A 57,671-nucleotide genomic window follows, 5' to 3' on the forward strand; every position below is an offset into this window, starting at 1 on the left:
TCATCCCACAAATGGATAAAAAATGGCTGAAACCTATTCTGAAAGAAATGAAGAGTCATAAGGGCTTGGTATTAGTAGATGTAGTAGCGAATGATGGAACTGAAGTGAAGGTGAGACTGTAACTTTAAGGGAAGTGGTTATATTAATTCCAGTTCCTTTTTTTTATGTGTTAGCAGGGTAAATAAAATTTATGAAAATTGGTAACTAAAAAAAGAAGTAATTAATAAAAAAGGTTATACCCATAACTTCCTCCTAAATAAATCTAATCGCCATACTAATCATATAGATGATATGTAAAACCGCTCTTAATCTAAAAGAGGAGAAGAAGTAAAAACAAAGGACGGTGTATTGGTGTGGAATGGAGTAAAGAGACGGAAATGTTTATTATCTTTATGTATTACGTCCTACCCGCAGTAGTGATTGGCTTGATTATTATTGGGTTTGTGATACTATTCCGTAATTTAATGAAGTATAAAAGCAATAAAAAATAGAGAAGATGTTTGAAGAAAAACCTGCATCTTAGTTCGACGCAGGCAAAGATTTAGAACGCTTTATTAAAAGATAAGTGGATACTGTTCCCCAAATAAACAATATGAAATAAAAGAGCCTTTGAAGTAATCCTGAAGGGAGAGGAAAGAGTGGAACAAGGGAAATCAGAATAGTAATGAATATTAAGCTTGCTGTGCAAGAATATGTCCATTTTCTAATGGCTGTCAGTTTCTTAGCGAAAATGAGTAGGCCTGGAAATACGGTTATCATAGCGATCCATACGAGAATAGAGTGCCCTAATAAATTGACATCAGCAGGGATTAAGCCTGAGATAAAGGTAGAAATGCCTATTAAAAGGATAAACGATGTTGCCATTCGATTAATCAATGATTTGCGTAAGTATTGCGAGAGATATAGTACTCCGATACAAAAGGTTAATCCATTAAATAAAAAGAGTCCATTCATTCCCACATGATGGGGGGAGCATATTTCATAAGGTGCGAATGCATAAGTGAATTCACCGCAGGTAGTTACACCAAGGTCACTCATAGCATGATGTAAATAGCTATAAGACGCTGTTGAGGTAAAAATGAAGAAAGGTTCAATAAGAAAGTATAGGCAAGTCATCCCCCAACTTAAGAAGCCTATTCTATTTGATATATACATGAGATTCCTCCTGAGAGAAAGTTTATGTATATTTTATATCCATTATTTACTAAAGAGTATGGGCTATTTGTGTATATTGGTTTAAGGCTTGAGGCTGAAAAGCGTTAAGTGGCCTCGCTATTCCTCGCTTTTCATACGTTTATGTTTTTCATGAATGATTTTTTTATTTAGTATTTTCACTGTTCCCACCATTAACAATCTCATATCTTCTACAATGTAGTTCGCTAGATCTTCATCTGAGATCGTATCTTCGTCAATATCCAAGCGAAAATCTTGTCCTTGTAAGCCTCCCCCATTGGTAAATTCTATTTCGAAGTCGAATTGTACGCGTTTATCCATTATATTGCCCCCTCCCTTATTATTGTTTTATTCATATTCGTTTAGGGGGCATAAAGTGACCTTCTTATACAAACCATCTTATTCCCCGATATGATAAACTATAAATGTCAAAATTAACTGTTGTTTGAAAAGCAGTGTGTAAACATGCTATAAGTGAAGAAGGTATATTTGATAAATAGATATCTCACCGTGAGAGGATTGAATACATGATGAAAGAAAATTTTTGGCGTGAGTTGCCACGCCCATTCTTTGTGCTTGCACCGATGGAGGATGTGACGGATGTTGTTTTTCGTCATGTCGTTAGTGAGGCAGCACGGCCAGATGTGTTTTTTACTGAATTCACAAATTCGGAAAGTTATTGTCATCCTGATGGACAAAAAAGTGTTCGTGGTCGCTTGACTTTTACAGAGGATGAGCAGCCGATGGTGGCGCATATATGGGGAGATAGACCTGAGAATTTTCGTGAAATGAGTATTGGTATGGCGGAACTAGGATTTAAAGGCATTGACCTTAATATGGGCTGTCCTGTGCCGAATGTTGCTGGAAACGGTAAAGGTAGCGGATTGATTTGTCGTCCGAATGTTGCTGCTGAGCTGATTGCTGCGGCAAAAGCAGGGGGACTGCCTGTTAGTGTTAAAACAAGGCTCGGTTATAGTGAAATCGACGAATGGCGTGATTGGCTCACGCATATTTTAAAACAAGATATTGCCAACCTCTCGATTCATCTTCGGACGAGAGAAGAAATGAGTAAGGTAGACGCACACTGGGAATTGATTCCAGAAATTAAAAAGCTCCGTGATGAGGTAGCTCCTGATACGCTGTTAACAATTAATGGTGATATTCCTGACCGCCAAGTGGGATTAGAGCTGGCAGAAAAATACGGAATTGACGGTGTAATGATTGGCCGAGGTATTTTTAAAAACCCATTTGCTTTTGAAAAGGAAGCCAAAGAGCATAGTAGTAAAGAATTATTGGACCTATTAAGATTGCATCTCGATCTTCATGATCAATATGCAGGGTTGGAGCTGCGCCCGTATACCGGCCTTCATCGTTTTTTCAAAATTTATGTTCGAAGCTTTAAAGGAGCGGGAGAATTAAGAAATCAGTTAATGAATACAAAGTCAACGGATGAAGCACGTGCGTTGCTTGATGATTTTGACAGAATAAATCATTCATAAGAGAAAAGATGAATGTTTACTTCTTTTTATCGATATGATATGATACTGGTAATTAGATTCCATATGAATTTGGAGAGGTGCATTTATGAGTGCAGTAGGTTCTAAATAGGCAATTAAAATTTGAAATGAATGTAATAACAAAAGGGGAAAAAATTCTTAATGATTCCCTGCTATTTGTTATGGATTGATTTCAACCTATGAAGATACCTACTATACTTTATAAAGCATGTGATGAACAGGGATAGCTATGCGATGGTTAATGACGTCCTCTTGCCTTATAAATGTAAAAGCTGCGGGGTATCCCTGCAGCTTTTTCTGTCTAAAAATCTATCGGAATCTAATAAGTAGGTGTCTTCACAATTAAAAAATGAGTGAGGAGCATCGAAATTGAATAATATGACATTTGAAAAACTACAATATAACGAACTAAAACAAATTGTGCAATCTTATTGTGTGAGCGGTTTAGGTAAAAGGTTAATCGACAAACAAGAACCGAGTACAAATATAAAAGTGGTGAACAACCGCTTACAGGAAACTACTGAGGCCAGAGCAATCATAGATGCCGAGGGCCATATTCCTTTTGTAGGTATTACAAACATTGAAAGCATCATTAATTCACTTGATAAGGACATTATTTTGCAACCGAGTGATTTAGTTAGCTTATCCGACTTTTTACGAGGCTGTCGCAAAATCAAACAATTCATGGAAAGCAAAGAGTTTTTCGCACCAACGCTTGCTTCTTATGCTCAGTCGATGTCTGAAATGAAGACAATAGAGGAAGAGATCAATTTTACGATTAAAGGCAGTCGAATTGATTCTTCGGCAAGTAGAGAGTTAAAAAAGATCCGCTTTAAAAAAGAAGCGACAGAAGAAAAAATTAACGAGCGTTTAAATAAATTTTTAAACAATGGGACGAATAAGAAGTATATCCAAGAGTTCTTTATTAGTAAAAAAGATGACAGATATACAATTCCAATTAAAGCCTCTTATAAAGGTCAAGTACCAGGTGCCATTATTGAAGTGTCTTCGAAAGGTTCTACTGTATTTATCGAACCACAGACCGTTTCGAAGTTGAGTGCAGAATTAGCAAGCCTTAAAGTAGAAGAAGAGATGGAAGAATACCGAATATTAGCGACACTATCTGGGATGATAGTAGAAGAGTTACAAAAGATAAAAGTAAATATGGAGTTAATTAGCCAGTATGACATGGTATTTGCGAAGGCGAAATATAGTAAGCATATTACTGGCATACAGCCAAAGGTCAATGATCATGGCTATATTAAAATAGTGAATGGTAAGCATCCCTTGTTGCCGAAAGATGCCGTACCCCTTCAGTTTGAGATTGGTAAAGATTATAGAAGCTTAATCATTACCGGACCTAATGCCGGTGGAAAAACAATTGTATTAAAAACAATTGGGTTATTAACTTTAGCGACGATGTTAGGAATTCATATTGCGGCAAAAGAGGGAACGGAGATCGCCATTTTTGAACATATTTTCGTTGATATTGGCGACAATCAAAGTATAGAAAATGCATTAAGTACGTTTTCATCTCATATGAAAAACTTGTCGGAAATCATGAACGCCTCCAATCATCGTACTCTTTTATTATTTGATGAAATTGGCAGTGGTACTGAACCGAATGAAGGAGCAGCACTTGCAATTGCGATACTAGAGGAATTCTATCATATGGGCTGTCTAACCATTGCAACAACCCATTATGGGGAAATCAAACGTTATTCAGAATTGCATAGTGATTTTATGAACGCAGCGATGCAATTCGATCAGGAAACTTTATCACCGTTGTATCAGTTAGTTATCGGGAAATCAGGAGATAGCAACGCATTATGGATTTCTCGCAAAATGAATATGAAAGAATCCGTATTAAAGCGAGCAGAAGCTTATATGGAGAATAAAGATTATCAACTAAAGCAAGTGAATCCAGATAAAGTACGTCAGCCTAAACACAAGGGCGAAGCAATTACAGCAAAATATGATTATAAAAAAGGTGACAGAGTAAAACTATTGGATCATAATGACTTTGCGATTATCTACAAAGAAATGGATCAATTCTATAATGTTGTGGTCTACTATAAAGGAGAAATGGTTGAAGTAAATGTAAAACGAATTACCTTAAATCTCCCAGCACAGGAACTATATCCAGAAGGTTACGATTTAGAAACCTTATTCACTGATTTCGCTACAAGGAAATTGGAACACGATATTAACCGCGGTTCGAAGAAAGCCTTACGGAAAATTCAGAAGGAAATGCGGAAAAAATAAAACAATATTGATGTACCCGAGTCCATATATAAGGATTCGGGTTTTTCATATTTAGTAACAACTTAAAATGGTGAGGAGTTTAAGAAAGTGAGCTGAGCCAAAGGAATTAGCGCGTTCATCCAGAGAGAAATCGCACGTGTTCAAAAAATGGTACATAGGCGAAATCTGATGCTATTTGATCTTCATTACCGCACCCTCACTCCATTCATTCCTAAGAAGCACCCAATAACTGAAAAGGTATCGTTTGATGAATTACGACCAAAGACCTAGCGGAACTTTAGACTCTAGCTAGTTAATCAGTCACGATTCCATTTGTATGATTATCTTAAGCAATCGGAAAAAATGGTGGCTATCGGGATTTGTTTATATTTCCTTCGTTGGCTAGAGGAGAGACGGTTATGAGTTTAAGTAACAAAAAGGTTTATATTTTACTAACAGATACAGGTACGTACTTTACGAAATTGATAAAAATCTATACAAAGAGAAGTTATAATCATGCATCTATCGCCTTTGATTATGAATTAGCAAAAGTATATAGTTTTGGCAGGAAAAAGCCACGGAATCCTTTTATCGGTGGGTTTGTAGTAGAGAATATAAACAAAGGGTTGTTGAAACATGCGGATTGCATCATTTATTCTTTCACAGTAAATAATGAAGAACTGAGGAAAATGGAACAATATATTACTACAATCGAATCCGAAAAGGAGGATTATCGTTATAATCTCTTTGGTCTATTTGGTGTGCTGTTTAATAAACCTTTGAAAAGGAGAAAAGCTTTCTTCTGTTCTCAGTTTGTAGCTTCAGTCATCCACGCTACTGACAGCATCGAATTTGAAAAACCGCTATCATTAATCACTCCGTATGATCTCCGCAATATCCCCTTTATACAGGTTGAATATGAAGGGAAGCTGAAAGAGTATTTGTATAAGGAAATAGAACAACCTGAAGGAGAAGATTCTTTTTTTGTCTCAATATAGTGAATGGGTTTTAAATTTTCCTTGTCATATTTTCTAACAGATTCATTGCGTCTCTCTATGTGATAGGTATCATAGAAGCTATAACTGTGATCACATATCACATAAAGGAGGTGACGATCCCATAAATGCGTAAAAGCGAAGTAATTACTGTCCCCACATTATCTCAAGAAGTGTATAAGCGTCTCCGAAAAGACATCATGAATGGTATATTCCCGCCAGGTAAAAGAATTTCTATTAGAAAATTAGCCTACCAATTGAATGTCAGTACAATGCCGGTTAGAGAAGCATTAAATAAATTACAATCAGAGGGATTTGTCCATTTTGAACGGAGGAGTATTTTTGTTAGGCAGCTTTCATCGCAAGAATTAATTGAATTATTTGAAATTAGATTAACATTAGAGAAAATGGCCTTGGAATGGTCGTATAAACATATTGATAGTGTAGCGTTAGCTAGGTTAAGCGAAATAGTATTGGAGATGGAAAGGAAACTGACATCACCGGCGGAATGGAATGAGTTAAATAGACAGTTTCACACGTTGATATATACGTATGCCCAGTCGAAACCGATGCTTGAGATGTTGAGTATTGTCTGGGGAAGGGTGGAGCCATATATGAATATATACTCTACCAAACTAGATTATTTAATTATCTCTCAAAAAGAACATGAGCAATTGCTAGAAGCACTCATTAAAAAGGATATTGCAACATTACACCATGTATTAACGCTTCATATTCGCCAAACAAAAGAAGCAATCTTAGAAAAACTAGAAAAATAGCAAATTACATAGAGTAGGTGAAAAAGAATGAAAGAAAATGCAAGTGCCTTTGTGAAAGATAATCTTATACTGGAACCAACAGGTAGTGGTCCGCTTAATGGGTTGACGTTTGCTATAAAGGATGTTTTTGAAATCGAGAATTACAAAAATACTGCAGGAAATCCTCATTGGTATCATACCCACGAACCCGGACAACAACATGCAACAGTTATAGAATCCTTATTAAAAAATGGCGCACGCCTGCAAGGTACAACACATACGGATGAACTAATGTACAGTTTAAACGGGGAAAATTATCATTACGGTACACCGGTTAATCCTCGTTCGCCTAACCGTATTCCTGGAGGTTCATCGAGCGGTTCAGCTGTTGCAGCTGCATCAGGACATGTAGATTTTGCAATAGGTACTGATACAGGTGGATCTGTCCGTATTCCTTCTTCTTACTGTGGAATTTTTGGATTCCGTCCGACGCATGGGGAAGTAAATATGAATGGTGTAATTCCGCTTGCTAAAAGCTTTGACACAATCGGCTGGATGTCGCAAAACTTAGATACCTTATTAAAGGTAGGAGAAGTGCTGATAAGTAATGAGGAAGTAAAAGATAACCCTTTTTCGCATGTCTATTTTGCAGAAGAGGCTTGGCAGCTAATTGATGAAGAAAACAAAGAAATATTGCTAGACAGTTTAAAAGGTGTCTCTAAACAAGTTGTAAACATTGCCGCTGATGGATTAGCAAAATGGTCAGAGTTGTTTAGACTCATTCAAGGAACGGAAATCTGGCAAGCGCATGGTGAATGGATTAACGAGGAGCGCCCAACTTTCGGACCTGGTATCGCCGAAAGGTTTCAATGGACATCCACTTTAAATCCAAGTGAACTTCCAGCACTACTGGGAAAACAAAATGTAATTAGAGGTCAGCTTTCATCGCTACTTAAAGAGGATGGTATCTTAGTCATTCCTACGGCACCAGGCGTTGCCCCGTTGAAAAATTTACCAAGTGAAGAGTTAGAACAATATCGAAACCAGTTAATGCAACTCACTTGTATCGCGGGAATAACGGGCCTTCCGCAGGTCACTATTCCGTTTGAAAATAAAGACGGCCTGCCAATAGGCCTCTCTTTTATCGCCAATCACCACCAAGATATTGCTCTCATTAAATGGGTTAGGGAAATGATGTTTGCTAAAAGGAAGGTGAAAAGATGAGTAGTTCCAAACAATCGTACCGTCCAACAACGATGGCGACAAATGGAATGATCACAACGCCACATTATTTAGCTTCTCAAGCGGGATTGAAGGTATTGCAAGCTGGCGGTAACGCGGTGGAAGCGGCAATTGCTGCATTATCCACCATTGGTGTTGTTTACCCTCATATGAATGGGATTGGTGGCGATAATTTCTGGCTTGTGTATGATGCGAAGCAAAAAAAATTAAAGGCATTAAATAGTAGCGGTCGTTCGGGCGAAGGGGCAACAATCCCGTTTTATCAACAACAAGGTTATAGCAAGATTCCTTCAAGAGGGGCTTTGGCTGCCAATACCGTTCCTGGTGCAGTCGCTGGTTGGGAAAAAGCCTATCAATATTCACAGAATCATATGAATGGCACGGTTGAATGGTCTGAGTTATTGCAGACATCTATTCATTATGCCAAAGATGGATTTCCTGTCACTCCTAGTCAAGTGTATTGGACTAATCTCAATTTAGATGACAAGGATAATGAGTTCCGTCATCTCCAACGTTTTACTGAATTTCAAAAGGTTTTTTTACAAGCAAATGGTCTTTCTTATCGGGCCGGTGACATTATGAAACAGCCTGATTTAGCAAGAACATTAGAAGGGCTAGCTGCGGAAGGTGGTTCGTTTTTATATGAAGGTGAATTAGCGAAGTTGATGACAACTGACCTGCAACTTCACGGGGGAGTGTTAACCATTGACGATTTGAGGCATCATCAGTCCAATTGGGTAGAACCAATCTCTGTACGTTATCGCAATCATCAAGTATTCAATGTCCCACCTAATTCTCAGGGCTTTGCATCATTATCCATCTTAAATATTTTGAATCAATTTCCACTATCAGAAGTAGAAGAAGGCTCTGCTGACTATTATCATTTATTAGCGGAGGCAACAAAGCGGGCTTTCGTTGATCGTGATCAATACTTGACTGACCCGGATTTTGCTACGATCCCTTTAGATGAAATATTGTCTCTGAGAAGAGGAATCCAACTTGCCGAATCAATTGATTTTACTAGCGTAAGGGCATTTGAAAAACAACTTGATCCTAAGGGGGATACGATTTGGCTAGGTGTTGTTGATAAAGAAGGCAACGCAGTTTCGGTTATTCAAAGTATTTATCATGAGTTCGGATCAGGCTTTATTCCGAAAAATACAGGTATCGTACTGCAAAATCGAGGCAGTTATTTTTCTTTGGACGAAAGTCATATCAATTGCCTGCAAGCAAGAAAGCGAACATATCATACATTAAATCCCGCGATGTTATTTAAAAATGAACAACCTTATTTAATTTATGGAACGATGGGAGGGGAAGGGCAACCACAAACACAAGCGGCTCTTGTTACGAGAATAATAGATTACAATTTTCCGATTCAATCAGCCATTGAGGCACCGAGATGGTTATATGGCCGAACATGGGGCGCAACATCTAACAGCTTGAAAGTAGAAGGAAGAATAAGTGCATCCATTTGCTTAGAGCTCGAGAAAAGAGGACATGAAGTAGAAGTATTAGAAGACTTCACAGATGTAATGGGGCATGCAGGTGCTATTCAAATTAATCAACAGACTGGTGTAAAATATGGCGGAGCCGATCCTCGCGGTGATGGAGTTGCCAGTGGATATTAGTAGATAAGAGCAAGAACTGGCGAATAAAGAGGTCGCTGAAAAAAGGTCTTTATCATCTTTATTGATGGTAAAGACCTTTTTAGTTGCAGTGAAAATGAGAATTTGCTCAAAATTTGCTGTGTGAATGATATTTGCGCATAAGTCTCAAGTTACAATAGATTATTGCGTACAAATTGAATTTACGCGCAACAGGGATGGGAAAAGAAGAAGAATTGCGAGTAAGTCGAAAATACGTGCAAAGGCCAGGAGGAAGAGGAGAAGAACTGCGCGTAAATTGAAAATACACGCAAAGGCCAGGAGGAAAAGCAGAAGAACTGCGCGTAAATTGAAAATACACGCAAAGGCCAGGAGGAAAAGTAGAAGAACTGCGCACAATTCGAAAATACGCGCAAAGGCCAAGAGGAAGAGCAGAAGAACTGCGCGCAAGCCGAAAATACGCGCAAAAGCCAGGAGGAAGAGCAGAGGAATTGCGCGCAAGCCGAAAATACGCGCAAAAGCCAGGAGGGAGAGCAGAAGAAGTGCGCGCAAATCGAAAATACGTGCAAAAGCCAGGAGGGAGAGCAGAAGAAGTGCGCGCAAATCGAAAATACGCGCAAAGGCCAAGAGGGAAAGCAGAAGAACTGCGCGCAAATCGAAAATACGCGCAAAGGCCAAGAGGAAAAGCAGAAGAACTGCGCGTAAATCGAAAATACGCGCAAAAGCCAAGAGGAAGTGCAGAAGAACTGCGCGCAAATCGAATATACGCGTAAAAGCCAGGAGGAAAAGCAGAAGAACTGCGCGCAAATCGAAAATACGCGCAAAGGCCAAGAGAAAGAGCAGAAGAATTGCGCGCAAACCGACTATACACGCAAAGGCCAGGAGTAAAAGCAGAAGAACTGCGCGCAAATCGAAAATACGCGCAAAAGCCAAGAGGAAGAGGAGAAGAACTGCGCGCAAATCGAAAATACGCGCAAAGGCCAAGAGGAAGAGCAGAAGAATTGCGCGCAAACCGACTATACACGCAAAGGCCAGGGGTAAGAGCAGAAGAACTGCGTGCAAATCGAAAATACGCGCAAAGGCCAAGAGGAAGAGCAGAAGAACTGCGCGCAAATCGAAAATACGCGCAAAGGCCAGGAGGAAAAGGAGAAGAACTGCGCACAAATCGAAAATACGCGCAAAGGCCAAGAGGGAAAGCAGAAGAACTGCATACAGCACCAATATACCTACATATTCCAATATGTACTTCGTAAGTTAGACATTAAAAGCGAGATTTTAAAGCCTTTTTACTTCTTTTTATCAGATTTTATATTGGCGCGAGTTCAGGCTAAGTTAAAGCTCAAGATATTGCCACATTCGCCTGTAACAGACTTCAATAGCCAAAAGGATGAGTAATAAACGATGAACCTTTTGGGCCGCCTATAACATTAGTTTCTTTTTTTTGTTAGATAATCTTACAATAAAAAACTTAATTTAGTCATGATAGACAAAAATAATATTTAAGTTTGTACTGTCTGTCTAATGTGTATAAGAAAGGAACGATATATAATGAGAGTATAAATTCACGTTAGTTTTTATGACATCACATGTGATTTGTTTCCTATTGAAAAGGAGAGGTGTGACATGGAAGTAGTTAAAGGCGAAGTTGTCTCTTTCCAACATGTTGATAAAGTGTATCACTCAGGAACAGTGGCTTTGAGTCAGTTTGATTTATCAATAGCAGATGGAGAGTTTATTAGTTTTCTAGGTCCTTCTGGTTGTGGAAAATCGACTGCCTTACGAATGGTTGCTGGTTTAGGGGAGGCGACAAATGGTCGAGTGAAAGTTTTTAACCAAAGTCCTAAGGATGTAATCAAGCATTCGAATGACATTGCTTATGTCTTTCAAGAAGCTAACTTACTTCCATGGCGTACTGTGCTTGATAATGTTCTTCTTCCCCTTGAGATACGGGGGATTAATAAAGAGAAAAGAAAAGAGTGCGCAGTCGAGGTGTTAGAGATGGTTGGCTTAAAGGATTATTTGCACGCTTATCCTCGCCAACTTTCTGGGGGCATGAAAATGAGGGTTTCCATTGCTCGAGCCCTTGCTGCTAAGCCTAAATTATTGTTAATGGATGAACCGTTTGCTGCGTTAGATGAAATGACTAGACAAACATTGCAAATGGATCTTTTGCAAATATGGTAAAAAGAGAAAGCAACCATCTTATTTGTTACACACAATGTCTATGAAGCTGTATATCTTTCATCAAAAATTGCCGTTATGTCCGCACGTCCGGGAAGGTTAGCTACCATGATTGATGTGAATTTACCGTATCCACGAAACCGAGTAAACAACCAATTTAATGCATATGTAGACAAAGCAGCTAAAAGTTTAGAGCATAGCATGGGTAGAAAGGAGGCTTGATGAATGGCGATTCAAACTGCTTCATCAAAAACAATCACAAGTCCTCTAGAGCAAACAAATAAAAAGAGAAATAACTATCTAAAAGGCTCAATTGTTGGACCAGTAATCGCGTTTCTTGTCTTTATGGGGTTATGGCAACTCATACCTACGATTCTGCAAATTCAACCTTTTCTATTACCGAAACCAACCGATGTCCTCACTGCTGCCATTACAGATTGGCATCTCTTATGGCCAGCGATTAGAATAACTATTTTTGAGTCAGTAATTGGTTTTCTCTTAAGTGCTGTCATTGGTATTGCTGTTTCCGTGCTATTGGCCAGTTCAAGAATACTAGAAATTAGCCTCTATCCATATGCAGTTATATTACAAACGATTCCAGTTGTGGCGATTGCTCCAATTGTTGTCATTTGGTTTGGATCAGGTTTTAACTCCATCGTAATGATTGCTTTTTTAATTGGCTTTTTTCCTGTCGTATCCAACACTTTGATGGGACTGCATTCGGTTGATAAAAATATGAGTGATTTATTCACATTATATAATGCTTCTAAATGGCAAACGATGTGGAAGCTTCGTATTCCAGCTGCTCTCCCATACATTGTTTCTGGTTTGAAAGTTTCTTGTACATTAGCAATTGTTGGAGCGATTACAGGAGAGTATATTGCTGGAATCGGTGGAGGAAAAGGGGGATTAGGTTATGCGATAACTGTTGCTGCTGTTCAGTTAAAAACACCTTATCTATTTGCTTGTGCCATATCAGGTGCTATTTTTGGTATCGGATTTTATCTATTAGTAAGCTGGGTATCCCGTTTATTGCTACGGTCTTGGCATGAATCAGCGATAAAATCGGAAAGGTAAATGCATGTTAAAATAACTGAATATTTTGATAAAAAGGGGGAGAGATATGAAATCAAATCGACTTGTTCAATGGGTAATTTTAAGTGTTTTAGTATTGATTGTACTCGCTGCTTGTGGAGGAGAAGAAACGAATAGTGCTGTAGAAGAAGGAGAGCGAGAGGTAAAGGATGTTATGTTGGTCTTAAACTGGTTTGCCAAAGCACAGCATGGGGGTGTTTATGCCGCAGAGGAAAATGGTCTTTTTGAAGAAAATGGCTTAAATGTAATGATTGAACCTGGGGGACCACAAGTATCCTCAATTAATATGGTCGCATCTGGAAAGGCTGATTTTGGTTTAGCACATGGTGATCAAATTGTGATGGCTAGAAACGAAGGCATTGAATTAGTCGCTGTAGCTACCGTCATGCAAGGGAGTCCGCAAGCATTTATGTTTCATAAAGGCAAGGGTATTGCTGACTTTGCTGAGTTAAATGGAAGAAAAGTTTATGTGCAGCCGGGCATTGTATACTGGGAGTATTTAAAAACACAATATGATCTCAGTGGTGTCGAAGAATTGGCATATTCTGGACAACATGTAAACTTTGTTGATGAGAAGGATTCTGTTACACAAGCATTCCTAACATCAGAACCTTACTTTATGCAATTAGAGGGGATTGATGTAGAAACGAAATTAGTTTCGGACGCAGGTTATGATCCTTATAATGTTGTCTTATACGTGACAAAAGATTACTTGGAAAACAATAAAGAAACGGTTGAAGCTTTTACGACTGCTTTTATAGAGGGATGGAATTTATACGAAGGTTCATATGAAGAAATCAATGAGTTGATTCAAAAAGATAATCCAGACATAGAACTTGCCTCTCTAAAATTTGAAGCAGAATCACAAGCAGAGTTTGTTTATGGAATGGATGCAGCTGCAAATGGAATCGGCACGATGTCAGAAGAGCGTTGGGGGACGCTGATTGACCAGCTATATGATTTAGGATTGGTGGATGAGAAGTTCGCTGCAGAAGAAATCTTTACAACAGCGTTTTTACCCGACAAGTAAATGGCGGCCGAAAGAAGAGTGAGTGATATCGAATCACTTACTCTTCTTTGCTGTTTCTCCTCAAACGGTTTGTATGGAAAAAGCCCACAATAGCCCTTCTTTTATTTAGCTCTCTTTTGGAAACGGTAGTACTTCGGTTGTCTCTGAATAGATGGAATTTTTTTATTTATCCTCTCGTGTGACAAGTTTATTCGGCATGTAGTATAATTCACGGGTCACTCTCTATAGGTTTCCTTAGAAGAAAAATGGGGAAATTAAATGAAATACAAAGGGGATGAATAAATGGACTTAACGATTGCAGCTTTTTCAGTTCTTATCCTGGCGATTATTTTAGTGCTTGGTAAATGGGTAAGAATTAAAGTGAAATTACTTCAAAGGTTGTTTTTACCAACATCATTAATTGCGGGTTTTATTGCACTTATATTAGGACCAGAAATACTAGGAAGGCTATTTGGACTTGAAGGTGGAATTTTTACATCTGAGATGGTCGAAGTTTGGGCTAGTCTGCCGGGTCTTTTAATTAATATTGTTTTTGCGTGTCTTTTTATAGGGTTTAAATTACCTAATCCCAAAAAAATGTGGCGGATTGGTGGGCCGCATATTGCTTTAGGTTATACACTCTCTTTTGCCCAATATGTAGTGGGTATTTTACTTGCTATCACCATCATTACACCTCTTTTTGGACTTAGTCCTGCTGCAGGCGCCTTAATTGAGATTGCCTTTGTTGGTGGGCATGGAACAGCCGCGGGTTTACAAGGGACATTTACTTCTTTAGGTTTTGAAGAAGGTTATGATTTGGCAATTGGTTTGTCGACAGTCGGTATTCTTGCAGGTATCATCGTAGGGATGATTTTAATCAATTGGGGAGCACGTAATGGCAAATCTAAAACATTGAGTCACCCTGATGAGATTTCTGTAGAGGAGCAGTCAGGTATTATTAAAGTCGATAATCGTTCATCAGCGGGTTTGCAAACAACTTCGCCGATGTCTATTGAGCCGTTAACGCTTCATATTGGATTTGTTGGGTTATCAATTTTTATTGGGTTTTTATTATTGGAAGCGTTTCAATGGCTTGAGGCTGTTACTTATGGGCAAGCTATAGGTGTTTATTTATTTGAATATGTTCCATTATTTCCGTTCGCCATGATAGGAGGAATATTGTTACAATTATTCTTATCCAAATTTGATCGTTATCAATTGGTTGATCGCGAATTAATTAATCGTATTCAAGGTGTAGCTCTTGATTTCCTAATCATTAGTGCGATGGCTTCACTTAGTCTACAGGTCATTGGTGAGAATTTCATTCCGTTCATTATTTTAGCGATTGCTGGAATTGTCTTGAATGTAGGGTTATTCTTATATTTAGGTCCTCGTATGATACCTGAGTATTGGTTTGAACGAGGATTGGGAGATTTCGGACAGTCTACAGGTGTGGCGGCAACAGGAATTATGCTAATGAAAACAGTCGATCCAGAGAACAAATCGCCAGCACTCAATGCCTTTGGCTATAAACAAATTGTATTTGAACCGATGGTAGGTGGCGGGCTTATTACAGCTGCAGCCGTTCCATTTATTATTCAGTTTGGAGCAATTCCTGTATTAATTGTCAGTACAATTTTAATGATTATTTTTTGGATAATGGGCGTAAAAGTGTTTGGTAAGAAGAAAAAGTGAGTGATTGACAATCCATGTACAAAATGATAAATTATTTTTGTTTATAAATGAATAATGGCGACATGGCTATGGGCGTCATGTTAGCGAATTCGCATAGAATATGTTTGAATGCAGCGCCTCCCGCTTTTATAGGGAGCGCTGCCTTTTTGCGTGGAGGGAAGGTCAGATGGATAAAAGAGTGTATTTACTAACCATAATTACTTTTATTGTCGGTTTGGTTGAGTTAATTATTGCGGGCATCTTGCCACTTATTGCAACTGATTTAGGTGTGTCGCTTGGTGAAGTGGGAATGTTAATCTCCTTGTTTTCTTTAAGCTTTGCCATATCTGGTCCTGTACTATTATCTTTAACAGCGAAGATAGAGAGAAAGCGGTTATTTCTATTCGTTCTCTTTGTTTTCTTCTTATCTAATTTAATGATCGTCGTTATGGATGGTTATGTATCTTTGTTGGTTGGAAGAGTATTATCGGCTATGTGTGCGGCTCTTCTTATTTCATTATGTCTCACGATTGCTTCACAAATTAGTGGTGAGAAATATCGAGCGAGAGCGATTGGTATTGTACTGATGGGGGTCAGTGCGTCCCTTGTTTTTGGGATTCCATTCGGTTTGTGGTTAGGGAATGAATTTAGCTGGAGAGCGCCGTTCTTGTTTATTTCGATTCTGACATTAATCATCATGATTGTTGTTTATTTTGCATTAGGTCCAATAGAGGCGAAAAGAGGTTTACCTTTAAAGGAACAGTTGAAAGCATTAAAAAATAAAAAGATTGTACTCGTTCAACTGACATCGATTCTCTTTTTTGCCGGTCATATGAGTCTATATGCGTATTTAACACCCTTTCTTAGTGAGACGATGAGTATTACTGGTAATTCGCTTAGTTTGATTTACCTTATTATTGGTATCGTTGCTGTGTGTGGGAGTTTTTTAGGTGGGCAGATTACGGATCGCTTAGGTGCGAAACGATCTATTATCATCGTACTTTCTGCTTTTATTGTTACGATTATCCTTATCCCGTATTTGCAGTTTTCTCTTGCTTTGTTTATTTGTGCACTATTGTTATGGAATTTATTAAGTTGGTCTTTGCAGCCCGCTATCCAGAGCTATCTTGTATCTGCTGCGCCAGAAACATCTGATATTCAACAAAGTTTAAATAATTCAGGGGTTCATGTTGGTATGGCTATTGGTTCAACTGTTGGTGGAATCATCATCGATCAATATCATGTGGAGATCAACCCTCTTATTGCTGGAGGTTTTACATGCATCGCCTTGCTCATTATCTTGGCCGCATTTAAGCAAAAGCGTAAATGAAAATAAAAAAGCAGCCTTCAAATTGAGACTCTTAGAGTCACAATTGAAGACTGCTTTTCTTTTCCTTAATTAATTCCAAATTTCTTCAACCCATTCAGGGTGATCGATAAATGGATTACGATTATGTTGATAGTCATTATAGATAATATCATTTCTTTGTCGTTCTAAGTCATCTACAGGGTCTAAGTTATGCCACTCAATTAAGGTTGAGAGTTTGCCGTGATATGGAGCTGAACCGTTGCTTACGCGGTCATTCACCTCTAAATCCAGTTCCCCACTGTCGCCTTCATAACGGACATCCATATAGAAAATCATTCTCGCGACATCCCCTTTTACTTCATCACGTGGTTCCCAAGAATCATTATCCGTAAAGGTATCAGGTGCTTCACCTTGTGGAGAGCCGCCATTATCAAAATCTTTGTTACCGCGAGAGCCATTCACTGATACATCTGTTGGGCGTAGATGATGTAGGTCTGTTCCAGGGCCCATAGATGTTCCGAAATCACCATGCGATTTAGCCCACACATGTTCTCTGTTCCATTCATCTGGATTTCCACCGTTCGTTGATTTACTTTGTGATCTGCCAGTGTATAAAAGGATGACGTTATTCGTATTATTTGGATCTTCATCCGTTGCCTTTAATGCTTCCCAAACGGCACTATACGAAATTTCGGTATGGTCATCAATGATATTGTGTAACGCGGTTTTTAATGCTTCGCCTGTTTTTCCAGTAGCAGAATCATAATAAGAACCAGGGGCATTATTTTCCTCATCAGGTCCTTCAGGTTCCTCTTCTTCAGATTGTTTGATCATTTCAGTTGTGTTTTTCAATCCAGGATGTGAATAGTACGCTGTGAGATTGCCGGTTACTGTTATCTTCTCACCAAGTAATTCGGGGTTGCTCTTAAGGCCGAACTGTGTGCGGAATTGTGAGGGAATCTGAATATAAAGCATATTAGCAGTATTTGTTTCTGTGCGAGAATCAGCAATAGCTAAGGAGTAATCATCTGGATAGTTGCCAGTAATTACTGTATTGGCTGAGGTAGGCTTACCTACTATATAGCCTTCCACCGATTGTATAGTGTTATTTTGCCTGTCGATGGCTTGTGATACTGGTAAGGTAGCAGCAGATGTTTGCGAAGAATCGAATGATAGAGTAGAAAAGGAAACGAGAAAAGCGACAATTGATAACTTAAAGAATCTACGCATATTATCCTCCTTTAATTTTTTTATTGTATTCTGCTTCATCTTACCATTTTTCTGTTAAAATATTTTTAATAATAAGTAAATTTAGGAGGCATTGATAAAAATAAGAAAATCTACTCGGCTTGTTTGCAGGAGAATAGAACTTGTTTAGAGGGAATTTATGGTGAAAGTAGGTTGTAAGGAGGTAGAGGGTGAAAATCTTACGAGAGTATCTCATCTGTACTTTAGCTCTTTTCCTCATTATTAGTATTGGAGGATTTCTTTTCTTTACTTATACGCCGACCTACAAGGGTGTCATTATAGAAAGTGGCCAATCTATTTGGGTTGTGGCGGATGCTGAAAATATTAAATACAAATCAAAACAAGATTTAAGAGAAACATACATGTATCAAGGGGTTGAATTTACATTACCAACTTATATGCCAGAAAAAAAGGTAGGTCAATTGTCAGTCGGTGATGAGGTAATCATCTACTTTAGCGGGGAGATAAGAGCTTCTGCACCTGGGGGCGGAGACGCCTATTGGGTCTCTTTAATAAAAAAGTGAGAGCGAGGAATCAACTTGATTAATTATAACGGAAAGAAATTTGTATCAATAGAGAATACAAATAATGGCGAAGTCTCTGATCAAACTTATTTTGATTATAGCCAAGAAGGAAATATCATTTCTGCTAGTTATTATGGCGGACAAATTAGAAAAGGAACGTTAATCGGTATTGTAAAGGAGGATGGTTCTTTATTGTTTAACTATAATCATGTAAATATCAAAGATGAAGTAAGAGGTGGTACTTGTTCTTCAACGCCTGAATACCTACCAGATGGACGAATGAGATTACATGAACAATGGCGATGGAATGATGCAGATCAAACCGAAGGGCAATCGGTTATTGAGGAAATGAAAAAAGAATCGAAAGTATATTGATAGGAAGGCTAGTGGATTTCACTTTTAGTGCAAAAAGAGTCCACTAGCTATTCAAATTCTGATTATACAGAATGAGGTTGATACCTTTTAGGTTTTGTCACTTTAAACCATTGATAACAGAAAATAATAATAATCACTAGGTCAACAATATCGCCTCCATAATACATAATCATGCTTCCTTTTTCAGCTTCCGTTCTTCCTACACTTGAAGGAGGGTAACCATAGAAAGATTTGGCTAAAATCTGATGCCCAGCGAGAGCTAAAATAAGTATAATGGCTCGAAATTGAAAACTATAACCTTGTTGAAATTTATCAATATAGATGATTGATGCTGTAAAAAAATAACCAGCTAGGAAGATATGTGCATGAATGACGTTGTACAACAGCATTGAATGGTGCATCATTGTGAATAATTCCGTTCGATATAATACCCATAGTCCACCAATATTTAAAACCGTAGTAAATAGGGGATTTAATAAAAGGTGAAATGGTCTCGTTTTTAAGGTAGTAGTCACTTTTCTAGCCGTTTTTACAGGTAATGAACGCAGTAGGAGCGTTACTGGTTTTGCTAGCACCATAAAAAGTGGGCCAATCATGCCTAAAAGTAAATGGGCAACCATATGGACACTGAAAAATTGGTGTGAAGCCTCTGCTAAAGGGCCAGCAACTGCTACTATACAAAGTACATTTCCACCAATCCAACATGCTGTGTTATACCATGACCACTGACGGTAAGATTGATTAGATTTGATGACAGCGATTCCATAGAGAATGATTAAAAGAAAAAAAGGAGTCGCTAAAATATATGAGAGAATGGTTATGTCAAAGTGTTGTTGATCAGGCATAGTGTCCCCCTTTTTAGCTTTACTTACTTTGTGACTGATTAGTTTTACGGATGATAATGATTCCGATAATCGTAATCACTGCAGCAGTGAAATTCCATACCAAATCATAAGGTAGCACATCAACTCCGTAGCGAATTTGATGTAATTTGAACACTTTATGTTGGATTAAACCATCGTATAAATTAAATAAACCAATACCTAATAAAGCCCCGCCAATCCATCTTTTTTTCCACCAAGATTCTCTTCTGCGTAAGTCAGCTACCATAAATAGACTTGCTACTGTAGCGAACCAGCTAAACGCATGGAATAACCCATCAGAAAGTAATCCGATCTTTGTTGTGGATTGATCGTAAAAATGATGCCAACTTAATAGTTGGTGAAATACCATCTCATCAATAAATGCAACCAAACCAAGTCCGAAGAGAATACCAGAGATGAGATTGTATGTTGAGTGCTTAGTTATGTTCTGTTGGAAATTCCTATGTTCGCCATTGATTGGATTATCGATAGTATCAACTCATTTCTGTAAGGTATTTCCTCTATTTTTCCCGAGTGTTTAAACTCTAAACATATATAGAAGTGTAAGTTTATAATGAATTAGAAATTGATTCGATATTCATAGGAAGTATCTATTGTAATTGGTTGTTATTGTGAAATAAAAAGAACCTAACTACGCTAAGATAGTTAGGTATTGTGGAGTAGCTATGAAACTTTCATTACTAGCTTCCACGATATACTTGGTATCCCCAAGGTGAAATGAGAAGGGGGACGTGATAATCCTTATCTATATTTGACACTCCGAAACGAACAGGGACTGCCTCTAAGAATGGTGGGTCGGGGAGGGCGATCTCTTTTTCACGGAAATACACCCCGACATGGAAGATCAGTTCATAGCTTCCTATTTTCATTTCTTCTCTAGTAAGTAGTGGAGCATCTAAGCGACCGTCTGAATTGGTCTTTACTACTTTTATCTTTTTCCAACTATTGCGATTTGCTTCTTGGAAGAAAAGCTCCACAATTACATTGGAAGCCGGTGTACCGTGGGTTAAATCCAATATATGTGTTGTTAGTCCTGTCATTTTAAACTCCTTAATTATAGTAGAATGTTGCTCTCGAGAAATATCCTTTTAATTTTCAATAGCTGATATTGTGTTACTTTGTCTGGTTTGAGGGTTGATTGGCCACGTTCCTGTAAATTCAGTCACTTGATAATCAAAGTAATCCTGCAAAATTTGCTCTTTATGATCTTGGAAAAGTTCATCAGCAATCGCCTTAGCTAGTCGCGGTAAGCCGAATTTCATACCAGAAAGAGCAGCGGCAGTAATACCACAGCTGATTAAAGCAGAATAATTAAATGTATAAAGTCCATGAAGATATTTTTCTCCTTCCTTATCGCGACTCGTAAAGGAGTAACCTGTGCTTAAATAAGGATGTGCATCTAGAACTGGGCTTGCACTATTCTTTGGAGGGTGGTATTTATCCTCCCAACGAGCAATATATTTTTCGACTAATTTTAGCTCTGGTCTTAAGGCAGGATCAGTGAACAGTCCTGTACTAATAATGAGATAATCAAATGAAAAGGACCCATGAGGGGTTGTGACTACCACCTGATTATTTGCTTGACTTACTTCTTGCCAAGGTGAATCCAAATGAAGGTTAAAACCTGGCCAAGCAGAAGCGCGATTATATGTATCATTCGTCGGTGGTTGATTATTTTGAAAGAAATGAGTCATGACCGTATATTTATCCACATCTGATAACGAGTGATATCTTTCTATCATACCTGAGGCTTCCATTTGCCGTATCGGATTGATTCTAGGCATTTCTTTACGACGAACAAAAACATGCGCTTCTGCTACTCCTGAACTAAGGGCGTAATTGGCATTATCGAATGCGGAGGCGCCACCACCTAGAATAGCGATTTTTTTATTTTTTAATGAGTTAAAATCGATATTTTCGGAAGTGTGGGCATAGAAATTTTTCGGTAGATTTTCAGAGACAAGTGATGGTATATGCCATTCTCCTCCACCTTGAATACCTGTCGCTAAAATAACTTTGCGCGCAAGAAGGGGAGTGGCAGGTTCTTCTGTTTGGTTGATATGGAGTCGGTGTAAACCACCTTCAAGAGGTTCTACGAGTTGCAATTTGACATCGTTTATGACGGGTAAACGCAGGACTTTTCTATACCACCTGAGGTAATTCATCCAATCCTGACGTGGTATTTTATCCACTTGATCCCAGTCATTCTTGCCTGTTTGGGCTTCCCACCAAGCACGAAAGGTGAGGGAAGGAAGGCCTAAATCAATTGAGGTGATATGTTTCGGTGTTCTTAAAGTAACCATTCTTGCATAAGTCTCCCATGGCCCTTCATAGCCTTCGTGATTCTCATCGATAATGAGAAAGTTTGTGATTTTTTCTCGTAAAAGAGCAAATCCAGCACCTAAACCGCTTTGCCCGCCTCCGACAATGACGACATCATATACATGATTCTTAATATGTTTAGTTTGCGGTACCCATGTATCCGTATAGTTTATGTTCAAATAAGAAAGGTCCATTTGTACTCTCTCGTGTAAGCTTTCTAAGCTCATTGTTTTTCATCCTTTCTAGTTTGTTGTGAATGAATCTTTAATAATGACCTCTTCAAGTCGTAATAAGGCGATTTTATAGATTTCCGCCAGTGCTTGATGAAACTCTTCTTCTTTTTCGTTTTTGACTCTCTTTACCATTGATTGATAAATTTCATCCTTGTTTTTCCCGCGAACAGCTAATATAAATGGGAATCCAAATTTGTCCATATAAGATTGATTCATATAAATAAATTGTTTATACTCCTTCTCTGTGAGTTGATTTAAACCAGCGTTTTCTTGTTCGTTAACGGAATTTTCACTCATTTGAACGCGATCGCCTAAGTTGGGATGTTCTTTAATAAGTGCAAGCTTTTTTTGATTTGATGTTTCCTCCACTGTGTGAACCATCGTTTGATAGAGGTGATCAAATGATAAAAATGGTTTCGCCATGAGCGTTTTTTCTGCGACCCATGGGGAATGCTCGAAAACACCTCCAAATATTTGGATAAATGATGCATCACTGATTCTATTGATTTCTTGAATTGTATACATGATTGAAAACTCCTTTCTATGAACTTTTTAATTGGGGTTCCATACTCGTCTCTTTTAACGGCTGTGTTTCCTTTGTTTTTCTTTTGGTTAAAAGAAGGTTTAAGATAATGGCTGCTAGGCTGCCGGTAATAATTCCATCGCCGACGATAATTCGAAGGGTTTCAGGTAAATGGGCGAATAATTCCGGAACAACGGATGCCCCTAGTCCTAGTGAAATCGAGCAAGCAATAATGAGTTGATTGTTATTGTTCGTAAAATCGACTCTTTGAAGCATGCGTATACCAGAGGTGACGACCATTCCAAACATGACTACAGTGGCACCGCCGAAAACCGAAGGAGGAATGAGTGTAGCCAAAGTAGAGATTTTAGGAACTAAGCCTAGTACAATTAAAATAAAACCAGCAGCAATTGTGACTTTATTTGACCTTACTCCAGATAATTGGACAAGTCCGACATTTTGAGCAAATGTACTATAAGGGAAAGCGTTGAAAATCCCACCTAAAGTAAAGGCCATTCCTTCAGCTCGATATCCACGAGCGAGATCCTTTTCTTTTAACTCTTTATGATCCATTTTCCCTAGTGCAAGAAAAGCACCAGTGGATTCGACAAGAATGACTGTGCCTACTAAGATCATTGTTAAAATAGGAACAATTTCAAATGTAGGGTATCCGAAATGAAAAGGGGCCGGAAGGTGTAACCAAGAAGCTTCTTGAACGGATTGAAAATCTACCCTCCCCATTAGTGCCGCCGTGAATGTCCCAATGAATATCCCAATTAAAACAGAGATAGCACGTAAGAACCCTTTAAAGAAGCGGTTCATTAGTAAAATAAGTGCGAGAACACCAAAGGAGAGCAATAAGTTTTCAGCTGAACCAAAATCAGGATTATTCGTGCCTCCTCCCATATTTTTAATTCCTGTAGGGATGAGTGAGAGGCCAATAATGATGACGACGGTACCAGTTACGATTGGAGGGAATAATTTTACAAGCTTGCCGTATATATTTGAAAAGAAAATAATGAACAATCCTGTTATAATAATCGCCCCGTATATGGCTGATATCCCGTAATTACTACCGATTGTAATCATGGGAGATACGGCTACGAATGAAGTACCCATGACAATAGGGAGCCCTGTTCCAAAGTATTTATTTTTTACAGATTGAAACAGTGTAGCAACCCCGCAAGTTAACAAATCAATAGAAATGAGGAAGGCTTGTTGTTCAGGGGAGAAACCTAAAGCGCCGCCAACTAAGATTGGTACTAAAATGGCACCAGCGTACATAGCAAGGACATGCTGTAACCCTAATGAGAATGTTTTTGATGGATGAATATTTTCTCCCAAAGTGAACCCTCCTGTTTATAATGTTAAGAAATATAACATTGAATGTTGTTATATTTAACATAATAAACAATATTCTGATTATTGTCATTGTTCAATATGCCTAAAAATGACTAACTTATTTGTGTAAGGTGCATGGTTGGGCTGTTTTAAGCTTCTAATAGTTTTTTCATCCGTAATGCTGTACGTAATTGTAAGGTTGTTTCTGGATCCTTTAAATCTTTACCGAGAATTTCTTCGCATTTATCTATTCTATAGACAACTGTATTCCTGTGGACAAATAACCTTTTTGCTGTTTCGGAGATTTGACAATGTGTTTCTAGATAGACAGAAAGTGTTTGTAGTAATGATTCTCTTTCATCAGGTTTAATCGATAAGAATCCCTTAAATGCATGGGTGTAAAAATGACTCAACTCTTTTTCGGGAATAAGGCGGAGTAATTCTAATATATCCCTTGTTTGAAATGATTGAATAAAGTTGGTTCTTTTTGAGATTGCTCCTTGAGAAAGAGATTCACTTGCTTCGTGATAGGCTGTTCTCACTTGGACAAAGGAATGGATCACATTACTTACACCGAAAGAAATGGTTTGATTAAAGCGGTTTGTCATTCGTAATTGGATGTCTTTTAATATATTCATATAAGGTGATAACCCTTGATGGGCTTCAAAGAGCAAGATACATTCATCACTTTTGGTAAAGAAATGAACGTTGACAGTGGTTTGGTGTATCACTTCTTCCAAGTATTCAAATATATTATCAGATTTTTGTTGGCGTTGTGTGAAAGAATCGTGTGGATTTGCTTGATCGACCTTTCCGACAACACAAATATAGTCACAATCATTTTGAAGAGAGAACTCTTTGGCGCGATTAATAATTTCATCTTGTAACTTGAAGGTCCCATCTAAGAAGTGGAGAAAAAAATCGTTGCGTATATTTTTTGCGTGTGTATTTAGTGCATGCTCTTTCATAAGGGCGAAGGAGAGTACATTCGTCGCTTGTTCAATCGTTAAGATATTGAGGTGATTCTCCTGAGGGATTTCTCCTTCTATAATTAAGAAACCTCGCTTCTTTTCGCTAATGTTTATAGGAAATAGATGATAAGTTTTTTTGGATACAAGTAGTGAAAAGGAAATAGAGATAGGGCTGGATGATGAAATCCGTTTAATTTCTCTCTCGATATCTTCTCTCATTACGAATATTTCTAGTTGGTGTTGTTGGTCAGAGAGAGAATGAAGATGCTGATCGACTAAATGAACAGAACAATCAATTATCTTGCTTAATTCTTTCATCAATGTTTCTATACCTTTTCCTTGAAGAATGATGTTCGTAAAATGTTTATGTGTTTCTAAAGCAGCAGTTAATTCATTCGCGCGGCTATCTAAAATCAGTCTTAAAGTATGGTTGATTACATCTCCAAGTGATAAGGCGAGTGGCAGTTCGATGATGGGGAAATTTAATTCATTTGCCAGCTTCAATGCAGATGGAGGAACAGAGTCTAAGAACCTTTTTGTTTTTATACCAAGTGCTGCACATCCTTGATTAGCCATCGCTTGTATTAATTCATTTAGTAAATGTGGCTGGTCTTTTAAATGATAGGCTGTTGTCACTAAAAATTCATGGCGATTCAAAAAGGGAATAATATCAGGTGCATCCATCATATTAACCGTATGTACCTCACGTTTGATCCCGCTTTCTCCAGCTACAACTCTCATCCCTTCTAATGAAGGGGAAGAGAGTAATTTAGAAACCTTCATGTGGCTGACTCCTTTCGTTTGCATCTTCTTTTTTATATGGATTAGTTAATGTGCACAAAATTGTATGAAAATTTGTACATTTTTGCTGATGATGTTTCGATGCATAAAAAGTAAAATTGTTTTATATAACATAATTATGTAAGAAAATATTCCATAAGTAAAGAGGGGAGTGAAAGGATTGGCCATTCATGTAAGAGAATTTCATGATACAAATAAGGAAAAGATAGCAGAAATGATTGAATGGCTTTCGTCATTTGGTAAAACAACCAATGAAGGCGTTACGAGATTACTATATTCTAAAGCTTGGTGTGAAGCGCAATCAGCTTTGAAAAATAAAATGAAGGCAATCGGGTTAGATGCTTATTTTGATTGTGTTGGTAATTTATTTGGCCGGCTGCAGGGAACAGATGAAGATAATGCAGTCATATTGACAGGTTCCCATATTGATACGGTTATTGACGGCGGAAAGTATGACGGTGCTTATGGGATTGTTGCTAGCCTGCTTGCGGTGTCGAGGCTCTATGCCTCTTATGGCAAGCCCAAAAAAACGATTGAAGTCGTTTCTTTCTGTGAAGAAGAAGGGAGTCGGTTCCCTTTAACCTTTTGGGGATCAAGAAATATAACCGGCATGTACGATATTGGTCATACTAGAGGATTAGTCGATGCAAACGGTGTTCCTTTTATGGATGCGATGAAAGAGGCGGGCTTTGAAACAGAAAAATATATTCAACCAATTAGAAGTGATATTGCAAGATTTATAGAGGTACATATCGAACAAGGGATGGTACTAGAGAGAAATCAAAATGCGGTTGGTATTGTCACACATATCGTTGGACAGCGACGTTACAATATACGGATAAAAGGAGAAAGCAATCATGCAGGCACAACACCAATGAACCTTCGCAGGGATGCGGTTGTGACAGCCTCAAAACTTATTTCTTTCTTAACGAAAAAAGCAGAAAGTATCGACTCCCAGTTAGTAGCTACGGTGGGAAGAATTGAAGCGCAACCAAATGTACCCAATGTTGTGGCAGGGGAAGTCGAATTTAGTTTAGATATTCGCCACCATAAACAACATGTATTGGATGAATATTGTATGTCCGTGTTTTCTTATTTTGAAGAGGTAGCTAAGTCTAATGATCTGATCATTGACTGGAAACAATGGATGAATGTAGAACCTGTCGCAATGGATGCCATGATGCATAGTAAAATCAAGACGTTAGCGGAACAGAAGCAAATTTCTTTCCAAGATATCGTTAGTGGCGCCGGTCATGATGCACAAGTTTTTGCAAGTACACTTCCTACTAATCTTATTTTTGTCCCAAGCAAAGGCGGCATTAGTCATAACCCGCAAGAGTTTACGAGCTCAGAAGATTTGGAAGTAGGAGTAAAACTGTTAACAGATATTTTATATCAATTAGCTTATGAATAGAAGGAGTGGATATATATGGGGTTTAATAGCTTGAATACACCTAGTCGTACGATTATGACACCAGGTCCAGTTGAGGTAGATCCTCGTGTGTTGAGAGCGATGAGTACACCTATATTAGGTCAGTTCGATCCAGCTTTTACAAAATTGATGAATGAAGTCATGGAAATGATTCGTCAAGTCTTTCAAACAAAGAACCGTTGGGCCTTTCCGATAGATGGTACTTCAAGAGCAGGAAACGAAGCGCTCTTAGCAAGTATTATTGAACCTGGTGATAAAGTGTTTGTTCCAATTTATGGGCGTTTCGGGCATTTACTTGTGGAGATTTGTGAAAGGTACGGTGCTGATGTCTATTCGATACAATGTCCTTGGGGAGAGGTATTTGACCCAGATGTAGTCATCGCAGAAATGGCAAAAATCTCACCTAAAGTGGTCGCTATTGTCCATGGTGAAACATCTACAGGGAGAATGCAACCTCTAGAAAAAATCGGAAAGGCTTGTAGAGAACAGGATGCGATTCTCGTCGTAGATGCAGTCGCATCTATTGGTGGCGTAGAGGTAAAGACAGATGACTGGTTTATAGATGGGCTAATAGGGGGAACGCAAAAATGTTTATCCGTTCCTGCTGGGATGGCACCCATTACATTTAACGAGCGGATTGAGAAGCTTATATTAGAGCGGAAAAAGGTAGAGGCAGGTATTGCAACTGCAGAAGATGAGCAGTATCAACGTAGTCGAATGGCAATTGCAAGTAATTATTTTGATCTCGCCATGCTTATGGATTATTGGAGCCCAAGGAGATTGAATCATCATACAGAAGCAACATCGATGGTTTATGCGCTCTATGAAGGTTTACGACTTGTGCTAGAAGAGGGGTTAAAGCCTCGTTTTATCCGCCATCTCCTTCATGAAAAAGCTTTGGTGACAGGTATTCAAGCAATGGGGTTAAAGCTATATGGTGATTCTGAACATAAGCTTCCATGTGTGACATGTATAGAAATCCCTGCTGGTGTTGATGGTGAATCCGTACGGAAAATGTTGCTTAAGGAATTTAGTATAGAAATTGCTTCATCTTTTGGGCCATTACAAGGGAAGATTTGGCGTATTGGTACGATGGGATATAGCTGTCGAAAAGAAAATGTGCTTGCTGTTCTCGGCGGATTAGAAGCAGTCCTTATCCGTCACGAAGTCCAAGTAAATCGCGGCGAGGCGCTTCAGGCAGCAATGGATATATATGCAGCTGAGGAATCAGCTATGACGATACTTTAAATAAACAGGGAGGTGTTGGTTTTGGCTACATATGATCTCATTATTCGCAACGGCAATGTTGTTTTACCTCATAAAGTGAAGAAAACCGATATAGCCATTAAAAATGGTATCATTGTCGCCATTGAGGAAGGTATTACAGCCACAAGTAAAGACGAGAAAAATGCGGCAGGTTATTATATTTTTCCAGGTATGATAGATATTCATGTTCACTTTAATGACCCAGGCAGAGACAAATGGGAAGGTTTTGAATCGGGTTCTCAGATGATTGCTGCAGGAGGAGGAACAACTTTTTTTGATATGCCCTTAAATGGGATTCCTTCTACTACTGATTCGCAGGCATTGTTAAATAAAGCGGAGATGGGAGAAAGTAAGTCAGTTGTGGATTTTGCTTTATGGGGTGGCCTTGTTCCAGGAAATATCCTGGAGCTGAAGGGATTAGCAGATAATGGGGCAATAGGTTTTAAAGCGTTTTTATCTGAAAGTGGAAATGAAGAATTCGAACGTGTTGATGATTTAACATTAATTGCTGGCATGAAAGAGATTGCTTCATTGAAAAAAATACTTGCACTCCATGCGGAAAGTGCCGCAATGACAGATTTCTTAACGAAGGAGAAAGTGACGAATGGTCAATTAACTGCGGATGATTATTTAGCATCTAGACCGATCGCCGCAGAAGTGGAAGCGGTGGAACGTGCCATCGCATATGCAAGAATAACGGGCTGTCCTCTTCATTTTGTCCATATTAGCTCTGAGGAGGCTATTTTAAAAATTACAGATGCCAAGGCAATGGGACTAGACATTACAGTTGAAACATGTGCTCATTACTTATTGTTTAATCATAATGATTTGCAAGACAAAGGAGCGGTAGCCAAATGCGCCCCGCCATTACGAAAAGTGGAGGAGCAAGAGAAATTGATTCGTTTATTAATAGAAGGCGCAATTGATATGGTCTCCTCCGATCACTCACCATCACCTTATCTGTTGAAAGATCCAACCGTCCATCATTTATTCTCCGCTTGGGGTGGAATTAGTGGCGGACAATTTACCCTTTTAGCATTAATTGAACTTGCAATAACCTATGACATTCCTTTTTATAAAGTGGCGGCACTCATAGCAGGTAATCCAGCTGACAGATTCAATTTAAATACAAAAGGGCATATCGAAGTGGGCAAAGATGCTGATTTAACATGGATCTCACTTGAAGCATCCTTCACTGTTGCAGAAAAGAATTTCTTCGCTAAGCATAAGCACAGTTTGTATATGGAGAGAACTTTCCCATGTGCAGTCAAACTTACAATGAACAACGGAGTAGTAGTTTTTGAAGACGGACAATTAGTAAACATGAGAAATAGAGGTCATTGGCTAAAGCCAGAGCAAACGAAAATGGGGACTCGTAGTTAACTACATCGCTGTAAGAAATTCATTTCTATTGTCAGAAAATCTAACACACTAGTAGCGGAAAAGGAGGAAATGGAAGATAATACATTTTAAACCTTTAGCAGCTGAGTGAAAGAGGTGTGTGAAGATGGATAATATTCATCAAATATTCAAGGCATCGCCTACAGAAGGTGATGTGTTAGCGACAGTGATTCAAGTGAATGGGTCTGCTTATCGAAAAGAAGGCACAACCATGTTAATCAAGCAATCTGGTTCAACTATTGGTGTCCTTAGTGGAGGATGCTTGGAAGAAGATATTAAGTATAGGGCAGAAACGCTAATCGATGGTCAATCAAAATCTTTTTTATACAATTTAAAAAGTGAAGATGATCTTGGGTGGGGACAAGGTTCGGGATGTAATGGTGAAATTCGTGTCCTGTTAGAGAAGATTGATGCAAGTTATCAAGCTCATCTAGAAAAGGTTAATGAACAGCTTTTACAAGGACGATCTATTTTAACAGTAAAGAAGCTTTCCGAGGATTATGAGGTTATAGGTTACACAGTTATCGTTGATGATAATAACTATTGGACCAAAGCATTAAACATAGATGCCAATATGGAAATAAAAGAGATGAAGAGTGGTATCCACTACTCAAAAGAGCTATCTATTTATCGTTATTTTCAGTGGTTTCATCCAAAGCCTCGTCTTTTTATCCTTGGTGCAGGGGAAGATGGCGTCCCTCTTTGTGATTTTGCTCATAAAACAGGCTTCCATGTAACAGTAGCTGACTGGCGCGAAGCTTTATGTAGTAAAGAAAGATTTCCTCAAGCAGATCGTTTATTAATAGGTTTTCCACATGAAGTGTTACCAAAAGCGCTTCATCCCCAAGACCATATTGTGATTATGACCCATCATTTTGAACGAGATAAAGAAATTTTACAATATGTGCTCAATCGACCATTTAAATATATAGGTATCATTGGTTCTAATAGACGGACGATGAGGTTATTAGAAGGGGAATCTGTACCATCGAATGTCTACACGCCTGTTGGTTTATCGATTGGCGCAGAGGGACCTGAGGAAATTGCGATTAGCGTTATGGCACAATTAATTGCGGTTAAACAAAAGGTGGTTACGGAAAATGGAAAACAAGCCAATTGTAGGACACTTGTTTATAACAAATAAAGGGAGCTAGGAAATGTAAAAGGAGAGTAGTTATCATGAGGATATTAGAAACAACCGTTGCTTCGCCTACTACCATTGAGGAAGCATGGACAATGTGGAAATCATATGATGAGGCGATCACATTTATCGCTGGAGGCACATTTTTACAAACCAAATGGGAAAAAGGGGCCGCCGTTCCTTCAAAAATGATTCATCTAGGTGGCATTTCGGAATATAAACAAATCTACATGGACACGGAAAGTCGGATTCACATCGGTTCTTTTGTTAAGCTAGCGGAATGCAAGAATCATCCTCTGATTATTAAAAAACTACCCCAATTATCACAAACGATTGAGAAAATCGCTGCGCCTGCTGTTCGAAACTTAGGTACGATAGGAGGCAATATTGCCAATCAGGTGGGTGATACAATCCCCCTTTTACTAGCCCTCGATGCAGAAATACTATATTTAAATAAAGATGGAAAACAGCGAATAGATTTGCAGGATTGGTCAAAAATGACTGAAGATTCTATTATATTAGAGGTTATTATTCCATTTGATAATAGAGAAAGCTATTTATTTACTAAAAAAATCGGTCGCAGGGAGGCATTCTCAACATCTGTTGTTACATTGGCTGGCAAGTTAACAATAAAAGAGAATCAGCTATGTAATGTTCGAATAGCAGCGGGTGGCGGGGAGAAACAACCTATGAGGTTAAGAAATGTAGAATCTATTTTAAAACATGCACCAATTGTGGATTCAAATATTTTAAAAAAGGTGTATCAAACGGTAATGACAGAGTATCAGCCAGTTGAAGATGCTTTTTATTCGAGTAATTATCGTTTGAAAGTAGCGAGTAATCTCTTAATCTCAGAATTAGAAAAATGGAGTGGAGAATATGGCGGATTATACAAGTAATTTAGCGTCTTCCCGTCCAAGGCCGGATGGAATGGGAAAAGTAACTGGTGGATTAAATTATTTAACAGACTTGCAAGTTCCAAATATGCTTTATGGAAAAGTGCTGCGTAGTGAGTACCCTCATGCGAAAATTCAGCAAATAAATATTGAAAAGGCAGAACAATTATCTGGCGTCCTAGCCGTAATAACAAGTAAGGATGTACCTGGATTAAATGGATTTGGTCTGATTACGCAAGATCAGCCTGTCTTTTGTGATCAAGTTGTTCGCTATATAGGTGATGCGGTGGCAGCAGTAGCGGCAATCACTCCTGAAATTGCTGCAAAAGCACTTAAACGAATAGAAGTAATCTATGAACCATTACCGATTATTGATGACCCCAATGACGCAATGAACCCTGATAGTATCCCATTACATTTAGGTGGAAATATCCTTCATGAAGCATCTTATGAAAATGGTGATGTTGATGAAGGCTTTCAATTATGTGAGGTCATTATAGAAGAAACCTATCTACTGCCCCGGCAAATGCATGCTTATATGGAAACTGAAGGTGGGGTTTTTGTCCCAGAAAAAGATGGCAGGCTGTCTGTATATGCGGGCACGCAGCATGGCTACAAGGATAGACTACAATTAGCGAGAATATTAAATTTACCAGAAGAGCGTATTCGTGTAATTTCAAGTCCGATGGGAGGGTCATTTGGCGGTAAAGATGAGTTGAATATTCAGCCTTACGGAGCCATACTAGCATTGAAAACAGGAAGACCGGTGAAAATTCATCAATCGCGGAGAGAATCAATGATCTCTGGTATTAAAAAGCACCCAATGAAAATTACGATGAAAACAGGAGCTAAGAAAACGGGGGAGATTGTTGCTCATGAAGTAAGAATTATTGCAGATACAGGAGCCTATGCCACACTTGGTCCAGCTGTATTAGATTTTGCAGTGGAACACGCTATTGGCCCTTATGCTATACCAAATGTAAAAACAAAAGGCTACTCTGTTTTTACAAATAATGGTGTGGCAGGTGAATTCAGAGGGTTCGGTGGTAATCAGATTACATTTGCTCTAGAAGGGCAAATTGATCGGTTGGCAGATGGCTTACATATGTCACCACTTGTATTAAGAAAGAAAAACTTGCGACAAGGAACAGATCCTGGTCCAGTTGGACAAATTATTGCACCGACTAATGGAGATGCGCTTGTTTTAGATGAGATCGCGCAGTCACCGCTATTAGCGATAGATAAAAGTGAGAACGACAATCCATGGAAGAAAACGGGAGTAGGGTTAGCGCTAACCATGCATGGAGGAGGGTTAGGTTTTGGTAGATTGGATCCTTCTGGTGGAAAAATTAGTCTGAACCATGAAGGGAAAATAGAGATAGCCTTTGGATTTGAAGAGGTAGGTCAAGGTTTGTTAGCGGTTATTGAAAATGTAACAACAGAGGCTATCGGGTGTTCTTCAGAGGATTTACACATTGTAATAGGGGATACAGACAAGGTGCCACACTCAGGTTCTTCCACAGCATCAAGAGGCACGAGCATGATTTGGCACAGTTTACAAAGGCTAAAGGGGCCCTTTATAGAAAAACTATTAGATACAGCAGCCAAAATATCAGGTTATCAAAAAGAACAATTATATGTTGGAGGGAAGGGTATTTGGCTAAATGGCCAAAGGATACTTACTTTTGAACAGCTTTTTCTTGAGAATGAACCCATTAGTATAGACACAAAATTCGACTTTCCAACCACGCCAAATAGTATTCCGGGTGGTCATTTCTTGTACTCATTTGCAGCGGTGGCAGTGAAAGTAGAAGTCGACCTTATAACAGGAGCGATCAAGGTTACAGATATCGATCAAGCTGTTTCTGCCGGACCTGTTGTGAATCCTACTGGTTATATTGGGCAAATCGAGGGCGGTACGATTATGGCGCTAGGCTACACATTGTTAGAAGAAGCAGCCATGAAGCAAAGTCGCTATACTGCAGAAAACTTTGACACCTATATTCTGCCCACGATCCAAGACATTCCACCAAAAATGAATGTGAGAGCAATCGAGGACTTATGGAAAGGAGATATATATGGCCCAAGAGGCGTTGGGGAGATCGGAACAGTAGCATTAGCTCCTGCAATCGTAAGAGCCATCTATGATGCGACGGGGCATTGGGTGACGAAATTACCTGTCAGTCGAGAAGAAATATTACATGCGGGGGAGAGGGTTTTTTGATAGAAAAGGTAAAGGTGAATTCGCAAAAAATCAATATTTCTTTCACTGTTAATGGTGAACAGCAGAAACTACAAGTTGAAGCAACAAAAAGATTAGTTGATATATTACGTGAAGACCTCTCATTAACAGGCGCCAAAATCTCTTGCGAAATTGGTCGATGCGGTGCCTGCTCTGTAGAAGTAGACGGTGAACTCGTCAACTCTTGTCTCATGAGAGCTTATCAACTGAACGGAAAGAGTATTCATACGGTTGAAAGCTTAAGTGAAAATGGACTGCATGAAATTCAAAAGGCATTTCTAGAAGAAGGTGGATTTCAATGTGGCTATTGCACACCGGGGATGATTATGGCTGTGAAAGCATTATTAGAGAAAAACAAGAAACCAACAGATGAAGAAATATTAGAAGCACTCTCAGGAAATATATGTCGGTGCACAGGTTACGCAGGCATTATCCGAAGTGTGAAAAAGGTGATTCAAGCGATATAAGTATGTCTTAAAGGAGGAATTGAGGGCTCTATCTAGGCTAACGGTGAAATCCTTGCAGTCAATAAGCCAAAAAAACAAAGAGGTCTGCCTCGAAAATTTGAATCGAGACAGACTCACCCCAAAAATAAGAAATCTGCTTAGAATCGACCTGAATCGAGTCAGGCCCACCAAAACGAAATAAAGTATCTCGAATTGCATCTATCAGATCAAACAAATTGCAAAGCCAATACTCTCCATTTTTCACAGTCCACCGTCCTCTCTTGAGCATAATCAAAAATAAGATGTGTATTCCTCAAATCATTGTTCTCATTAAAGGTTGTCCATAATGGTTTCAAATAGTGTTTCTCCTGGCTACACAGTAAGAATGAACTCACCCTCGGTATGGTTGTTTCCCTTCTAAAGCAAAGAAGGCGCCAGTTCCGGAAACCTCGTAACTTATTAGGAGCGTAGGTTGATTGGTTGGATAACTGTTTGCAGGTATAAATAATCATCCTTCTAGGTCATTATCGCCAGTCCCTAAGTTTTCATCAAGATTACGTGTGGAGAAGTATATTTCGTAACGAGCTTCCGAGGGATTCGTAATATCATAGATAAATAGTCTCTATTCTTGCAAAGAGTTTATGAATCAGGATCAGTTGAATAGTAAAAATGAATGATTAGGTTAACAAATTTTCCCTCAATAGGTTATAATTATATTTGAATGTTAATTAAAATGTTTAGGAGAAAGACAAATGAAAGAAATACAATGTTATAGATTCGAATCAGAGATTGAGGCAGATATAGATTTAGTTTTTGAATGTCTTAATAAAGATCAACATGTATTAAAATGGAATACACAAATCATTGAAAATCATTATGATGGAGCTGAAAGTGATTTAAAAGAAGGATCGATGTTCACTACAAGGCAGAAAATTGGAAAAAAGGTGTATGAGTTACAAGCTGTTTATTCTAAGTATGATCCACCTTTTTATGCTGTAGTAGAGACGAAGACGAAAGAAGGAATAAGTAGGACAGAATACATTCTCGAAATCCTCCCAGAAGGAACAAAGTTTATAGCGAATGTTACATTGATTCCATCAAACTGGATATATAAATTAGTTACAAATATGATGAAATGGTCATTTAAATATGTTTATGATGAGCAGTTTAATCAATATATAGAATATATCTATCAAGTTGAATATGAGAGAAGATGAATAAACTGAGAGTAGCCCTTTTTCTGGCTACTTTTTTTATGATAAAAAAAAGTAACAGCTTGATTGTACGCTAAAGCCAGTTCATATAGAGGATGACCCTTTTACATGTTACTTCGTATAGGTCTATAGGGAGGAGGATTGTGAAAACTAGTGAGCATAGGAGAGGGAATTTATCTTGTATTTGAAAAAAATTAAAAAAAGAAAGATAAGAGCTAATAGTGAAAAAATAGCTCTTATTCACATTTACTGAGTAAATATTATATTTTCTATTTCTTTAAGAATTTCAAAAGCCCCTTCTGATTTATTTGAGCAGACAACTATGGTAAGAGCTTGTTTTGGATAATGTACTGAACGATAATTTACTCCTGGATCATATCCCATCTGAATATATTTCACGATACCCAGTTCATTTGCTTCCATATAACCACCGTAACCGTAAAAGATATCTTCTGACACGTTTACTTGAGGAATCAATAAGTTTCGAGTCATATCTTTTGTTAAGAGTTTGCCATTCATTAACGATTCCCAGAATATCCCCATATCAATTGCAGTAACATAGGCACCGCCATCAGGTCCACCTTTTACAGGTAGAGAAAAAATATTCGATCTCAACGTTCCATCTGGTTTTTCCAAATATCCCAATGAAACGCTTTCGGGTAGTTCATCCATTGAAAAATATCCTGAGTCAGTCATGCCAGCTATTTCAAAAATATTTTTATTGATATAGTCAACAAAATTCATGCCACTGATATGTTCAATAATAAGGCCTAAAATAATATAGCCAGTATTATTGTATTTAAAAGGGCTATCCACTTTGGTTTTCATTTTTTTATATTGAAACATTGGCAAAAAGTCTTTTACAGAACGAATCTGATACATTGGCCTATCTTTCCAAAGGTCTTCATAATCATCCATTTCATCTTCGTCAAAATAATCCGGAATGCCAGATGTATGAGTTAGTAAATGATGAATGGTAATTTCTTTATCAAAATATGGAAATTCAATATCTAAACAATCGATGATTTTCGTGTCAAATGTGATACTACCTTCTTCTACCAACTTACAAATTGCAACAGATGTAAAGATCTTACTACCAGATGCAATTGAAAAGCGAGTATGTGAATGATTTTTGATTTTTTCAGAATGGATTGCGTAACCAAAGTTCTCTGTAAATATTGTACGATCATGCTTCTGTACACAAATACTCCCGGAAAATTGCACTTCCTGTTGCTTTTTTGTTAGACTATTCCATTTCGTTTGTTTATCCAATTTTAATTCCTCCTGAATGTGTATTTCATGAATTCATTTAATGAGGCACATTCAATTAACTTCTTCAATTTTGATAAAGAATCATTTTACTCTCCTCCTTCTCTTTTGAGCATAGCATGTTTCAATTTGTTAATACGATGATATATATTAATTTTATATAAAAATAGACAAAAAGAGCAGGAATTCATAGAGCAGATAAGTAGATTCAAACGCTACTCACTCAATACATAATAGAAATGACATTCAGTACCAAGGAGGCAAGTTTGTTGAACAAAAGATAATAGCTTTGTCATGTTTACAAAAATGTATAAGGTTTATAGAGTTTTGTACTAGTAAAAAAACTTTATATTTCTTTTCGTTTTAAGTCTTGTTACTCTGATTATATCTTGCAAAATGATAACAGATGAAACTAACCCCGCTTCTAACCGTATATTAGTAAAATCAGTCAGAAGGAGAATAAAGATGGATATAGATTTACCAATACCAAAACAGAGATTATCTAAGAATAGTATAAAAGCGATGCTAATTAGTGAACTAATTGGGAATGCGATATGGTTGCCAATTCTTGCTATACTTTTTTACGTTGACGCTCGATTTGATTGGTGGGATTGGGTAGGATGGGTTCTATGGGTTGTCCTTGGTCTTACTGTTTTATCTATGATTTATTCGTTAACGATTCAACCATACCTATTATATAAAAACTTCCGTTATGAAGTAGATGAGGAATTCTTGCAGATTAAGCAAGGAGTATTTATAGAAAAATATGAATTAGTACCAATGACAAAGATTCAATCTGTGGCAACGAATCAAGGACCAGTTCAGAGAAGGTATCAATTATACGGTCTTTCTGTCGAAACGATGAGTTCAACCCATACAATCCCTATGCTATCAAAGGAAATAGCGATGCAACTGAGAAATACGATTGCTTATTATGCAAAAATAAAGGAAGTAGATGAATAATGGATTACAGACGATATTCTCGCTTAACCATTGCTTTTCATATATGGGGTGTTTTGAAGTTTTTCTTTTTTGCTTTTCTTTACTTATTTATTTTTAATCGAGAGGCCGATTGGATTGGTTACGGTAGAATTATTGCCGCCATACTTCTTATTCTTTCTATTATTTTTGTTATCTTTAAATGGCTGACTACAACTTATAAGATAGATGAGGTCGCTTTTTACTTACGTGAAGGCTTTTTCACAAAACATAAACGAACCATTCCTTTTAGTAAGGTTCAAAATGTAAATAGACATACGACTTTTCTACATAAGTTAATAGGAAAGACCTCCTTGAAGTTTGAGACAGGTATGTCTGGTGAAGGTGGGACAATAAAATTCGAGGTGCTTTCTAAAGAAGAAGCGGACCATTTGGAAGACTGGATAGAAAAAAGTACACGTAATATCAAAGTGTCCGAAGGTGAAGAGGAAAAGGTAGAAGAATATATAGAAGATAGAAAACTGCATTTTGCTGCCAGCAAGAAGGATATTATAAAAGCTTCAATGACGTCATTAAGCTTTTTGCTTTTAATTCCTGCTTTAGGCTCACTGTTTTTTATGATCAATGATTTTATTAATGTCGAGAAAGAAGCGGAAGGTGCCATTCACTTTATATTAAGTGCCTGGTGGTTAACGGCACTTGTTGTTATTTTTCTTATTGTGGCTTCAACCATATTTGGCATGATAAAAACATATATAAAATATGGTAATTATCGAATTTATTCAGATGTTGATAGGATTTATATCTCTAGAGGCGTACTAGATGAAGTCAGCTTTTCTATTTCAAAGGAAAAGGTCCAAGCTGTCGAAATAACGCAAACGTTAATGAAAAGAATTTTACGTATTGCAGAAGTGAAACTAACGAGTGCTGGTCAGACAGGAGGAGGAGGCGGGGATTCCTCAATGGAGACAAGCTCTTTGTTCCCTTTTTTACCGCAGAAGGATGCCTTTCGTCTAATATCTGAAATATTACCAGACTATGAAGTAGAAGAAGAGATGCACAAGCTTCCGAAAAATGCTCTTTTTGCCAGGTTGTTGAAACCTAGTTGGCTCTGGATCATTGCAACGGCATTATTATATTATTTCCAACCAAATGTGTTAAATATGAATATTCCATGGTGGTTGTTTTCATTGCTTGTACTTATTTTAGTTGTTTTACTAAGGTTCCTAGATTACTATAATAGCCGCTATGTGTTGAATGAGCGTTTTATTCAATTAAAGACTGGGAGCTTAGCGACGACGTTATTTCTAACTAGACGTGATAAAGTGATTGAAATTGAAATGAATAGGGGACCCCTCGAGAAATTACTAGGCATTGCTAAGATTACGACTATCAATCGAGCGCAACCTGTGCGACACACTCACATGTATGGTGTACCCGAATCCTTCCGTTTAGCGTTTTATCAATGGTATAAGAAGAGAGGATCAGAAATTGAATTAAAACAATAGATAGGGTGAATGTAAAATGAAAGCTGTAGTGATAGAGTCGTATGGTTCCTCAGACGTATTACAAGTAATGGATATAGACATACCACGGCCTTCTGCTCATGAAGTGCTCATAAAAGTGGATAAAACAAGTGTGAACTACGCTGATATTAAAAATCGCCAAGGGTTGAAGAAGAAAATAGAAGGTCCCACGATTCTTGGCCTTGAAGCGGCAGGAACGATTGCCGAGGTAGGTTCTGAAGTCAAAAAATTTAAAGTGGGGCAAAGAGTAGTAGCTTTTCCTGAAAAAGGATCCTATGCGCAATATACTGTGGCAAACGAAGCACTTACATTTGCCATCCCGAACGAGATTGATTTTACTACTGCAGCAGCAAGCCCTATTGTTTCCTTTTTATCCTACCAATTATTGAAGGACATCGCACGGATGCAATTAGGAGAGACTGTACTCATTCATGCAGCAGCTGGTGGTGTAGGCTCTACAGCCATCCAAATGGCAAAGGTATTTGGTGCGAAAACTGTAATTGGCACTGTTAGTAGGGAAGAGAAGTTTTCCACTGTGTTGGCAGCAGGAGCTGATTTGGCCATCACGTATGAGGATTTTTCTTCAAAAGTAAATGAATACACCGATGGAGATGGGGTTAATCTTATCTTAGATTCTGTTTCTGGCTCTGTATTTGAGGAAAGCTTTGCATGTTTAGCTCTATATGGAAAGATTGTGCATTTTGGCAATACGAGTAATCAAACGGGTAGGATCCCAACAACTGCTCTCCATAGCAGTTGTCGTTCAGTCCTTGGCTTTAGTTTTGGTACGACAAGAAAGAAAAGGCCAGATACAATCAAGCCCGTTGCCGATGAAGTATTTAAGTTATTGGTAAACGGGGATGTCCAAGTGAAAGTAGGGGCAGAATACTCCTTGTATGAAGTGAAAAAAGCACATGAGATGATAGAGAATAGAGAGAATACTGGGAAAATCGTTTTAACAGTATCCTAGAAGAGGAGTGTTTTAGTTGATGGATTTCAAAGAGGTAATGAATGAATTAGAAGCATTAGGAAAAGAGCGAACGAAAAAAATTTATCTCTCAAACGGTGCACATGAGCCACTTTTTGGTGTTGCAACTGGAGCGATGAAACCGTTTGTGAAAAAAATAAAGATTGATCAATCATTAGCTGAGGAGTTATATGCAACAGGAAATTATGATGCGATGTACTTTGCGGGCATTATTGCCGACCCAAAAGCAATGACAAAGGAAGATTTTAATCGTTGGATAGACGATGCGTATTTTTATATGCTATCAGACTATGTTGTAGCGGTTACTTTAGCTGAATCACCGATTGCCCAGGAAGTTGCCGATGAATGGATTGCCAGCGGGGATGAGCTGAGAATGTCTGCTGGTTGGAGTTGTTATTGTTGGTTATTAGGTAATCGGAAAGACGACGAATTTGACAAGAGCAAATTATCGGATAGGCTAGATCAGGTGAAGGAGAACATTTATGACGCACCTTTAAGAACAAAGGTATCAATGAATAACTTCTTATATACCGTTGCGATCTCCTATATTCCTCTAAGTGAAAAAGCAGCTGAAGTGGCAGAGGAAATCGGAGCCATCGAAATCAAAAGAGAGAGAAAGAAGAATGGCGTCCTTCATGCGTATGAAAATATTCAAAAAGACTTAGATAAAGGTCGTTTAGGTTTTAAGCGGAAATATGTGAGATGTTAGAAGTAAAATGAAGTTAGGATCAATTCTATTGATCCTGGCTTTTTTGTTAGTTTTCTAATCATTAACACGCTTACATATATCTTTGCGAATATATCAAGCCATAAATCAGAAGAGAAGTGTTCAAATTTAGGATTTACGAACACGCCATGCATTTTTTTAATTTAACATAAATTTCTAATTTCATTTAAAATATATGCAATCCCCGTATTGTCTACAATGAATGGACATCCCATATGACTAAGAAAAGATAATTATCACCTCTTTAAGTTCTTCCTGTAACATTGCAATAACCAACCTTTTTTTACTCTTAGTTTCCCTTACATTTCATAATATTCCCCTTCTGCCGAATTTCTTTTGTTCGTATTAAAATCTGTTTGAGAACATAACCTTAACGATTTTTATCATAGTTTTGCTTACACGTTTATAAACTGATGAAAAGGGCTTGCCTATAAAAATAAGCGTATAGGGGGAAACAATTTGAAGCGAAGTGTTTGGAGGAAGATTGTCCTGTTAGTCGTTGTTGCCATCGCTCTAGCTGGTTGTTCGGGAGGCGGTTCTGAGACTGGTGGAGCAGTCATTGAGAAAGGAAATGATCGAGTATTAACCGTTGCAGTTGGAACGGATATGGTGACATTTGATATTCATGACCATAATAATACGTCGACGGAAGCGATTCATGTGAATATGTTTAATTATTTATTTAAAAAAGATAAGGATGGCAATATTCATCCAGAGCTTACCACCGGCTATGAGAAAATCGATGACTTGACCTATCAGGTAAAACTAAAGGAAGGTGTTACTTTTCATAACGGTGATCCTCTCACAGCGGAGGATGTGAAATTTACGTTAGAAAGAGTAGCAAAAGATGACACTTTGCAGGAGTACCCCAATTATAAGCAGATAAAAGAAATTCAAGTGATTGATGAGCTCACTTTCAATATTGTGACACAATCACCAGAGCCTTCCTTATTCCACCGTTTATCCAGACTTGGTTCAGGTATCTTGCCTAAGAACTATATTGAAGAGAATGGTTGGGAGCATTTTCTATCTAATCCTGTTGGTACAGGACCATTTCAATTCAAAGAATGGAAACGTGATAATCGCATCGTTTTCACACCATATGAGAATTATTTCGCAGGAAAAGTAGAAGAATGGGATGAGCTTGTTTTCCGAGTTATTCCAGAAAACTCAACAAGAGTGTCAGAGCTTTTAACAGGTGGGGTTGATATGGCTGTTAATATTCCTCCGTCTGATTGGGAACGAGTGAATAGTAATGAGGGGACATCTATTGTACAAGAAAGGTCAAACCGAGTCGTAATGCTAATTTTGCGGGCGACAGAAGGGCTTCCAACTGCTGATGTCCGTGTACGTCAGGCTTTAGACTTTGCTATTAATAACAAAGCGATTACCGATAATGTCTTGCAAGGTGGAGGTATTCCAACAAGAACAAGAGTAGGTCCAGGTAATTTTGGGCATCATCCTGACCTTTATGATACTTACAATTATGATATTGAAAAAGCAAAAGCATTACTAGCTGAGGCAGGTTATCCAGATGGCTTTGAGATGACTTTGCATTCACCGAAAGGGCGCTATTTACAAGATGCAGAAGTGGCAGAAATGATAGCGGGTATGCTTGCGGAAATTAATGTGAAAGTAAATATCGAGTTCATGGAATGGAGTAATTTTGTAGAAATGCGTACGGCTAACGAGAATAAGGATGCTTATTTAATCGGTCTAGGTAATTCCATGTTTGACGGTGCTTACTCGGTCGATTGGTATCGTGCTGAACGTTTTGAAGGGCATACAGATTATAAGAATGATCGAATAGAAGAATTGCTCGCAACCTCTGCCGTCAATATGAATGAGGAAGAACGAGCCAAGCAAATACAAGAAATTGAAGCGATTGCCGCTGAAGAAGTGCCACATATTATGCTTCATGAGGAAAAAATCAATATCGGTGTAAATGATGCGATTGATTTTGTTCCTACCCCAGATGAAATGATTTATGCACCAACTATTAAAAGGAAAGCAAGTGAATAAATAAAGCTGATATTCGTGGGTGAATGGATGGTTCCATCCATTTCCCCATCTCTATTACTTTTCGCTATAGGGGGACAATAGTGGGCAAATATATTATGAGACGATTACTTCAAATTATACCGGTGCTGTTTATCATTTCTTTTATCGTGTTTTGCCTTGTTTATGTGGCAGGCGATCCTGTTGCATTAATGTTACCTGAAGATGCGAGTCAAGAGGATATATTACAACTTCGCGAATCACTAGGGCTAAATGAGCCTTTTTATATTCAATATTTCAACTATATGGTCGGACTTGCCCAACTTGATTTTGGTGAATCATTTCGTTATAACACGAGTGCCTTACCTATTGTGTTGGAGCGCTTACCGGCGACAATTGAATTAGCTGTAGCAGCTATGATTGTGGCCATAATGATAGCTATCCCTCTTGGTATTTGGTCGGCGACGAAGAAGAATTCTGCTATCGACGTCGTAGCGACAGGGGGAGCGGTAATCTGGAAGGCGATGCCGAATTTTTGGTTAGGGATTATGCTCATTTTGATTTTCTCCGTCATGTTAGGATGGTTCCCGGTTTCAGGGCGGGGTACATGGAGTCATCTGATCTTACCGGCAATTACGCTTGGCACAGGGATTGCTGCTGAGATGACCCGGTTTATTCGCTCAAGTATGTTAGAAATTATGAACCAAGACTATGTTCGTACGGCAAGAAGTAAAGGGTTAAAAGAGTTTTTTGTTATCCATAAACATGCTTTTCGTAATGCCCTTATTCCAGTTGTTACGATTACCGCGCTACAAACCTCAACCGTTGTTGGAGGCACATTAATAACCGAGAGCGTATTTTCATGGCCAGGGTTAGGACAACTACTCATTCAAGCAGTGAATACAAGGGATATGGCAATCGTACAGGCTAGTGTGTTTATTATTGCATTTATTGTTATTGCTATGAACCTACTAGCAGATATTCTTTATAAATTATTGGATCCCCGCATTACATTTCGCTAAGGAGGAGTGGTTGTTTTGGAATCAAAGGAAAACCAATTGTTAGATGTCTTAGTGAAAAGTAAGCAGGGTCACCTCAAGCGGTGGCTCAGATTATTATTAAAAAGTAAGACGGGTACTATTGGCTTACTAATCGTATTACTCATTATTTTTATAGCGATATTTGCGAAGTTATTAGCACCCCACGATCCGAACCAGATTAATGCGGCAATGATGTTGAAACCCCCGGCTTGGGTAGAAGGTGGGGTTACTGACTATACTTTAGGAACAGACAATCTTGGTAGAGATATTTTAAGCAGAATAATTTATGGCTCACAAATTTCTTTAGTTGTTGGGGTTGCCTCTGTCATCTTGGCAGGTATTATTGGTATTTTTATCGGTCTAGTTTCAGGTTTTTATGGTGGTTTCCTAGATAATATTTTAATGAGAATAGTTGATTCCTTTTTAGCGATACCAACCATCCTCTTTGCGCTTGTCATCTTGACTGTTTTTGGCCCAAGTGCGTTTACGTTGATTGTTGTATTAGGTGTAACGAATTGGGTGCAGTACGCTCGTTTAATACGAGGAGAAGTACTGTCTTTAAAAGAAAGAGAGTTTGTCAGGGCTGCAAGGTCTATGGGAGTGAGGGATCATAAGATTATCCTAAAACATTTATTGCCAAATGTAATATCCCCGTTCATTGTCATTTCTACATTAAGCGTGGCAACCACGATTATATTAGAAGCTTCTTTAAGTTTTCTAGGTTTAGGAATTCAACCACCGACCATTTCTTGGGGGGGCATTTTAAGTGATGGTAGAGATTATGTAGCAACCAGTTGGTGGTTGGCGGCATTTCCTGGTTTAGCGATAACAATCACCGTCCTAGGCATGATTTTCTTAGGTGATTGGCTAAGAGATGTGTTAGACCCGAGAGAAAAGAAAGTGTAGGAGGAGGGAATTGCGTTGGGCCGAGAGAGCTTGTTAGAAGTGCGTGACTTGAAGACTTATTTCTATACGGAAGATGGTGTGATTCCTTCTGTTGACGGTGTGTCATTTACGATAAAGAAAGGCGAGACTGTCGCTGTTGTAGGAGAGTCAGGCAGTGGTAAAAGTGTAACATCTTTATCTATTATGGGGTTGCTAGATGCTGCTGGGAAAATTGAAAGTGGCACCATCATATTTGAAGGTAATGATGTAACAAAACTATCAAAAAAAGATCGAAGGAAATTGCGCGGAAATGAGATGGCGATGATATTTCAAGAACCACTCACCTCTCTTAATCCTTTATTTACAGTAGGTAATCAAATTTCTGAAGCAATTAAAATCCATCAAAAAGTAGATAAAAAAGAGGCGAAAAAGAGAAGTATCGAGATTTTAAAAAAAGTAGGCATAGCTCGTGCGGAGAAGATATATCATTCTTATCCTCATCTATTAAGTGGAGGCATGCGTCAACGTGTAATGATTGCGATTGCCTTATCATGTAACCCGAAACTATTAATTGCAGATGAACCGACAACCGCACTCGATGTAACTATCCAAGCGCAAATACTTCGATTAATGAAAGAGCTGAAAAAAAACAAGCAAACTTCTATTCTATTTATTACACATGATTTAGGCGTGGTAGCTGAGATGGCTGATCAGGTGATTGTCATGTATGCTGGTCAAGTTGTTGAATATACGGATGTGTTTACACTGTTTAAAGAAGCTGCTCATCCTTATACGAAGAGTTTATTAGCTAGTACGCCTAAAATCCACGAACAAACAGAAAAACTGCAAGTCATCGAAGGAACTGTACCCAATCCGAATGCTATGCCAAGTGGATGTCGCTTTCATACACGTTGCCCATATGTAATGGAAAAATGTATGAATAATGAGCCCGTACTTACCAACATCCATAACCGTCATCAAGTGAAGTGCTGGTTATATGAAGAGGAGGGGTGACAAAGACATGACAGTTATTTTAAGTGTAAGGGGTTTAAAGAAATATTTTGATGTGACTGAAGGGTGGTGGAAGAAGGAAAAACAATACTTAAAAGCAGTTGACCACATATCCTTCGATGTGAACGATGGGGAAACATTAGGGATTGTTGGGGAGTCTGGTTGTGGGAAATCGACAACAGGTAATTTAATTATGCAGCTGTTAGAAAAAACAGAAGGAGAAATAATATTTCAAGGAGTAGACCTTTCCACTCTATCCAAACAAGAGCTAAGAAAGAAACGGGCGGAAATGCAGATGATTTTCCAGGACCCTTTTTCCTCGTTAAACCCTCGGATGAAAGTATTTGATATTATTGCAGAACCGTTATTGACCCATCTTAATTTAAGTAGTGAAAGATTGAAGGAAGAAGTTTTGTCGTTGATGGATCAGGTAGGTCTTGATCGTTCATATATTCACCGCTACCCCCATGAATTTAGTGGTGGTCAGAGACAAAGAATCGGCATTGCTCGGGCCATTGCATTAAAACCTAAGCTCATTATTTGTGATGAGCCTGTATCTGCATTAGACGTTTCCATTCAATCACAAATCCTTAATTTAATGTCTAAATTACAGAAAGAGTTACGATTAACCTTTATCTTTATTGCACATGGCCTACCAGCAGTTAAATATATTAGTGATAAAATTGCGGTCATGTATCTTGGGAAAATTGTTGAACTAACGACAAAAGAAAAACTCTTTTCAAAACCCCTTCATCCGTATACAGAGGGACTTTTATCAGCAGTTCCCCTTCCTGACCCGATGTTAAGGAATAAAAAAGAAGGTGTTATTTTGGAGGGTGATATTCCAAGCCCAACCAATATTCCTTCTGGCTGTCGTTTTCATCCACGATGTCCACATGCACAAGAAAAATGTAAGAAAGAGGAACCAACATTTATTGCCCATGAGGAAGAGCACTATGTTGCCTGCCATTTTCCATTAAAAGAGGGTGTTGGTGTGTTGGAAAAATAGATAAAGGAGATGTATAAAAGGTGGAGGGATATATACAACAGCGAAAAACAGAAATGCTGCAATTAATTGAAAAACTTGTCAATATTGATAGTGGTTCATATGTAAAGAAAGGGATAGATGAAATCGGGAGAATTCTACAGAAAAAATACGAAGAAATTGGATTTGTTGTAGAGGTGAAAACAGAAGCAAAATACGGCAACCACCTTGTTATTCGACATGAGCATAGTCTGCACCCCAAAATTATACTGGTAGCCCATATGGATACGGTTTTTCCTGAAGGTACGGTGAAGAAGCGCCCGTTTCAAATGAAAGGAAGCAGAGCTTATGGACCTGGTGTCGTTGATATGAAGTCGAGTTTAGTTGAGCTTTTATATGCTATGAAAGCATTAGTACACTGTGGGTCAAATGCCTGTGAGAACGTGCAAATTATCTTAAATGGTGATGAGGAAATTGGTTCACCGTCATCGCGTGAATTAATAGAGGAACAATCGATGGGAAAAGAATATGCACTTATTATGGAGCCGGCAAGAAAAGATGGTTCACTTGTGACAGCAAGAAGAGGCGGGGGAAGATATAAGCTCATTATTAAAGGCAAAGCCGCCCATTCAGGTATTGAGCCAGAAAAGGGAAGGAGTGCGATTGAAGAACTAGCTTATAAAATCATCCAGCTGCATAATTTAACAAATCATGAACAAGGCATTAGTGTTAACGTAGGCATCATTTCTGGTGGTTCTTCTGTTAATACCATTTCTGATAATGCCGTCGCTCATATTGATATTCGCATCACTGAGAAAGAACAAGCACAAGAATTAGAAAAGAAGATTAAAAGAATATGTGCCAATACAGAAGTGAGAGGAACGGAAATTCAATTAGAAGGGGCAATTAGCAGACCACCAATGGAATACAACGAGCAAACAGAAAAGCTATTACACATTATTCAAGAAGTAGGCGAAGAAATTGGTCTTCATGTCCATAATACTGCAACGGGTGGGGGTGGCGATGCCTCTTTCACTTCAGCAACGGGTGTGCCTACAGTTGATGGTCTAGGTCCAGTTGGTGGGAATGCTCATAGTAAAGAGGAGTATATTGAAATTGACACATTAACAGAAAGAACCATTCTTCTTGCAAAGACAATTGAGCGTTTGTCCCGATGATTTTTTTGGAAGCTACCACTCGTTTGGTAGCTTTCATTATGGAGTTGTGAGGTCATATCCTAAAGGTCATTCAGAAGTATAAGTTGTAAATTTTTTGTATCAATTATTACAGGAAAGTAATTTTCTTCTCTATATGTATACATTTTTACTCGAAGGGACCTTAAAATTTGTAGGTGATGGCCTTTCTATACTAAACTACTCTAAAGCGAACATCATAAAGTTATGTTGTTCCTTCAAATGAGGTGATTAGAATGGAATTTAATCAGCTAGCGAGCAGTGTAGTAATTGAAATGGTAGAGGGACGCCCCTCTTTAAGATCATATAGTGACCAGCTAGAACTGATTGGTGTTGGAAGAAGCGCTTTTGTTTTCAAAATTACGAAGCAAGCGATTGCTATAAAAGTATACTTCCCACAAATGGAAGATATCGCAAAGGTGGAAGCGGCAAATTATCAACGAATTCAAGGTAATCCCTATTATCCACATCTTTATGATTATGGTGATTCTTATATTGTCATCGACTATATAGAAGGCTTTACGCTCTTCCAATGCTTAGAGAAAGGTATTCATATAAAAACAGAACATATAGAGTCTGTCCAATTAGCCTTACGTTCAGCTACAGAAGCAGGCCTGAAGCCGTCAGATATACATTTGCGCAACATTATGATTGATCGAAACGGTAATATAAAACTGATTGATATTGCTCGTTTTAATTCGAAAAACATCGATAAACAATGGACAGACTTACAGAATGCGTACTACCGATATTACGCCAACAAATGGTTCCCGAAGAAAATCCCTACAGTCATCTTGAATTTCATAGCCGACATATATAAAAAGAGATTCCTTCCAATGTCTGTGAGAAAAGTAATCTTTCAGGATAAAAATGGGATACATGTATAATAGAATGATAAAATCAAACATGAACAACTCTTGTATAAAAAGGAGTGTTCATGTTTTTTTGTTGTTTTAGACAGTGAGATTGATTTTGGAGTCATAGGGGATACCTGAAGCCCAAGCAAAACCAAGTGAAATTGATAGCTATGAAAAGGAATTGTTAGATCTGTAAACAGTGTAATGTCTAAGACTATGTATGTTGATGAAAATAAAGTTGAGATGAGCAAAACAGAACAGTCAGGTGAATTGAAGACGGAATCTTTTTAAGATGCGATATCATACAAAGGAACTGTTAAGGAGTAAAATATGATGATGAAGTTGAATATTCAGTTTCCTTCAAATCTGTTAAGATGAACAATGAAGATGTCGTAGAAGATGTTGACTCATTGAATATAGATTTGCAGTAGACAGGGAATATAAAAGTGTTTTTCGAATGAAGCGGAAATATGGATGAAAACCATATGGTTGCATCCAAGGTTTGGGCTATTGCTCAATAGTATAAAAAAAGACATTAGTGAAGAAGTCCATGTTTATGAACATGCTTCTACAGAAGAAGTATTATAAGCTCATTTAACGAACAATGTGTAAGCTAGGGTTTAAGTACAGTTGGATAAGATAAATTTGACGATCAAATGATAGCTAAAGCAAGTTTAGGCGAAAGATGGGATTGTACTCAGTCTTGTGTAGCGTTTAAAGTGTTTGTATTTATAGCAATTGTTGGTGTTGTGGAGTTGCTTGTACAGTTGGTGTTCCGGCTACAGCAGGAACAGCTTGCTATGCATGTATAAACACTGCTGGTATTCTCGGAGCTACAACAGTTCTTAACTGTTTCCAAGATTGTAGTTGATTCACTAAACAGTTAGGGTGATAAGAATGATGAAAATTATGTTTTTGCTTGGAGCATTCAGTGTAGGCCTATTTGCATTCTTAGATAAGCATTTTTGGGGCTTGATGCTTGGGCTTGCATTCTTTTTTATTGGTTTATATTTCATTAAGCCGCGCTTTAAAAAAATGAATGATTAACGTAAGTGCTAATTGGGGTTCTGGTGTCAAAACGCATGTATCTATACACTTACGAGGCAGGTAGTGATGTTTTAATGTATAAATGCTATTATTAAATTGATTTTAAGGATGGAAGGAGCATTACTTATGTGTTGTGCATGTTTTCCAGTTGTGAAAGAACACTCTATCTTAAATTGAAAAATAAACAATAGATAGAGGGGTTTATATGTTATTTCAAAAAAAATTAATTGAGCGTGTTAAAAATAAATGTGAGTTAGACAATCATATAGCTTCTGCACTGATGTACGGCTCTTTTACCAAAGGTGAAGGTGATCAATATTCTGATGTTGAGTTTTATATCTTCATTAAAAATCACATGAACGCTAATTTTGATTCAAATACTTGGATTAAAGAATTATTTCCAGTCGAACTAATATTCTTCAATGAATATGGTACACAAGTAGCTATATTTAGTAACCTTGTGCGTGGAGAATTTCACTTTCTACCTGAACAAAAGATGGGTGTCATTAAAGACTTTAAACCTACAGGGGTATTTCCAAATCCAGAGAAAATGTTTATTTATGATAGCACCAATAAACTGTTTCCTCTTTTAGAATACCTTAATGAAGACGATCCAATAAGAAAAACAGATGAAAATATAAATTTTGCTTTTAATAGTTTTGTTAATTATTGGATATTCGGTATTAATGTGCTAAAAAGAGGGGAATATGCTCGATCACTAGAAATTCTCAATGGTGTTCAAAAACAAATTTTACAACTCATGAGAATACAAGAAGATACTGTAGAACGTTGGCTAAATGCCACTAAAAATCTTGAAAAAGACTTGAGTAAACGTTCATATGAAAAATTTAGGGCGATTACTGCTAATCTTAATGAGAAAAGTATAAAACAAGCATATACTAATTCAATTGTATTAGCCGAGAGTTTACACGTAGACTTATCAAAAGAGTATACAGTAGGAATTGAACAACGACTACTATCCCAGCTTCATACACTTTTAATAGATTAATTTAGTGAGCTTCCTAAACATTAGGGAGCTCTTTTTTTTAATGATTAAACTAAATCAAACTAAATCACACTCTTACTTATATCATATTTATCCTTACTATTGAATCAATTTGGTTTCTGATTAAATATGATTTAAGGGTGAAATAAAAGAAGAAGTGAAGAAGGCCTTATTTGCAGGCTCTGTTCACTTCTTTTATTTTACCTATACTATTCACTTCATTAAATGCTTATTTTCACTCCAAGTTTTTAAAAATTTAAGAGAGTTTTAAGAGAATGATTATATAAAGGATATAAACAAAAAATTATGAAGTGGGTGAACGGTATAATGAGTATGTGCAAGGATGACAAACAATTAGACGCTGAATGGGTTCATCTAATATTAAAAGCGAAAGAGATTGGTTTAACGATAGATGAAGTAAAGACATTTTTAAAAACGGCCAAGACTGAAGCCAAGTAAATAATCGACTTTTCTTATTTATTAATTTCTTGATATAAATTAATTAAAATTGGGTCCGGGTCTATATTTAGATCGGTAGAGAGTAAGGCTTTATAATTTTTATATAATATGATCGCTTCATTCCGATTTCCTCTTTTTATTAAAAGGTTCATGGTTTGCTGAATATTTTTATCCATATATGGATTCAATTTGCGTTGCAAGCTAAGGTAAAACAGGGCTTTATCTGTATGGTTAATGTAATAATACTCAATAATACTGTCTAACAAATACATAGTAATAGTAAGTTTTTCCTGTGCGATATCATTTGCCCAATCGTAATAATTCCATTGCATGTATGAACCGGTATATTGACTTATTGCTTCTTCTGCACTACTAATGGATTTAATATCATTCTTTTTGAAACTATGTATAGCCTCATTAAATATTTTTAAATCTGAATGGATATTCGGAATGGATAAGATATAGCTCTGATTGGCAAACTTAATGCAATTTGAATAACCAAGAGTGTTTAACATTTTTCTTAAGTATGTTAGACATGTATGAAGGTTTATCTTGGCTTTTTTACTATCCTGATTTGGCCATATGTTTTCAATTAGATGATCTCGGTGGACGTATGTATCCATATAAGTAAAGAGGAATGCAAATAATTCCTTTACTTTAGATGTTTTAAATTGAAGTGGCTCTTTATTTAGAAAAACGTTAAACTCGCCGAAGCATTGAATATAAAGTGGTATTTTTTCTTTTGGAGCTTCATCCTTTCTATTTTTCTTGATTTTTTCTATTAATCTGTCAACCGTCGTTTTTAATCTTTTGGGCATAACAGGTTTCAATAAATAATCAATAGAATTGATTTCAAATGCTTTGACAGCATGCTGGGCATGGGCTGTAACAAAAACAATAAATATGGATTCATTAATCGATAAAATAGATTCAGCTAAATCTAAGCCGTTGCCTTCAGTTAACTCGATATCTAAAAAAGCAACATCTATCATTTCTTGTTTTATATCTTCTAGAATATTTGTCTGATACGAATAAGCCTTAACAATTTCAATTTCCGGAAATGCATGCAATTGTTTAGTTAATAAATCAAGAGAAAGCTTCTCATCATCTACTAAAATGGCTTTAATCATCTAACGACTCCTTTGAAAAATTATTGGTGATATTATACAATGAACGAAAAATAGGGATAACTAAGGCGTTTGCAACTAATTGAAACTTTCATTCTCCCGAGTGGACCTAGAGTATTTGTGTTATAGGATTAAGAATAAAATACTTAACTTAGTAATTGTAATCTAGGTTACTTTGCTTCAGTAGAATCATTGATTTTTATAAAGTAGTTAAAATCAAACTACTCATTATTAGGAATAGAAAAACTAACAACGGTTCCTTGACCAGTTTTACTTTTCAATACTAGCCCTTTTCCATATAGTTGTCTTAATCTACGGTCTGTATTAAGTAAGCCGATGCCCTGTTCTTTTGAGTAATCATCTTTTTGATTAAAAATATCTTGAAGTTTATCTTCAGGTAACCCTTGGCCATTATCAATTATAGAGATAGTAGTAAAAGTATTCTGTTTTCTTATTTGTATACGAATCGTACCTCCACTTGTTTTTTTGAGGATGCCATGTTTCACAGCGTTCTCCACAAGTGTTTGGATAGAAAGTGGCGGTACATGTATATCAATAGGGTCATCTATTTCCCAAACAACCGTTAGACGGTTGCTAAATCTTTCATTTTCGATATAAATATAAGAACGAACAAGGGAAAGCTCATAATCAAGTGGAACAGTAGGTTCAGTATTTTTAAAGTCAAAACTTAGGCGTAAATAATTGCTAAACTCTTCAAGTAGTAGTTGCATTCTTGGTGTATCCATCATACTAAGGGCTGCAATTGAGTTTAAAGTGTTAAATATAAAATGAGGTTGGATTTGGGATTGTAACCAAGCTCCCTCCATACGTAGCCTTTCTTCAAAAGTCAATTTTAATTCCGATAAAGCCCTCACTCTTGCTTTTAACTCCCAACTATCAACTGGTTTTGTTATATAATCATTTGCTCCTGATTGTAACCCTGTCAAGATATCTTCAGACCGTGTTCTAGCAGTTAATAAAAGTACAGGAAGTTCAATTAAGCTAAAACGGTTTCTAATAATTTTGGTAAGTTCATAACCAGACATTTGAGGCATCATTACATCGGAAATGACCAGGTCATAGGATTCAATTTCAAGTTTAGCTACTGCTTGAAAACCGTTTGATACTGTGGTTATTTCATAACCATCATTTTTTAAAACATTTTGTAGAACATATAAATTAATGGGGTCATCATCGACTGCTAGTATCTTCATTCTTTTATTCAGATGAATATCTTTTAAATCACAAAATTGATCTGGATGAACATGTTCGATAGTTGCAGCAACTTTATCCATCATTTGATTCTCTATCTTTGACGGAGAAGTGCCTTCTGCTTCTACACTCTTATTTAGTATGGGAAGAGAAAATGTAAAAATAGAGCCTTTTTCTGAAGTTGATTTTAAGGATAAATCTCCATTGTGCAGTTTAACTAATTCCTTACAAATACTAAGACCAATACCTATGCCACTACTATCCGTTCTATTATTCTCACTAGCTTGTTCAAAAGGCTTAAAAATTCTCTCTATTTCTTCAGGATTCATTCCTACTCCCGTATCTTCAATTTCAATATGAGCCATTCCATTTATTCTTGAAGCACGAATTATAATGGTACCTTCATCGGTGAATTTCAAAGCATTATGTAATAAATTGAACAAGATTTGTATGAGTCTATTCTCATCTGCTAGGACTGGAGGGAATGTGTTTGATATTTCGATTTTAAATTTAACCGGTTTTTTATCTCCAAGGAATTTCAACATATCAATGACCCCTGCTGTTACGACTTGCAAATTAACTCTGTTCATATTTAGTTGAATTGTTTTTTGTTTTAAACGAGTGACATCAAGTAGATCATTCAAAAGTAGGGAGAGCCTCTTACTTATGTCAATGGCTATACTTAAATGTTTTTTGTGCTCGTTACTAGGTGGTTTATCTTTATCATCAAGTATTGTTTGAATCATATTCATAATTCCATGTAATGGGTTCCTTAACTCATGAGAAGTTTTAATTAAGAAATCATCTTTCCGTTGATCTTCCAGCTGTAATTGCTCAGCCAGTTTTTTTGCATCTGATGTAGCGATAAAAAAACGTTTAAACCAAAATGCCGTAAAAGATAATATTGCAAAAATAAGATCAAAAGGATAATGCATCACATCAATGGAAGCATCGCTCAAATTACTTGTCCATATTAAATTAACAGCTATACTTAAACAACCTATGATAATGAAGATGATTCCTTCTATTTCATTTATAAACTTTCGAAGGATATTGATGGATATCATTACAGATATTATTAGCACACTACCAAGTACAATCTGGATTAGATTAATAATGTCCTTGGATGATGAAATTAAGACAAAGCCTATATCCAACATACAATATAAAGAAAAGTATCTTATCATTCGTTTATTTCTCGGGTTAGGAAATAGATTGTGAATAAAGGGCGGAATAAAAGCCGCAATACCAATATATGATAAAAAGGTGATTTTTACCTGAAGTTCATAATCGATACTCAACCATGTAAATAACAATCTATCATCGGATGCTAATACACTAATAACCGCAGAAAATAATAATAGCGAAAAATAAACCATCACTTTTCTTTGAGTTGATCCAATAAAGAATAAAATGATTCCATATATTAGATGTAAAGTTAAAACAACACAAAGCAATAATTGTAAATTGTTTGAAATGTAAACTCGGTGGTTAATGGCATCAATCGTTCCCAAACGAATGGGTTTTAAAATTCCTGCTTCTTTAAGATTACTCGATACATGAATCAGCAATTCAATTTCACTCTTATCTGTGTCAAAACTAACGGAATAAGGTATTGTATCTGCTTCATGCTGATTTTCTTTTATAGCTGGGGTCCCTGAGCCCCCTATAAGTTGTCCATTCACATAGATTAATGTTGCATCTTTGACAGAATTTAGCCGTAATCCAAGAGTAGGAATATCCGTATCATTAATCAAAATTTTTAACCTATATGTGCCATACCGGAAGTCATCCTTCCCTTCAAATGATCCATCCCAGGAACTAATGGAAGGAATGCGCAGATATTTTTTATTATGTTCGGGAAGTGAGTTTGATGTTGCGAGAGAATGTGGATAGAATTCCCATTCTCCATTTAACATAAATGTTTGTTTACTCGAGAAATCCCAACTCCGTAAATCTAATTCCCCTTGTTTTGCAGTAGGAGCCGATGGATAATCTAATTTCTCTATGAAGTTCATCCAAGACACGCGGATAATTGTAATAACTATGAGAAAAAAAATAATAAAAATCCATTTCCTCTTTGTTAGTATCTTCATTTGTTTCATCCTTCACACAGAAAATTTATTAAAATGAATCTATCAATCTATAGATAATGAGATTTGAAAAAATTATTACGATATTCTAAGATTTAACCAAAATATGCTATATCCATTTATAGAGTTTTTTTCCAATTATTATCATACAATTCTTTAATGAAGTAAATCATTATTTTGGATTTAATTGTAGTAATTTAGTTGTTGTATAATTTTGAAAACGCAGATAATATTTAATGAAAATTTCGAAGGTTATTAATTATTACTGTCATTTAAACCACAATTGAGGAATAAAGACTTATAAGGTGTAATAAATCAACTATGAAACACTACTGCTATAGGGGATGCCACTGAGGGTTTTGATAGGTGTCAGATTAGAAGAATATTTGGTTTATTGTTCATCTATTAAGAATGAACGCTCTCGAACATACGAGGCTGTAAATTGTTTTGGAAGTGTTCTTTTGAAATCTTAGTCTAATAAAGTGAAGTGAGGGGATTACATGGGACCAGCTTTGCAAATTAGCCCAATTGATTCGTATATTGATGAAGATGTAATGATTAAAGTAACTGGGTGTTCGGCCGATGCAGAAGTCCTTATAAAAGCAATAACATATGATGAAAAAGGAAAAATGTTTTATTCGTATGCTAGATTTGTAGCTAATAATGAAGGTGATATCGACGTAAATTCTCAGAAGCCAATGGAAGGGACATATAATGAAGTGGATGGTTCTGGTTTGTTTTGGTCTATGAAACACGCTGATTCAAAATTGGATGATTATTATGAGAAAAGCAACATGGATAAAGTTACGATCAATTTGTTTTTAATAGTAAATGGGGAAGAGGTAGATTCATTAACTATTTTCCGATATTTTTATAAATCTGGCATAAAAAAAGAAGATATCCAGTTTGAAGAAGTTAAAGGAACGTTATTTCGTCCTGAATCACAAGGAAAATATCCTGCTATTATTATATTAAGTGGTTCCGATGGTGGATCGAAGGAACATGCAGCTGCTTTATTAGCTTCAAAAGGTTATATAACATTAGCCTTGTCTTATTTTGGGGAAGTAGGTGTACCGAAGGACCTAGAACATATCCCATTAGAGTACTTTCAAAAAGCAACTATTTGGCTGCAAGAACACCCTTTTGTGAAGGGAAAGGTAAGCTTAATTGGTTATTCGAGAGGTGGTGAACTTGCCTTACTCTTGGGAGCTACATTTGATTACTACAAATCAGTCATTGCATGTG

The 57,671-nt window shown here is 37.4% G+C and carries 54 protein-coding genes (2 of these 54 running past the window's edge); 40 read left to right on the forward strand and 14 right to left on the reverse strand.

Features of this window, described 5'->3' with window-relative positions; genetic code table 11:
- Both MKX67_RS03955 and MKX67_RS03960 read left to right on the forward strand, forming a co-directional pair.
- On the forward strand, nucleotides 1–122 hold the end of the coding sequence (locus tag MKX67_RS03955) for a hypothetical protein (protein WP_322910145.1). 160 nt of this gene lie to the left of the window's left edge; 122 of the gene's 282 nt are visible here — the last part of the coding sequence; its start codon lies off the left edge, out of view; it ends in the stop codon at nucleotides 120–122.
- Between the two features lie 231 nt (nucleotides 123–353).
- Nucleotides 354–491 carry a hypothetical protein gene (locus tag MKX67_RS03960; RefSeq protein ID WP_157733793.1) on the forward strand — a complete coding sequence of 46 codons (138 nt, stop codon included), beginning with the start codon at nucleotides 354–356 and terminating at the stop codon, nucleotides 489–491.
- Nucleotides 492–519: 28 nt separating this feature from the next.
- Here MKX67_RS03960 and MKX67_RS03965 read toward each other — a convergent pair whose 3' ends face one another.
- Both MKX67_RS03965 and MKX67_RS03970 read right to left on the reverse strand, forming a co-directional pair.
- Entirely contained in the window at nucleotides 520–1,155 is a 636-nt protein-coding gene (locus tag MKX67_RS03965; RefSeq protein ID WP_342488884.1) for a hypothetical protein, read from the reverse strand.
- Nucleotides 1,156–1,272: 117 nt separating this feature from the next.
- The gene (locus tag MKX67_RS03970) at nucleotides 1,273–1,494 is read right to left on the reverse strand and encodes a cyclase (RefSeq protein ID WP_224934451.1); all 222 of its coding nucleotides are present in this window, start codon (nucleotides 1,492–1,494) and stop codon (nucleotides 1,273–1,275) included.
- Between the two features lie 209 nt (nucleotides 1,495–1,703).
- On the opposite strand from MKX67_RS03970, the gene MKX67_RS03975 reads away from it, so the two are divergent.
- From MKX67_RS03975 to MKX67_RS04035, 13 genes are all read left to right on the forward strand, one after another.
- Complete coding sequence (locus tag MKX67_RS03975; RefSeq protein WP_342489252.1) at nucleotides 1,704–2,672, forward strand: tRNA-dihydrouridine synthase; 969 nt, start codon at nucleotides 1,704–1,706, stop codon at nucleotides 2,670–2,672.
- 387 nt (nucleotides 2,673–3,059) lie between these two features.
- Nucleotides 3,060–4,955 carry an endonuclease MutS2 gene (locus MKX67_RS03980; RefSeq protein WP_342488885.1) on the forward strand — a complete coding sequence of 632 codons (1,896 nt, stop codon included), beginning with the start codon at nucleotides 3,060–3,062 and terminating at the stop codon, nucleotides 4,953–4,955.
- Nucleotides 4,956–5,353: 398 nt separating this feature from the next.
- Entirely contained in the window at nucleotides 5,354–5,932 is a 579-nt protein-coding gene (locus MKX67_RS03985) for a hypothetical protein (protein ID WP_342488886.1), read from the forward strand.
- Between the two features lie 125 nt (nucleotides 5,933–6,057).
- The gene (locus MKX67_RS03990; protein WP_342488887.1) at nucleotides 6,058–6,708 is read left to right on the forward strand and encodes a GntR family transcriptional regulator; all 651 of its coding nucleotides are present in this window, start codon (nucleotides 6,058–6,060) and stop codon (nucleotides 6,706–6,708) included.
- 27 nt (nucleotides 6,709–6,735) lie between these two features.
- Nucleotides 6,736–7,911, forward strand: coding sequence for an amidase (locus tag MKX67_RS03995; protein ID WP_342488888.1), 1,176 nt, complete (start codon nucleotides 6,736–6,738; stop codon nucleotides 7,909–7,911).
- Nucleotides 7,908–9,560: a gamma-glutamyltransferase gene (gene ggt, locus MKX67_RS04000; RefSeq protein ID WP_342488889.1), complete on the forward strand. Its 1,653-nt coding sequence runs from the start codon at nucleotides 7,908–7,910 to the stop codon at nucleotides 9,558–9,560. The genes MKX67_RS03995 and ggt overlap by 4 nt, the downstream gene beginning before the upstream one ends.
- 467 nt (nucleotides 9,561–10,027) lie before the next feature.
- Complete coding sequence (locus MKX67_RS04005; protein WP_342488890.1) at nucleotides 10,028–10,309, forward strand: hypothetical protein; 282 nt, start codon at nucleotides 10,028–10,030, stop codon at nucleotides 10,307–10,309.
- A gap of 75 nt (nucleotides 10,310–10,384) precedes the next feature.
- Nucleotides 10,385–10,789 carry a hypothetical protein gene (locus MKX67_RS04010; protein ID WP_342488891.1) on the forward strand — a complete coding sequence of 135 codons (405 nt, stop codon included), beginning with the start codon at nucleotides 10,385–10,387 and terminating at the stop codon, nucleotides 10,787–10,789.
- A 370-nt stretch (nucleotides 10,790–11,159) separates the two neighbouring features.
- Nucleotides 11,160–11,720 carry an ATP-binding cassette domain-containing protein gene (locus MKX67_RS04015; RefSeq protein WP_342488892.1) on the forward strand — a complete coding sequence of 187 codons (561 nt, stop codon included), beginning with the start codon at nucleotides 11,160–11,162 and terminating at the stop codon, nucleotides 11,718–11,720.
- Nucleotides 11,721–11,942: 222 nt separating this feature from the next.
- Nucleotides 11,943–12,794 carry an ABC transporter permease gene (locus MKX67_RS04020; RefSeq protein WP_095370547.1) on the forward strand — a complete coding sequence of 284 codons (852 nt, stop codon included), beginning with the start codon at nucleotides 11,943–11,945 and terminating at the stop codon, nucleotides 12,792–12,794.
- Nucleotides 12,795–12,840: 46 nt separating this feature from the next.
- Nucleotides 12,841–13,842 (forward strand): ABC transporter substrate-binding protein, encoded by a 1,002-nt coding sequence (locus MKX67_RS04025; RefSeq protein WP_342488893.1) that lies wholly within the window; start codon nucleotides 12,841–12,843, stop codon nucleotides 13,840–13,842.
- 282 nt (nucleotides 13,843–14,124) lie between these two features.
- Nucleotides 14,125–15,516 (forward strand): sodium/glutamate symporter, encoded by a 1,392-nt coding sequence (locus MKX67_RS04030; protein ID WP_095370545.1) that lies wholly within the window; start codon nucleotides 14,125–14,127, stop codon nucleotides 15,514–15,516.
- 166 nt (nucleotides 15,517–15,682) lie between these two features.
- Complete coding sequence (locus MKX67_RS04035; protein ID WP_322910135.1) at nucleotides 15,683–16,825, forward strand: MFS transporter; 1,143 nt, start codon at nucleotides 15,683–15,685, stop codon at nucleotides 16,823–16,825.
- Between the two features lie 69 nt (nucleotides 16,826–16,894).
- Here the strand turns inward: MKX67_RS04035 and MKX67_RS04040 are convergent, their stop codons facing one another.
- Nucleotides 16,895–18,034 carry an endonuclease gene (locus tag MKX67_RS04040; RefSeq protein WP_342488894.1) on the reverse strand — a complete coding sequence of 380 codons (1,140 nt, stop codon included), beginning with the start codon at nucleotides 18,032–18,034 and terminating at the stop codon, nucleotides 16,895–16,897.
- A gap of 188 nt (nucleotides 18,035–18,222) precedes the next feature.
- Here MKX67_RS04040 and MKX67_RS04045 point away from each other — a divergent pair, with 188 nt between their 5' ends.
- Nucleotides 18,223–18,576: a DUF3221 domain-containing protein gene (locus MKX67_RS04045; RefSeq protein ID WP_342488895.1), complete on the forward strand. Its 354-nt coding sequence runs from the start codon at nucleotides 18,223–18,225 to the stop codon at nucleotides 18,574–18,576.
- A 15-nt stretch (nucleotides 18,577–18,591) separates the two neighbouring features.
- A complete protein-coding gene (locus MKX67_RS04050) occupies nucleotides 18,592–18,951 on the forward strand; it encodes a n-acetylglutamate synthase (RefSeq protein ID WP_180317008.1) in 360 nt (119 codons plus the stop codon).
- Nucleotides 18,952–19,013: 62 nt separating this feature from the next.
- On the opposite strand, the gene MKX67_RS04055 is transcribed toward MKX67_RS04050, so the two are convergent.
- The 7 genes from MKX67_RS04055 to MKX67_RS04085 form a co-directional block, all read right to left on the reverse strand.
- Nucleotides 19,014–19,796: a cytochrome c oxidase assembly protein gene (locus MKX67_RS04055; RefSeq protein ID WP_342488896.1), complete on the reverse strand. Its 783-nt coding sequence runs from the start codon at nucleotides 19,794–19,796 to the stop codon at nucleotides 19,014–19,016.
- Between the two features lie 19 nt (nucleotides 19,797–19,815).
- Nucleotides 19,816–20,259 (reverse strand): DUF2243 domain-containing protein, encoded by a 444-nt coding sequence (locus tag MKX67_RS04060; RefSeq protein WP_342489253.1) that lies wholly within the window; start codon nucleotides 20,257–20,259, stop codon nucleotides 19,816–19,818.
- 256 nt (nucleotides 20,260–20,515) lie between these two features.
- On the reverse strand, nucleotides 20,516–20,875 hold the full coding sequence (gene uraH, locus MKX67_RS04065) for a hydroxyisourate hydrolase (RefSeq protein WP_095370540.1): 360 nt from the start codon (nucleotides 20,873–20,875) through the stop codon (nucleotides 20,516–20,518).
- A gap of 48 nt (nucleotides 20,876–20,923) precedes the next feature.
- Nucleotides 20,924–22,384, reverse strand: a complete 1,461-nt coding sequence (locus MKX67_RS04070) for an NAD(P)-binding domain-containing protein (protein ID WP_095370539.1) — start codon at nucleotides 22,382–22,384, stop codon at nucleotides 20,924–20,926.
- A gap of 15 nt (nucleotides 22,385–22,399) precedes the next feature.
- The gene (uraD, locus tag MKX67_RS04075) at nucleotides 22,400–22,915 is read right to left on the reverse strand and encodes a 2-oxo-4-hydroxy-4-carboxy-5-ureidoimidazoline decarboxylase (RefSeq protein ID WP_322910131.1); all 516 of its coding nucleotides are present in this window, start codon (nucleotides 22,913–22,915) and stop codon (nucleotides 22,400–22,402) included.
- 16 nt (nucleotides 22,916–22,931) lie between these two features.
- Complete coding sequence (locus tag MKX67_RS04080; RefSeq protein ID WP_233435352.1) at nucleotides 22,932–24,197, reverse strand: nucleobase:cation symporter-2 family protein; 1,266 nt, start codon at nucleotides 24,195–24,197, stop codon at nucleotides 22,932–22,934.
- Nucleotides 24,198–24,403: 206 nt separating this feature from the next.
- Nucleotides 24,404–26,008, reverse strand: a complete 1,605-nt coding sequence (locus MKX67_RS04085; RefSeq protein WP_095370536.1) for a PucR family transcriptional regulator — start codon at nucleotides 26,006–26,008, stop codon at nucleotides 24,404–24,406.
- Nucleotides 26,009–26,240: 232 nt separating this feature from the next.
- On the opposite strand from MKX67_RS04085, the gene allC reads away from it, so the two are divergent.
- The 7 genes from allC to MKX67_RS04120 all read left to right on the forward strand — a co-directional run bounded on the left by allC (nucleotide 26,241) and on the right by MKX67_RS04120 (nucleotide 34,871).
- Nucleotides 26,241–27,440 (forward strand): allantoate deiminase, encoded by a 1,200-nt coding sequence (gene allC / locus MKX67_RS04090; protein ID WP_342489254.1) that lies wholly within the window; start codon nucleotides 26,241–26,243, stop codon nucleotides 27,438–27,440.
- A gap of 15 nt (nucleotides 27,441–27,455) precedes the next feature.
- Nucleotides 27,456–28,706 (forward strand): alanine--glyoxylate aminotransferase family protein, encoded by a 1,251-nt coding sequence (locus MKX67_RS04095; protein WP_340977933.1) that lies wholly within the window; start codon nucleotides 27,456–27,458, stop codon nucleotides 28,704–28,706.
- A gap of 21 nt (nucleotides 28,707–28,727) precedes the next feature.
- Nucleotides 28,728–30,107 carry an allantoinase AllB gene (allB, locus tag MKX67_RS04100; protein WP_095370533.1) on the forward strand — a complete coding sequence of 460 codons (1,380 nt, stop codon included), beginning with the start codon at nucleotides 28,728–28,730 and terminating at the stop codon, nucleotides 30,105–30,107.
- 124 nt (nucleotides 30,108–30,231) lie between these two features.
- Nucleotides 30,232–31,269, forward strand: coding sequence for an XdhC/CoxI family protein (locus MKX67_RS04105; protein WP_342488897.1), 1,038 nt, complete (start codon nucleotides 30,232–30,234; stop codon nucleotides 31,267–31,269).
- A gap of 35 nt (nucleotides 31,270–31,304) precedes the next feature.
- Entirely contained in the window at nucleotides 31,305–32,165 is an 861-nt protein-coding gene (locus MKX67_RS04110; RefSeq protein ID WP_322910124.1) for an FAD binding domain-containing protein, read from the forward strand.
- On the forward strand, nucleotides 32,146–34,386 hold the full coding sequence (pucD, locus tag MKX67_RS04115; RefSeq protein ID WP_322910123.1) for a xanthine dehydrogenase subunit D: 2,241 nt from the start codon (nucleotides 32,146–32,148) through the stop codon (nucleotides 34,384–34,386). Before MKX67_RS04110 ends, pucD begins: the two co-directional genes overlap by 20 nt.
- A complete protein-coding gene (locus MKX67_RS04120) occupies nucleotides 34,386–34,871 on the forward strand; it encodes a (2Fe-2S)-binding protein (RefSeq protein ID WP_095373530.1) in 486 nt (161 codons plus the stop codon). Before pucD ends, MKX67_RS04120 begins: the two co-directional genes overlap by 1 nt.
- Nucleotides 34,872–35,077: 206 nt before the next feature.
- Here MKX67_RS04120 and MKX67_RS04125 read toward each other — a convergent pair whose 3' ends face one another.
- Complete coding sequence (locus tag MKX67_RS04125) at nucleotides 35,078–35,206, reverse strand: hypothetical protein (RefSeq protein ID WP_307314985.1); 129 nt, start codon at nucleotides 35,204–35,206, stop codon at nucleotides 35,078–35,080.
- A gap of 396 nt (nucleotides 35,207–35,602) precedes the next feature.
- Here MKX67_RS04125 and MKX67_RS04130 point away from each other — a divergent pair, with 396 nt between their 5' ends.
- A complete protein-coding gene (locus tag MKX67_RS04130; RefSeq protein WP_095370529.1) occupies nucleotides 35,603–36,067 on the forward strand; it encodes an SRPBCC family protein in 465 nt (154 codons plus the stop codon).
- Between the two features lie 243 nt (nucleotides 36,068–36,310).
- Here MKX67_RS04130 and MKX67_RS04135 read toward each other — a convergent pair whose 3' ends face one another.
- Nucleotides 36,311–37,336 (reverse strand): serine hydrolase, encoded by a 1,026-nt coding sequence (locus tag MKX67_RS04135; RefSeq protein ID WP_307314983.1) that lies wholly within the window; start codon nucleotides 37,334–37,336, stop codon nucleotides 36,311–36,313.
- A 462-nt stretch (nucleotides 37,337–37,798) separates the two neighbouring features.
- On the opposite strand from MKX67_RS04135, the gene MKX67_RS04140 reads away from it, so the two are divergent.
- The 14 genes from MKX67_RS04140 (at nucleotide 37,799) to MKX67_RS04205 (ending at nucleotide 51,994) form a co-directional block, all read left to right on the forward strand.
- Entirely contained in the window at nucleotides 37,799–38,296 is a 498-nt protein-coding gene (locus MKX67_RS04140; RefSeq protein ID WP_095370527.1) for a PH domain-containing protein, read from the forward strand.
- A complete protein-coding gene (locus tag MKX67_RS04145; RefSeq protein WP_342488898.1) occupies nucleotides 38,296–39,780 on the forward strand; it encodes a PH domain-containing protein in 1,485 nt (494 codons plus the stop codon). Before MKX67_RS04140 ends, MKX67_RS04145 begins: the two co-directional genes overlap by 1 nt.
- A gap of 16 nt (nucleotides 39,781–39,796) precedes the next feature.
- Nucleotides 39,797–40,768 carry a zinc-binding dehydrogenase gene (locus tag MKX67_RS04150; protein ID WP_307314976.1) on the forward strand — a complete coding sequence of 324 codons (972 nt, stop codon included), beginning with the start codon at nucleotides 39,797–39,799 and terminating at the stop codon, nucleotides 40,766–40,768.
- A gap of 19 nt (nucleotides 40,769–40,787) precedes the next feature.
- Complete coding sequence (locus tag MKX67_RS04155) at nucleotides 40,788–41,495, forward strand: DNA alkylation repair protein (RefSeq protein WP_322910220.1); 708 nt, start codon at nucleotides 40,788–40,790, stop codon at nucleotides 41,493–41,495.
- Between the two features lie 477 nt (nucleotides 41,496–41,972).
- Nucleotides 41,973–43,535, forward strand: a complete 1,563-nt coding sequence (locus tag MKX67_RS04160) for an ABC transporter substrate-binding protein (protein WP_341049918.1) — start codon at nucleotides 41,973–41,975, stop codon at nucleotides 43,533–43,535.
- Between the two features lie 80 nt (nucleotides 43,536–43,615).
- A complete protein-coding gene (locus MKX67_RS04165; RefSeq protein WP_095370522.1) occupies nucleotides 43,616–44,533 on the forward strand; it encodes an ABC transporter permease in 918 nt (305 codons plus the stop codon).
- Between the two features lie 36 nt (nucleotides 44,534–44,569).
- Complete coding sequence (locus MKX67_RS04170) at nucleotides 44,570–45,457, forward strand: ABC transporter permease (RefSeq protein ID WP_342489255.1); 888 nt, start codon at nucleotides 44,570–44,572, stop codon at nucleotides 45,455–45,457.
- Nucleotides 45,458–45,472: 15 nt separating this feature from the next.
- On the forward strand, nucleotides 45,473–46,450 hold the full coding sequence (locus MKX67_RS04175; RefSeq protein WP_342488899.1) for an ABC transporter ATP-binding protein: 978 nt from the start codon (nucleotides 45,473–45,475) through the stop codon (nucleotides 46,448–46,450).
- A 7-nt stretch (nucleotides 46,451–46,457) separates the two neighbouring features.
- Nucleotides 46,458–47,456, forward strand: a complete 999-nt coding sequence (locus tag MKX67_RS04180; protein ID WP_157733791.1) for an oligopeptide/dipeptide ABC transporter ATP-binding protein — start codon at nucleotides 46,458–46,460, stop codon at nucleotides 47,454–47,456.
- 20 nt (nucleotides 47,457–47,476) lie between these two features.
- Nucleotides 47,477–48,610: a M20 family metallopeptidase gene (locus MKX67_RS04185; protein WP_095370518.1), complete on the forward strand. Its 1,134-nt coding sequence runs from the start codon at nucleotides 47,477–47,479 to the stop codon at nucleotides 48,608–48,610.
- Nucleotides 48,611–48,861: 251 nt separating this feature from the next.
- Complete coding sequence (locus MKX67_RS04190) at nucleotides 48,862–49,512, forward strand: protein kinase family protein (protein WP_328198427.1); 651 nt, start codon at nucleotides 48,862–48,864, stop codon at nucleotides 49,510–49,512.
- Nucleotides 49,513–50,379: 867 nt separating this feature from the next.
- A complete protein-coding gene (locus tag MKX67_RS04195; RefSeq protein WP_341049924.1) occupies nucleotides 50,380–50,529 on the forward strand; it encodes a hypothetical protein in 150 nt (49 codons plus the stop codon).
- 205 nt (nucleotides 50,530–50,734) lie between these two features.
- A complete protein-coding gene (locus MKX67_RS04200; protein ID WP_341054326.1) occupies nucleotides 50,735–51,538 on the forward strand; it encodes a nucleotidyltransferase in 804 nt (267 codons plus the stop codon).
- 324 nt (nucleotides 51,539–51,862) lie between these two features.
- Entirely contained in the window at nucleotides 51,863–51,994 is a 132-nt protein-coding gene (locus tag MKX67_RS04205; RefSeq protein ID WP_341054327.1) for an anti-repressor SinI family protein, read from the forward strand.
- 14 nt (nucleotides 51,995–52,008) lie between these two features.
- On the opposite strand, the gene MKX67_RS04210 is transcribed toward MKX67_RS04205, so the two are convergent.
- Nucleotides 52,009–53,124 carry a response regulator gene (locus MKX67_RS04210; protein WP_342488900.1) on the reverse strand — a complete coding sequence of 372 codons (1,116 nt, stop codon included), beginning with the start codon at nucleotides 53,122–53,124 and terminating at the stop codon, nucleotides 52,009–52,011.
- 218 nt (nucleotides 53,125–53,342) lie between these two features.
- The gene (locus MKX67_RS04215) at nucleotides 53,343–56,252 is read right to left on the reverse strand and encodes an ATP-binding protein (RefSeq protein ID WP_342488901.1); all 2,910 of its coding nucleotides are present in this window, start codon (nucleotides 56,250–56,252) and stop codon (nucleotides 53,343–53,345) included.
- Nucleotides 56,253–56,926: 674 nt separating this feature from the next.
- Between MKX67_RS04215 and MKX67_RS04220 the strand changes: the two genes are divergently transcribed.
- A protein-coding gene (locus MKX67_RS04220; RefSeq protein WP_341054334.1) for an acyl-CoA thioesterase/bile acid-CoA:amino acid N-acyltransferase family protein crosses the window boundary here: on the forward strand, nucleotides 56,927–57,671 show its 5' portion. 548 nt of this gene lie beyond the right edge of the window; the window shows 745 of its 1,293 coding nt (coding positions 1–745); its start codon is at nucleotides 56,927–56,929; its stop codon lies off the right edge, out of view.

It is taken from the genome of Cytobacillus sp. FSL W7-1323, assembly GCF_038595015.1.
Lineage (GTDB): Bacteria > Bacillota > Bacilli > Bacillales > Cytobacillaceae > Cytobacillus > Cytobacillus kochii.

Bases quoted from the DNA above. Each gene is read 5' to 3' on its own strand.
- MKX67_RS04190 (WP_328198427.1), top strand. From the start codon at position 48,862: ATGGAATTTAATCAGCTAGCGAGCAGTGTAGTAATTGAAATGGTAGAG.
- MKX67_RS03965 (WP_342488884.1), bottom strand. From the start codon at position 1,155: ATGTATATATCAAATAGAATAGGCTTCTTAAGTTGGGGGATGACTTGC.
- MKX67_RS04025 (WP_342488893.1), top strand. From the start codon at position 12,841: ATGAAATCAAATCGACTTGTTCAATGGGTAATTTTAAGTGTTTTAGTA.
- MKX67_RS04210 (WP_342488900.1), bottom strand. From the start codon at position 53,124: ATGATTAAAGCCATTTTAGTAGATGATGAGAAGCTTTCTCTTGATTTA.
- MKX67_RS04130 (WP_095370529.1), top strand. From the start codon at position 35,603: ATGAAAGAAATACAATGTTATAGATTCGAATCAGAGATTGAGGCAGAT.
- MKX67_RS04145 (WP_342488898.1), top strand. From the start codon at position 38,296: ATGGATTACAGACGATATTCTCGCTTAACCATTGCTTTTCATATATGG.
- MKX67_RS04140 (WP_095370527.1), top strand. From the start codon at position 37,799: ATGGATATAGATTTACCAATACCAAAACAGAGATTATCTAAGAATAGT.
- MKX67_RS03990 (WP_342488887.1), top strand. From the start codon at position 6,058: ATGCGTAAAAGCGAAGTAATTACTGTCCCCACATTATCTCAAGAAGTG.
- MKX67_RS03995 (WP_342488888.1), top strand. From the start codon at position 6,736: ATGAAAGAAAATGCAAGTGCCTTTGTGAAAGATAATCTTATACTGGAA.
- MKX67_RS03985 (WP_342488886.1), top strand. From the start codon at position 5,354: ATGAGTTTAAGTAACAAAAAGGTTTATATTTTACTAACAGATACAGGT.
- MKX67_RS04035 (WP_322910135.1), top strand. From the start codon at position 15,683: ATGGATAAAAGAGTGTATTTACTAACCATAATTACTTTTATTGTCGGT.
- MKX67_RS04040 (WP_342488894.1), bottom strand. From the start codon at position 18,034: ATGCGTAGATTCTTTAAGTTATCAATTGTCGCTTTTCTCGTTTCCTTT.
- MKX67_RS04020 (WP_095370547.1), top strand. From the start codon at position 11,943: ATGGCGATTCAAACTGCTTCATCAAAAACAATCACAAGTCCTCTAGAG.
- pucD (WP_322910123.1), top strand. From the start codon at position 32,146: ATGGCGGATTATACAAGTAATTTAGCGTCTTCCCGTCCAAGGCCGGAT.
- MKX67_RS03970 (WP_224934451.1), bottom strand. From the start codon at position 1,494: ATGGATAAACGCGTACAATTCGACTTCGAAATAGAATTTACCAATGGG.
- allC (WP_342489254.1), top strand. From the start codon at position 26,241: ATGATTGAATGGCTTTCGTCATTTGGTAAAACAACCAATGAAGGCGTT.
- MKX67_RS04105 (WP_342488897.1), top strand. From the start codon at position 30,232: ATGGATAATATTCATCAAATATTCAAGGCATCGCCTACAGAAGGTGAT.
- uraH (WP_095370540.1), bottom strand. From the start codon at position 20,875: ATGACAGGACTAACAACACATATATTGGATTTAACCCACGGTACACCG.
- MKX67_RS04180 (WP_157733791.1), top strand. From the start codon at position 46,458: ATGACAGTTATTTTAAGTGTAAGGGGTTTAAAGAAATATTTTGATGTG.
- MKX67_RS04080 (WP_233435352.1), bottom strand. From the start codon at position 24,197: ATGTACGCTGGTGCCATTTTAGTACCAATCTTAGTTGGCGGCGCTTTA.
- MKX67_RS04195 (WP_341049924.1), top strand. From the start codon at position 50,380: ATGATGAAAATTATGTTTTTGCTTGGAGCATTCAGTGTAGGCCTATTT.
- MKX67_RS04030 (WP_095370545.1), top strand. From the start codon at position 14,125: ATGGACTTAACGATTGCAGCTTTTTCAGTTCTTATCCTGGCGATTATT.
- MKX67_RS04150 (WP_307314976.1), top strand. From the start codon at position 39,797: ATGAAAGCTGTAGTGATAGAGTCGTATGGTTCCTCAGACGTATTACAA.
- MKX67_RS04070 (WP_095370539.1), bottom strand. From the start codon at position 22,384: ATGAGCTTAGAAAGCTTACACGAGAGAGTACAAATGGACCTTTCTTAT.
- MKX67_RS04200 (WP_341054326.1), top strand. From the start codon at position 50,735: ATGTTATTTCAAAAAAAATTAATTGAGCGTGTTAAAAATAAATGTGAG.
- MKX67_RS04015 (WP_342488892.1), top strand. From the start codon at position 11,160: ATGGAAGTAGTTAAAGGCGAAGTTGTCTCTTTCCAACATGTTGATAAA.
- MKX67_RS04110 (WP_322910124.1), top strand. From the start codon at position 31,305: ATGAGGATATTAGAAACAACCGTTGCTTCGCCTACTACCATTGAGGAA.
- MKX67_RS03975 (WP_342489252.1), top strand. From the start codon at position 1,704: ATGAAAGAAAATTTTTGGCGTGAGTTGCCACGCCCATTCTTTGTGCTT.
- uraD (WP_322910131.1), bottom strand. From the start codon at position 22,915: ATGTATACAATTCAAGAAATCAATAGAATCAGTGATGCATCATTTATC.
- MKX67_RS04215 (WP_342488901.1), bottom strand. From the start codon at position 56,252: ATGTTAAATGGAGAATGGGAATTCTATCCACATTCTCTCGCAACATCA.
- MKX67_RS04085 (WP_095370536.1), bottom strand. From the start codon at position 26,008: ATGAAGGTTTCTAAATTACTCTCTTCCCCTTCATTAGAAGGGATGAGA.
- MKX67_RS04205 (WP_341054327.1), top strand. From the start codon at position 51,863: ATGAGTATGTGCAAGGATGACAAACAATTAGACGCTGAATGGGTTCAT.
- MKX67_RS04095 (WP_340977933.1), top strand. From the start codon at position 27,456: ATGGGGTTTAATAGCTTGAATACACCTAGTCGTACGATTATGACACCA.
- MKX67_RS04155 (WP_322910220.1), top strand. From the start codon at position 40,788: ATGGATTTCAAAGAGGTAATGAATGAATTAGAAGCATTAGGAAAAGAG.
- ggt (WP_342488889.1), top strand. From the start codon at position 7,908: ATGAGTAGTTCCAAACAATCGTACCGTCCAACAACGATGGCGACAAAT.
- MKX67_RS04055 (WP_342488896.1), bottom strand. From the start codon at position 19,796: ATGCCTGATCAACAACACTTTGACATAACCATTCTCTCATATATTTTA.